Here is a 55807-nt window from a genome sequence, read left to right on the forward strand (position 1 = left end):
GAGCTGGGCATGCAAGTGACCGCGCTGAAGGCGGAGTTGGGCCGAACGGTTCCCGCCTCGTGCGACGGCGGCTGACGGCCGACCCGCCGCTGGGCGTCGGGCCGGCCATTGCCCCTACCGCGTGGCGAGTTCGCGAACGGTCGCCATGTCGCTGAACGGGAGCAGTTCCTCGTTGACGATCTGGTAGGGCTCGCTGCCCTTGCCCGCGATCAGGACGATGTCGCCGCGACCTGCGGAGGACAGGGCGAAGGAGATCGCGCGGCGGCGGTCGGCGAACCGCTCGAAGGTGGTGCCGCTCGCCACCAGGCCCGGAACGATCTGGTCCATGATCTTTCGGGGGTCTTCGTTTCTGGGGTTGTCCGAGGTCAGGACGCACAGATCGGAGTAGGTGCCGGCGATCTCGCCCATCGGGGCGCGCTTGGTGACGTCCCGGTCCCCGCCGCAGCCGAAGACGGTGATGACCCGGCCCGAGGCGAAGCCGCGGATGGTGGTCAGCACCTTCTCCAGCGAGTCCGGGGAGTGCGCGTAGTCCACGATGACGGAGGTGCCGTCCGGGGTCTCGTAACGTTCGAACCTGCCCGGGATCGGGGGCATCTGCTCGAGCGCGTCGACCAGTCCGCCCAGATTGTGCCCGGTGAGGTGGCAGGCGGCGACAGTGGCCAGTGCGTTGGAGACGGAGAACCGTCCGGGAAGGGGGATCGCCGCCGGATACTTGTGACCGGCGTGGTGCAGGGTGAAGCGGGTGCCGACGGCGTCCATGGTGAGGTCGGTCGCCCGGTAGTCCGCCTCCGCGTCGATGCCGTACGTGACGACCGCGCCGGGCATCATCGCCGCGATGTCCGCTCCGAGCGGATCGTCGGCGTTGACCACCGCACGCCGGCACAGCCCCTGGAACAGGCGCAGTTTGGCGTCCCGGTAGTTCTCCATGGTGCCGTGGTCGTCCAGGTGATCCTGCGTCAGGTTGGTGAAGACGCCTACGTCGATGAACGAGTGGTCCAGGCGGTGCGTCAGCAGACCCATCGACGTGGCTTCCAGCACGACGGTGGCGACACCACGGTCGCGCATGTACCCGAGCAGATACTGGAAGTCCGGCGACTCCGGGGTGGTGAGCACCGACCTCGGCATCGGAATCAGCTCGTCGCCGATCCGGCTGCCCGCCGTCCCGATGACCCCCACCCTCGCGCGCTCGGCGATCCTCAGCACCGACTCGACCATGTACGAGACCGACGTCTTCCCGTTGGTGCCGGTGACGGCCACCATGTCCATCTGCCGCCCGGGCTCGCCGTGGTACCGGGAGGCGACGACCGCAGCCGCCTTGCGCGTATCCGGCACCGCGACGACGCACACGCCCGCCTCCGAGGCCCAGGCCGCGGCGGGAAGCCGCGGTGCTGCGGAATCGACGAGGATCGCCACCGCGCCGCGCGCGACGGCCGGTCCGACGGACTCGAGGCCGCCCTCGCGGTGACCGGGCACCGCGATGAACAGGGATCCCGGAACGGTGCGGTGGGCGTCGAAGCACGCGCCCGCGGTGATCCTCGTCTCCGGATCGCCCGCAAGGACTTCATGGTCGTGCCCGGCGAGCAGCTCGCTCAACTTCACAGGGGTCCTCTCGGAGATGCACCGGCCGCCGGTCGTCCGGCGGTCGGCGCGCAGGGGGCGCCCAGGGCGCCGAGGAATGGCAGAGCAGGAGATTGTGGCGAGGACAGCCACAGTGTGGTTGCGCAGGAGAACACAGTGTGGTTGCGCAGGAGAAAAAGACGACGGCACGGAAAGGCCCGGCCGGTAGCGAGGCGGAATGATCAGGGCCGAGAACTGCCCGGAGTCGCTAACCGTGGCCGTGCAGCGCGCGGCAGCAGGCCGCCGGCATGTTCACCAGGTTGAGGGCTGTCGCACGTGCGACGGACGGACACAGGGCATGAGTGGCCTGGAACCGGCACTCCCTCACTGCACATCTGCGACCCATGTGTGGAGTGTACGTCCGGCCGGGGGAGCGATCTCCCGAAGTTCCTCGCTGGTCTTGTCGGAGAGACCTTCGGTTGCACTGCCGATGACTTGGCGGCCCGTCTGGACCTGCCGCTCCAGCCCGCCCGGACCTGACGTCAGCGGTCGGGCGCGGGGGGTTCCTGACCGAGGTGCCGGAACACGTCGATCTCAAGCCCTTCGACGACGTGCTGCGCGACAGCGCGGTCGGCGCGCCGTGCGTCGGCTATAAGGAACAGGCGTCACAGACGAAAGAAGGCGTCCCATGACTGCCAGCAACAGCGAGGGCAACAGCAGCAGAAAGAGCAGCAGCGACACCAACGGCGGCCACGCCGCCGCTGCCGACGTCGAGTCGACGATCCGCACCCTGGAGGACACCCGCTACGAAGCGGTGATCGCGGGAGACATCGAGGCCTTCGCCGCGCTCGCCCATCCCGAGCTCGCCTACACCCATTCGAACGCGGCCGTGGACACCCTGGACTCGTACCTGGAGAAACTCCGGTCGGGATTCTACGTGTACCACAGCATCGAACACCCGGTGGACCGGATCCTCGTGTCCGGGGACACCGCGGTGGTCGTCGGCGAGATGCATGCCGACCTCACCGCGCGAGGAGTGCGCAAGACGCTGGCGAACCGGTCCTTGGCCGTATGGGTGCGAGAGAGGGACCATTGGCTGCTGCTGGCCTACCAGCCCACCGTCCTGCCCAAGGGGGCCTGATGCGTACGTTCACCTATGACGCGCTGCCCGGGCGCGTGGTGTTCGGGTCCGGCGCCGCGCGCCGCCAACTACCGGACGAGGTCGACGCGTTCGGCGCGCGGCGGATCCTGCTCATCGCGCACGGTACCGGGGCTGGTCTGGCACGTGACCTGTGCGCCCCGTTCGCGGACCGGGTCGCGGCCACGTTCACCGACGTCCGTCCGCACGTCCCGGTCGGGGTCGCCGAGCGCGCCCGTGAAGCAGCGGCCGGGGCCGATCTGGTGCTGTGCGTGGGCGGCGGATCGACGACGGGCACTGCCAAGGCGGTCGCGCTGACCACCGGGCTGCCCATCCTGGCCGTGCCCACCACCTACGCGGGCTCGGAGGTGACCCCCGTGTGGGGCCTGACGGAGGGCACTCGCAAGACCACCGGCACGGATCCGCGGGTGCTCCCGCGGACCGTCGTCTACGACCCCGACCTGACCCTGACACTTCCTGCCGCACTGTCGGTGGCCAGCGGTCTGAACGCCATGGCCCACTGCGTCGAGGCGTTCTGGACGCCCCGGCGCAACCCGCTCTCCAGCGCCGTCGCCGAGGACGGTGTCCGGCACCTCGCGGCCGGCCTGCCCGCCGTCGTAGACGACCCCGCCAACGGCGAAGCCCGGACGCATCTTCTCCTCGGCGCCTACCTCGCGGGCTCGGCGTTCGCCGTCGCCGGATCCGGGCTCCATCACAACATCTGCCACGTACTGGGCGGGGCGTTCGACCTGCCCCACGCCCAGACCCACGCGATCGTGCTGCCCCACGTGCTGGCCTTCAACGCTCCGGACGCGCCCGAGGCCGCCGCCCGCATCGCGGCCGCGCTCGGCCGGCCTGACCCGGCCCGGGGTCTCCACGAACTCGGCACGAAGCTGGGCGTACCGGCCGGGCTGCGCGAACTCGGCTTGCGGGAAAGCGACATCGACACCGTCCTCGACGACATCCTCGCACTCGCGCCCGCCGACAATCCGCGCGCCCTCACGCGTGACGGCCTGAGAGAGCTGGTGCACGCGGCATGGGCAGGCGACGAACCTGCAAGGGGGAACGCATGAGTCCAGAGCATTCCGGGGCCGCCGACCGCGAGCAGGCGGTCACCGACGAGGTACTCGCCAGCTTCGATCAAACCGCCGACCCACGCCTTCGCGAGGTGATGCGGAGCCTGGTCAGGCACCTGCACGCCTTCGCCCGTGAAGTCCGGCTCACCGAGCGGGAGTGGGAGACGGCGATCGACTTCCTCACCCGTGCGGGACACATCACCGACGACCGCCGGCAGGAGTTCGTCCTGCTGTCCGACGTCCTCGGACTGTCCATGCTCGCCGTCGCCATCAACGAGCCGAAGGCGCCCGGGGCGACCCAGGCGACGGTGTTCGGACCGTTCTTCGTCGACGGCGCCCCCGAGGTCGCGCTCGGTGATGACATCGCACACGGGGCGGCCGGCACGCCGTGCTACGTGTCAGGGCAGGTGCGATCCGCGGACGGATTCCCGATCGGTGGCGTGCGACTCGACATCTGGGGCGCCGACGAGGACGGCTTCTACGACGTCCAGTACCCCGGCGACCGCACGGCCGGACGCGGCTGGCTGCGGACTGCTCCCGACGGCACCTACCGGTTCTGGACGGTCCTGCCGACGTCGTACCCGATCCCGAACGACGGCCCGGTCGGAGATCTCCTCACGGCCGCAGCTCGCAGTCCGATGCGCCCTGCGCACCTGCACTTCAAGGCCACGACACCAGGTCATCGCACCCTGATCACCCACATCTTCGTGGCAGGCGACCCCTACCTCGGCTGCGACGCCGTGTTCGGCGTCAAGGACAGCCTTGTCGTCGAAGCCGACCACCACACCGCAGGCCTGGCACCTGACGGATCACAGCCGCAGGGTGCCTGGACGAGCATGACCTTCGACCTCGTGCTCGTTCCCGACGACGCCAGTTGACCTCTCCGGCGCCGCCTTGAGCGGGCGCCTGCGTGAGCAGGGTCGGCAGCGTCTTGAGGCGGTTGGCGTAGGCGAGAGCCGCGCGATCGCACGCGATATTCCCGGCGATGTGGACGGTCTTCCGGGATATTGGTCGCCATGGATGAGGTCGAAGTCGTCGTCGCCCATTCCGAGCGGGCAACTCTGCGAGTCGGCGACGTGTTCCTGAAGGTGGACCCGGATCAGACGCGTATGGACGTCGAGGTCGACGCGATGGCCGTGGCGCCGGTCCCGACCCCGGAGGTCCTGTGGCGCAAGTCGCCCGTGCTCGCGATCGCGGCGGTTACGGGGACGGCGCTCGGCCGCCTCGGCGAGCCGTCGACTGCGTCGACGGCGGCGTGGGCCGCGGCGGGTGCCGCGCTCCGGAAGCTGCACGACGCGCCGTTGCCGCCCCGGTCCGGACGGGCCGGCCGGAGCCTTGACGAGTTGGCGGCGGAACTCGACGTCGAGTGCGAACGGCTCGTGACGAACGGCCTTCTGCCCGCCGACCTGGTCACCCGCAACCGCCAGGTCGCGGAGGCCGCGCTGCGGCCGTGGACTCCGGCGTTCACGCACGGCGACCTGCAGATCGCTCACGTATTCGTCGACGGTGACGAGATCACGGGCATCATCGACTGGTCCGAAGCGGGCCAGGGCGATGCTCTGTACGACCTCGCCACCTTGACGCTCGGACACGAGGAGCACCTCGACGACGTCATCGCGGGCTACGGCACCGACGTCGACCTCGACGTGATTCGCGCGTGGTGGTCGCTGCGCAGCCTGCTGGGGGTTCGCTGGCTGATCGAGCACGGCTTCGACCCGTCCGCGCCGGGCTGTGAGGTCGACGTGCTGAAGTCCCGGATGTGAGGGACCAACAGCGGAATCCGACGATCTTTCTGAGGGAGCCGTGCCGGCGGCGAATTAAGTTCGCCCAAAGATAACTTCGATCCCGAACTGGCGAACTAAGTTCGACCCTTCACCGAGAGATCTGTTCATCCCCTAGCCTGACGTCGATCCTCCGTGTCCCTTCGCCTCGGCTTCTTCTGGTCGGCGTCGGAGCCTTGCTGGTCGTTCATGGCGAGGTCATCGCCGACGGTACAACTGCTCTGATTCTTTCCATCTCCTGAAAGGCGAGCGAATTGAAGAAGGTCCTGCTCGTTGAGCTGTCCGTTTTCGAGCGCATGACACCGCTGGCCTCCGGTTACCTTCAGGCGTACGCCGCAACGGATTCTTCGGTACGCAGCGAGTATCAGTTCGAGCGGTACACGACTGTGGCCAAAACACCTCGGGCTGATATCGCCCGAGACCTGATCAGGTCAGACGCTGATGTGTACGGGTTCAGCTGCTACGTATGGAACATGGGCCTGGTGCGGTCCCTTGTGGAAACCCTCAGGCAAGCAAAACCACATGTACACATCATCCTTGGCGGTCCGCAGGTGATGTCGCAGGCCCAGCGTTACTTGAACAGCGCTGATGAGCGGACCGTCATATGCAACGGCGAAGGGGAAATAACCTTCACTCAATACCTCCGTGCGCTGACCGAATCAAGTCCGCGGTTCGATGAAGTCGATGGGCTCAGCTTCTACCGCGACCGAGAATTAGTGACGACCGCGAAGCAATCCAGGATCAGCAACCTGAATGACGTTCCCTCCCCCTTCCTGACAGGGGTCTTCGACTCCGCGTACAGCATCGCCATTCTGGAGACGAATCGCGGTTGCCCTTATCACTGCGGGTTCTGCTTCTGGGGCGCAGCGACAAATGACAGGGTGCACCGTTTCGATGAGGAACGGGTCCGTGAAGAGATAAAGTGGATCGCCAAGAACGAGATACTTTTCCTCTTCATCGCCGATGCGAACTGGGGAATGCTGAGTCGGGATGTCGACATCTCTCGCCACATCACGGACTGCGCACTCGAACACGGGGCGCCGAACGTCGTCTACTTCTCCGCGGCGAAGAACAAGCCGCACGCGGTCACCAAGATCACCAGCATTTTCCAGAACGCCAACCTCATCGCTTCGCAGCCCGTGTCGCTGCAGACCCTTGAGCCGAACAGCCTTGATCTGATCTCACGCTCCAACATCAAGCTGAGCGCCTTCGCCGAGATCCAGGAAGATCTGCGCCAAAAGCAGATCAGCTCCTACATCGAGCTCATCTGGCCGTTGCCGGGTGAAACCCTCGAATCTTTCAAGCGCGGCATCGGAACACTGTGCGAGAACGAGGCGCAAACCGTGATCGCGTATCCTCACCTACTTCTCAACAACACCCCCATTTTTCACAGTGCAGAGAAAATGGGGATCGTGAGCCGGGCGGCCGGAGGGGGCGCCGCGGAGGCCGAGGTCGTCATTGGGACGAAAGAAGTTTCCGTACCGGAATTCGTAGAAGGTATGTATTATTTCTACGCCTTCCATGCTTTGCACAATACGCGCAGCCTCCGGGCGGTGAGCCGCTATCTGGTGAAGCAGTTGGGGATGCAGTATCAGGAGATCTTCGCCGCCTTCGCGGAATACCTGCGCCAACAAGGAGAAGACGACCCCATCCTCGCGTACGCGGAAAACTCGATTCGCGACGCGGATTACTACGACGTGAACAACTACGGCTTCTACATCCACTCCGTGCTGCACGAGCATCGGGAGGTTTTCGCCGAGCATGTGCGGCACTTCGCACAGAGCCAGGAATGGTGGGCCGACGGCAAGGTGCGCGCCCTGTTCGAGATCGACACGCTGAACCGTCCGTACATGTACAGCAATACACCTATGGACGTGCGCGCCGAAGACTTCCAGGAGCTCCGAGTTCTGGAGAGCGGCCCCCGTAGCCATACGGTAGAGGTCCCTACGGAGTATTTGGCGGATCTGGCCGATTCGGTCCAGATTCAGGGGATGCCGGCGAATGGCATATTCAAGGTCGAGCACAAGCGGCTGCAGTATCCCTTCATGCCGACGCAGAGCCGTGACCACAGCGGATCCTACTGCCACGGGATGATCGAGAAGGTCGGGAACGTCATGCCGTTCTGGGTCCCGGTCGACGCTGACCAGTTGGGCGACACAACATCTGGCGAGAAAGGAATCCACGCCCATGCCGAAATCTGACATAGGGACAGAAGAGATCGACTCAGCGCCTCTCGCTCCGTCGCGGCATACACATGTCCCCCGCAACAGTTCGCTGGGCGATCTCTTCGCGGAGCACGTCGTACGCAGCCCTGACGCGCCCGCCGTGACATACGGTCCTGTCACCCTGACCTACCGGCAGCTTGACCGGGTGACGAATTCCCTGGCCGCCCGACTACGGGAACTCGGCGTGCAGACCGACCGACTGGTCGCTGTTCAGGCCGACCGGAGCGTGAGCGTCGTCGTAGGCATGCTGGCCACCGTCAAGGCAGGCGGCGCCTATCTGGCACTGGATCCGGATCATCCGGCCGCCCGGTTGCGTACGGTCCTGGAGGAATCCAAGCCGGTGGCGCTGCTGGCAGAGGTCGGCGGGGAAGATCCCAGCGGTCTCGGAATTCCGGTGATCACGGTGGCCGAACACCTCGGTGAAGCGGTGCGGGACAGCGCCGCACACGATGGCCGGGTAGATGGCGCCGCCGCGCCGGAAGACCTCGCCTACGTGGTGTACACGTCGGGATCGTCCGGTACGCCGAAGGGTATTTGTGTAACCCACCGCAACGTTGCCCAGCGCACCCGGGGCGTCGATTACCTCAACTTCAAGCCGGGCGACCGCGTGGCGCAGATCTCGAACGCAGCCTTTGACGCCGCGACGATCGAGGTGTGGGGCGCGCTGCTGAACGGGGCCGAACTCATCGGATTCGACCGAGACACCATTCTCTCGCCCGGTCGTCTGGCCATCGCTCTGCGCGATCGGCGCATCGACACCATGGTGGTGGCAACACCGCTCTTCAACCAGCTTGCGGCGGATGACCCTTCGACGTTTGCCACGGTCTCCCAAGTCCTCGTCGGTGGTGACGTCATGGCGGTCAGCCAGGCGAACTCCGTCGCGGCGCTGCCGGGTTGCACTCTGCTCAATGGGTACGGCCCCGCCGAATGCACCACCCTCGCCACCGCGCATCACGTCACGCCGATGCCGGCAGAGCAATTGCGCGTGCCGATCGGCCGCCCCATCTCGAACGCGACTTGCTACGTGCTCGACGACGCGCTGCAGCCTCAGCCGGCTGGGGTGCCTGGCCAGCTTTATATCGGCGGTGACGGCGTGGCGCGCGGTTACCTCGGCCGGTCGGACCTGACGACCGAGCGGTTCCTTCCCGACCCCTTCGCGACAGAGCAAGGCATGCGGATGTATGCGACAGGAGATCAAGTCTGCCAACTGCCTGACGGCTCACTGGATTTCCTTGGCCGGAGTGACTTCCAGGTGAAGGTCCGGGGCTTTCGGGTCGAAACGAATGAGGTAGATGCCACGCTGTTGCAGCATCCTGAGGTCGGGGAAGCGGTGACGGTCGCCGACGCTGACGCCCGAACCGGAGACAAAACACTCATCAGTTACTACGTGGCGGCAGCCGGGGTATCGCCGCAAACAGATGACTTGCTCGCCTTCCTACGGGGCCGCCTACCCGACTACATGGTCCCGACAAGGCTGATCTGCCTCCCCGAACTGCCGAAGAACGCCAACATGAAGATCGACCGAGCGCAGCTGCCGGCGTTGGAGAAGTCGTCGCCTCCGGCAGATGACGGCGTACGCCAGGCCGATGCTGCTGATGCCGTCGATGCCGTCGATGCCGTCGATGCCGTCGATGCCGTCGATGCCGTCGATGCCGTCGAGGTCGACGACGAGATCACCGCCCTCATCGGACAGCTGCTGGACGTGCCGCGCTTCGGCCGTGAGGAGAACTTCTTCGACGCCGGTGGACAGTCGATGCTCGCGATCCGGCTGCTCACCCAGGTGGGAAGGCGCTTCCACGTGAACATGACGCTGGCGGAGTTCTTCGAGGACCCGACGGCGCGCGGCATTGCCAACTACATCCGGGAGCAGAGGAGTTGAGCCCCCGAGATCGAGGAAGGGCGTCCATGACGGGGGTGACCGACGAGTCGTGGTTCCCTCCGTGCAGGCCTGCGTCCGCTCCTGCGCCGACACTTGACGCGAAGGCGATCCAGTTGTTCTGCCTGCCTCACGCGGGGGCAGGTGCGTCGGCCTACCGGGACTGGCCCGCATCGCTGGCTCCGGGCATCGAGGCGATACCCGTGCAGTTGCCGGGACGGGAGAGTCGCCACAGGGAACCGGCACGCCTTTCGGCCGCAGAGCTCATCACCGAGCTGAGCGGTCCCTTGGCGAGGCGCGCGGGGCCGGACTTCGCCTTGTTCGGGCACAGCATGGGCGCTCTGCTCTGCTATGAACTGGCCCATGTGCTGTCCGACCTCGGCAAGCCTCCGCGCCATGTGTTCGTCTCGGGCCTTGGTGGGCCCCATCTGCCTTTTGCAGGGCCGTTGCTGCACGAAAAGACGGACGACGACCTGATCGCGGCCGTCGCGGACCTGGAAGGGACCTCCCCGGAGGTTCTCGCCCAGCCGGAGCTGGTGGAGTTGCTGCTTCCCTTGCTCCGCGCGGACCTCACGGTCTGGGAGACGTACGTCCCGCGCCGGAGTTCGGCCCTGCGGGTGCCGGTCCCGATCACGGCACTGGGCGGTCGCCGTGACCCCGGCGTCAGCCTGGAAAGGCTCAGTGCGTGGGAGAGCCTGACGTCGGCCGACTTCCGACTCGAGGTCTTCGACGGCGGCCACTTCTACCATCACGACGCGCCTGACGGTGTGGCCGCGGTCATCAGGAAGACGCTTCTGGATTCCACCCTGGTGCAGTAGGCGCGGCCTGGAAGCCGTCGGGCAATACCGTGAGCCGGATCAGGCGGTGATCGAGTGCCGGCACCCAGCCGTGTTCACCGATGAGCGGCCAGGACTGCCGCGAGGCCCTCTTGCAGATCCTTGACGAAATACTCCGGAACCTCCAGCGACGGGAAGTGTCCCCCGGTTTCGGGCTCCCTCCAGCGGACGATCTGCCGATACCGCTCCTGTGCCCAGGGGCGTGGACACTTCTCGACGTCGCGGGGATACATGGTGAGTGCCGACGGGACGTCGACCCGAAGTTCGGGATCCAGCGAGTTGTGGCTTTCGTAGTAGATGCGGGCCGCCGATGCGCCGGTCCGCGTCAGCCAATAAAGGGTGACGTCGTCAAGAATGCGGTCCCTGGAAATCGTCTCGAACGGGCTGTCCTCGGTGTCCGACCACTCGGCGAACTTGTCCAGGATCCAGGCGAGAAGCCCGACCGGTGAGTCGACGAGCGAGTAGCCGATGGTCTGCGGTCGGGTGGCCTGCTGCTTCGCATACGCAGCGCGGTGGCGCCAGAAATCGCGGGTTTCCTCGGTCCACTTGCGCTCGACCGCCGTCAGCCCGTCCGTTGTCAGCCCGGGCGGCCCCTCCGCGAACGTGGTGTGGATACCGAGAACGTGCGCCGGGAACCTGCCGCCGAGAACCGTGGTGATATTGCCTCCCCAGTCGCCGCCGTGGGCCGCGAACTTGCCGTAGCCGAGCCTTCCCATCAGCTCCACCCAGGCGGCCGCGATCTTTTCGGTTCCCCACCCGGTGGTGGCCGGTTTGTCGCTGTAGCCGAAGCCTGGCAGCGACGGAACCACGACGTGGAACGCCGGCGCGTCCGCATCTTTCGGATCGGCCAGCTCGTCCACCACATCGATGAACCGGGCAACGCTGTCCGGCCAGCCGTGCGTCATGAGCAGGGGAGTGGGATCCGCGCGCGCGGATCGGCGGTGCAGAAAGTGGATTCCCAGACCGTCGATGGTCGTGCGGAACTGGCCGATCCGGTTGAGGCGCTCTTCGAACGGCCGCCAGTCGTACCCGGTGCGCCAGTAGTTCACGACATCGGCGAGGTCGGCGAGAGGAACGCCCTGTTCCCATCGGCGAGGGCCGGGTGCGGCGCCACAGACCGTCTCGGCCTCCGGCAGCCGCGCCGCGGTCAGTCGCGCGCGCAGATCGTCGAGGTCGGCGTCAGTTGCGTGGGCTTCAAATGCTTGCACGTCGCTGGTTGGACGGGGCATGAGACCTCCTTGCCGTCGCGGAACCGGCTACGACCAACAGTGAACCGGCTAAGACGGTTCTACCGCGCCTTCACGCCGACGTGCAACCGGCTAAGGTGGTTCCATGCCTACTGGGTTCCCTGACTTCCGCCTCGGTACCGTGCTGGCGACCAGCTTCACGGGGACTCTGTCGGAGCGTCACGGCAACGCTGTGGAGCGCATTCCCACGCCGCACCGACTCGTCGACTGGCTGGCAGTGAGCGGTCTCGCCGTGGACTCCTGCACCACTGCCCAGCTCGGCCTCGCCCGGGAACTGAGGGAGTCGATCCACGCCGCCGCGACAGCGGCCGCGATCCAGGACGCTCTCCCCGGGTCCGCTGTCCAAGTCATCAATGACTGCAGTGCTCAGGGTCGGGCCGCGGCGATCCTGACGCCCGAGGGCAAGCGGCGATGGCGGCTCAGCCCGGGTTCCTGCGTGGAAGATGCCCTCAGCGTGATCGCCGCCGACGCGATCAGCATCATCGCGGGCGAACGAGACGGAAAACTGGCCTTGTGCGCATCACCGACCTGCCAAGCCGCGTTCTTCGACACCAGCCAAAGCCGCACCCGCAAATGGTGCGACATGAACACGTGCGGGAACCGTCAGAAGAAAGCGCGCTTCCATGCCAACCAGCGCAAGAACCCCGGATCAGCGGAGTGATCGTTACCCGGCACATCCCAATGGGCCCCACGCCATCTCTGCCGCGCCCCGTCTGACCACGTTCTGCCGCTTCGATGTGCGATGAGCCAACAAAGGTGCTTCGGCGCAAGATCCGGAGAGCTGGCTAACTCAGCCTGATGGGAAGGCCCTCCAGCCCGTGGATGAGGCTGGAGGGCCTCCACCGCAGCGAGGACGCGGGGGTCGCCAGCTTCAGCTCGGGGAACCGGGACAGCAGCGACCCGAACGCGATCTCGCCCTCCAGCCGCGCCAGTGGCGCACCGAGGCAGTAGTGGATCCCATGCCCGAACCCCATGTGGCCCGACATGTCCCGGCCCAGGTCGAGCCGGTCTGCATCGGGGAAACGGGACGTGTCCCAGTTCGCCGACGCCGATGCGAGCATGACCCATTCTTTGGCGGGGATGCTGACGTCGCCGATGGTCACCGGCTCAAGCGTGAACCGTTCGGTCGCGTGGTTCAGCGGGTTCGCGTACCGCAGCAACTCCTCGACTGCTGAAGGCATCAGCGAGGGATCGTCGCGCAGTCGCTTCAGTTCGGCCGGATGAGTCAGCAGCGCCAGCACTCCGTTGGTGATCAGGTTCAGCATCGTCTCGTGCCCGGCGACGAGCAGCAGGAACATCATCGAGAGCAACTCGTGCTCCGACAGCGAGTCCCCCGAGTCGCGGGCCGCGATCAGAGCCGAGAGCAGGTCGTCCGCCGGTGCCTGGCGGCGCTCCGTGACCAGGCGCGTGAAGTATTCGTACATGGCGACGGCGGCCGCGCGGGATTCCGCGCGCGTCCCCTGGGAGGAAAGCAGCGTCTCCGACCATGCGCGGAACGAGTCGCGGTCGCCGACCGGGATGCCGATCAGCTCGCAGATCACGGTCACCGACAGCGGGAACGCGAACGCCTCGATCAGTTCCGTCTCGGTGGGGCCATCCGCCATCGCGTCCAGCAACTCGTCGGTGACGGCCGAGATCCGTGGCCGCAGCGCGGCCACCCGGCGCGGAGTGAACGCCTTCACCACCAGGCGGCGCAGCCGGGTGTGGTCCGGTGGATCGAGGTTGAGCATGTGCTGGTCGAGATATGCCTGTACGGGGTCCACGTTGATGTCGAAGTCTTCGGGAGTCATGTGTGTCACCCAGTCCTTGGCCACCCGCGGGTCGGCCAGCGCGGCGCGCACGTCCTCGTACCGGGTGACGAGCCACACCCGGACGCCCTCGGACGTGATGACCGGGGTCACCGGCGCGGACGAACGCAGCCGCGCGAACAAGCCCTGAGGATCCTGGAAAAAGGAATCGTCCAGCCGCTCGGTCGCGGTTGTCGTTTCCCCTCTGGCATTCATCATCGCGACAACCTCACTAGTAGCACCTCAGTCGCAGTTGACCGACCGGCGTCCTGATTGATGACCGCCCCTGTTTCAACGGGAGTTCGGTGCTCAAGGAGGCGTCGGACCCTGCTCTCCCCTTCGGCCACCCCTGGTCCCACGTTCTGCCTTTGCTTCGCACTCCTTGACTCCGCCCGAAGTGCGCGGCAGTGGGCGGCGAATCATCGCTGGGTTTGCAGCGGTCAGGCTAGCAATATCGTCAGAGATGGGGCACCAATACCGAATATGATTCGACAGTTGTGGGGCGTGAGGGAATGAGGGCGAACTTGATTCGGCGATGCTGCGGATTCTGCGGCAGGACGGTCGGCGAAGCTGATGTCCTCGGCGGCGGCTGCCAAGACGGCGCGGCGCAAGAGGGCCGCGTTCAACGAAGTGCTCAACATCCCGGTGGAGAACGGCTCCGACGGCCTGAGGCGGGCGAGAAGAAGGCGCCTGACGGGCAAAAGCCCAGTTCAGGCGCCTCTTCTCGGGCCTCTAGAAGAAGCCGAGCTTCTGTGCTGAGTAGGAGACGAGCAGGTTCTTCGTCTGCTGGTAGTGCTCCAGCATCATCTTGTGGTTCTCGCGGCCGATACCCGACTGCTTGTATCCGCCGAAGGCCGCATGCGCCGGGTACGCGTGGTAGCAGTTCGTCCAGACGCGGCCCGCCTGGATCGAACGGCCCGCTCGGTACGCCGTGTTGATGTTCCGGGTCCACACGCCCGCGCCGAGGCCGTACAGCGTGTCGTTGGCGATCTTGATGGCGTCGTCGTAGTCGGCGAACGAGGCGACCGAGACGACCGGGCCGAAGATCTCCTCCTGGAAGATCCGCATGCGGTTGTTGCCCTCGAAGATCGTGGGCTGGACGTAGTAGCCGCCCGCCAACTCGCCGTCGTATTCGATGCGCTGACCGCCCGTCAGGACCTTCGCTCCCTCCTGCTGGCCGATGTCCAGGTAGGAGAGGATCTTCTGGAGCTGGTCGTTGGACGCCTGGGCGCCGATCATCGTGTCGGTGTCGAGCGGGTTGCCGGGCTTGATGGCCTCCGTGCGCGCGATCGCCGCGTCGAGGAACTCGCTGTAGTGGCCCTGCTGGATCAGCGCCCGCGAGGGACACGTGCAGACCTCGCCCTGGTTGAGGGCGAACATCGTGAAGCCCTCCAGGGCCTTGTCGCGGAAGTCGTCGTCCTTCGCCCACACGTCGTCGAAGAAGATGTTCGGCGACTTGCCACCGAGTTCGAGGGTCACCGGCTTGATGTTCTCGGACGCGTACTGCATGATCAGCCGGCCCGTCGTCGTCTCGCCGGTGAACGCGACCTTCGCCACGCGCGCGCTCGACGCGAGCGGCTTGCCTGCCTCCACGCCGAAGCCGTTGACGACGTTCACGACGCCCGGCGGCAGCAGGTCGGCGACCAGGCTCAGCCAGTAGTGGATGGACGCCGGGGTCTGCTCCGCGGGCTTGAGGACCACCGCGTTGCCCGCCGCGAGGGCCGGGGCCAGCTTCCAAGTGGCCATCAGGATCGGGAAGTTCCACGGGATGATCTGCGCCACGACGCCGAGCGGCTCGTGGAAGTGGTACGCGATCGTGTCGTCGTCGATCTCGCTGAGCGAGCCCTCCTGGGCGCGCAGGGCGCCCGCGAAGTAGCGGAAGTGGTCGATGGCGAGCGGGATGTCGGCGGCGAGGGTCTCGCGGACCGGCTTGCCGTTCTCCCAGGTCTCGGCGACCGCCAGCTTCTCGAGGTTCGCCTCCATCCGGTCGGCGATCTTGAGGAGGATGTCGGCGCGCGCGGTCGGCGAGGTGCGGCCCCAGGCGGGCGCGGCGGCGTGCGCCGCGTCGAGGGCGCGCTCGACGTCCGCCTCGGTGCCCCGGGCGATCTCAGTGAACGGCTTCCCGTTGACCGGGCTCGGGTTCTCGAAGTACTGGCCAAGGGCCGGCGGCACGTACTCGCCGCCGATGAAGTGGTCGTAGCGGGCCTGGTAGGAGACGACTGAGCCGTTGGTACCGGGCGCTGCGTAAAGGGTCATCTTGGCTGGCCTCCCGTGCGAGCCGCCCGCCGTTGGGCAGCTTTCGCACGGAGGCTAGGCGCGCGGACGTTGCAGATACGTTGCGTACGTCGCCGGGGTCCCGGGCGCGGCCTGCTCCGCGTCGAGCTCCCTGAGGCGGGCCAGCACGGGCGGCGCCGGGCGCACCGAGGCCAGCGCCAGCCACACGTCGAGGTCCTCCTCGCCCCACGGAGCATGCGCCCAGTCCGCCAGCAGATCGGGGTCGCCCCGCGCGATGAGAGCGGCACGCATCTCGTCAGTGAGCCTGCGCCGTACACGCACGACGGCCGGGGCCTGCGATCCGGGCAGCAGCGGTCCGCCGAACGCGGCGGCCGCCGCCGTCACCGCGCCCGTCCCCAGGCGCCGCTCGACCGTGCCGAAGTCCGAGTCGACGGGGGACGCCAGGCGGTAGGGGCGTGAGCCGAGGATGTCGGGGCCGAGTATCCGGCGCAGGCGCGCCAGTTCGGCCCGCAGGGTCACGGGTGTCACCGACTCGTCCTCGTAGAGCGCGCAGAGCAGCTCGTCTCCGGTCAGGCCCTCCGGGTGGCGGGCCAGCAGGACGAGGATCTCGCTGTGCCGGCGGCTGAGGCGGATCTTGCGTCCGGCGCCCGTGAGGAGGAGCGCCTCGTCGCGGCCGAGCGCGGTGAGCCGGAGGCCGGCCTCGTCCGAAGGCGGCGGTGCGAGCAGCGCCAGATGGGACTCGGCCGCACGCGCCACCGCCTGCACGAACGCCAGGCTGTGCGGATGGGCGAGACCGTCCCCGCCCGTGATGTCGACGGCGCCGAGCAGTCGCCCCGAACGCGGATCGTGCACGGGCGCCGCCGCGCAGGTCCACGGCTGGACACGCCGGATGAAGTGCTCGGCGGCGAACACCTGGACGGGCCGGTCGACCGCCACCGCCGTGCCCGGCGCGTTGGTCCCCATCGCCGTCTCCGACCAGCGCGCGCCCGGCACGAAGTTCATCTTCCCCGCCCGCTGCCGGGTCGTCGGGTGGCCCTCCACCCACAGCAGCCTGCCGTGCGCGTCGCAGACGGCGAGCAGATGCTCGCCGTCCCGGGCGAACGTGCCCATGAGTTCCCGGAACAGCGGCATGACCCGCGCCAGCGGATGCTCGGCGCGGTACGCCCCGAGGTCGCCGTCGCTCAGCTCCACGGAAGCCGACGCGTCCGGGCTGACGTGCGCCCCGGCCGAGCGCCGCCAGGAGTCGGCCACCACGGAGCGCACCGGCCGGGACACGGTCCCCGCGGCGGTGAACGTCTCGTGCGCGCGGCGCAGGACCCGTACCCGCTCGGACGGATCGGTGCCCGGCTCCAGGGCCACCCATGGATCGGTCAAGTCGGCCTCCCCGGCGGACGATGCGGCGGTGCATCGCTGTGGGGACATCGTCGCGCCGGAGACGCATACGGACAAGCGTCCCGACACTGATCCGCACGGATGCGTCACAGTGCGTGCGCGCCGGGGAGGCCGGCTCTGCCGCGCTCCTGCCCGCTGCTCAGGCGAAGTTGACCATTCTGATGTAGCGGGACCAGTCCCAGTACGGGCCCGGGTCGGTGTGATCCGTGCCGGGGACCTCGTAGTGCCCGAGGATGTGCTGGCGGTCCATGGGTATGCCGTACTTGGCGCAGATCGCGGCGGTGAGATTTGCGGACGACTGGTAGAGGGCATCGGTGAAGAACTCCGGCTGGTCGACCCAGCCTTCGTGCTCGATGCCGATGCTGCGGGTGTTGTAGTCCCAATTCCCGGCGTGCCAGGCGATGTTGCGCTCCCGGACGCACTGGGCGATGTGGCCGTCGGACGAGCGGACCACATAGTGCGCGGAGACCTTCTTGGCCGGGTTCTGGAAGATGGCCAGGGCGTCGGCGTACGTCTCCTGGGTGACGTGAATGATCACGTAGTTCAGGGGATAGCTGGTGGGGCGGCTGGACGCCGTGTAGTTGGAGGTGCTGGCCGGGACGGACTCGGCGCCCGGATAGTCGACGGCCTCCGGCAGGGCGGAGGCGCGGGCGGCGGGGAGCAGCGCTGCGGGCACGGCGGCGAGCGCGCCGGCCTGGAGCAACCGGCGCCGGCTCGGGAGTGGCCTTCGGTCCATGACTGGTCTGCCTTTCTGGTGGGGGCGATGGGCAGGGCTTTGTCAGCGAACGGAGAACAGAGAACGGTGTGTCGTCAGAAGGTGCGGTGGTCCGGGCGGGGGAGCGTCGCGGCGACGTCCCTCAGGTGCGCGTGCAGCCCGCGGTGCGTCTCCCGGGCCGGCAGCCACTCCTTACGGAGCTTCGCCACGCACGTGTAGTTCGTGTCGCAGACGTTGGCGAGCGGCGACTCGACGGTCTGCGACGCGAACTGGTACGCGTCGAGCTCACTGAAGCCGTAGTCGCGCTCCAGCCAGCGCACCAGGTCGAGTTGGGAAATCCGGAACGCGTCCTCCAGGGGCCGGGCCGACCCCGTCGAGATGATGTGCGTGTCGGACTCGATGCGCGGCCACGCGGTGGCGACGCCCTTGAGGAGTTCGACGATCACGACGGTCCGCATGGCGCACTCGACGGCGACGCCGCACGTCTCGCCCTCGCCCTGCCGCGCGTGCCCGTCGCCGAGACTGAGCAGCGCGCCGTCGACATTCACCCCGAGATAACAGGTGACGCCCGCGCGCATCTCCGGTGAGTCCATGTTGCCGCCGTGCGCGTCCGGGACGAGGGCCGAGCGGACCTCCAGGTTCGCGGGTGCCACGCCCACCGTTCCGTGCATGGGGTCCATCGGCAGCTCGACCTGGAGGCCGCTGTCGTGCGCCGTGAACCGGGCGGTGCGCCGCTCCCGGTCCAGGTGCCACATCCACACGACCTCGGGCAGCGGCGGCTGGAGCGTGGCCGTGGTGTGGGTGGACGTGAGCGCGCCGAACAGCGGGACCGTCGTGGACGCCGCCCAGTCGCGGGCCGGCTCGACGGACACGAAGTGCACCGCGACCGTGTCACCCGGCTCGGCGCCCTCGATGTGGAAGGGCCCGGTCTGCGGGTTGAGGAACGGGAACTCGCACACCTGCGACACCAGGTCCTTCTCGGACCGCACCCGCCCGCCGAAGCAGTCCTCCGTGTACAGGTCGAGAACGGTGCCCGGCGCGATCCTGGCGACGGGAGGCGCGCCGCCGAACGTGTAGGCGTACTCGCCCGGTTCGGGCCGCACGGTCAGGATCCGGGGGTCGTTCATCGCTGTACCGCTCCGCTCTGTGAGGTGGGCGCGTCAGGGTCGGCGCCCGGGTCCACTTCGGGATCTGAAGCGTCGTCGTCGAGATGGACGCGTCCGGTCTCCGCGATACGTTCCGGATGGCGCCGCAGGAGCACTCCGAGCACCACGACCCCCGCGAGCATCCACACGGCGACGACCGGGCCCGCGTAGGACACCGGCGCGGTCAGCTCCGACACGAAGTCGAAGACGGGCAGGCCCGCGGCCGTCAGCAGTGCGGGTACGAACGCGACGATGCCCAGGAGCGGGAGGACGAGGTGGCGCACCGGGCGCAGGTCGGGGCGGCCGCGGCGCAGGAAGTACCCGGCACAGGCGAGGTTCGCCACGATGTACACGCCGATGATGACCGTGACGATGACCGTCGCCAGGAGCAGGAACGCCGTCACCGGGTCGTAGGCGAAGCCGAGTCCGAGCATCGCCGCGACCGCGACGACGAACTGGACGGCGACGCCGGTGACGGGGGAGCGGCGCACCGGGTGCAGCCGCGCGAAGCCGCTCGGGAAGACGCCGATGCGGCCGAGAGCGAAGGCCGTGCGCGTCGAGACGCTGGCGCACGCGTTGGCGTTCGCGATCGTCGAGTTCACCACCGCCAGGAACACCAGGACCCAGAACAGGCCGAACGAGGCGCGAGCCACGCCCTCCCATGACGCGGCGCCCTCCGCCCCGAACGTGGCGAACTTGCCGGGCCCGAAGTACACCGACATCGCGTACGTCGTCAGTACGTAGAAGAGCCCGATCGCCAGGGCCGCCCCGAGGACCGCACGGTGCATGGTGCGCCGTGGGTCGCGGGTCTCCTCGGCGAGTGGGGCCGCCGCCTCGAACCCGGCGAACGCCAGCACCGTGTACACCGAACCGGCGAAGACGCCGCTCCAGCCCTCGTACCCCTGTGCCGTGTGCGAAGTGCCGAACACCGAAAGGGTGTTGTCGCTGCCGGCCTTCGAGATCAGCAGGATCGCGAAGGCGAGGAAGACGACGACCTCGAAGGCGCCGAGCACCGTCCCGAAGCGGGCCGACGCCCGCACTCCGAAGTAGCCCGCCACGGCGATGATCACGGCTCCGGCGAGCGACCACGGCCACCACAGGTCCGCGGGGTACGACGACCACTCGTGGTGCAGCGTCCCGGCGGTGGTGAAGCCCAGTTGCAGGAGGAGCAGCGGAGGCACGAGGGCCTCCACGAACACATAGCCCCAGCCGACGAGGAAACCCACGCTCGGATGGAGACCGCGCGCGGCGTACGTCGATACGGAGCCGGCCGCGGGCAGTTCGCGGGCCAGCTCCGCCACGCACGACGCCGTGAACAGGCAGGCCACCAGCGCGATCAGTACGGACAGCGGCAGACTGCCGCCCGCGAACGCCGTACCCGCCGGGATCGACGCGGCGACCGCGGCCGCCGGAGCCATGGCCGTGATGCTCTGGAACAGGACCTCGCGCAGCCCGATGGCCCCGCGCCGCAGCCCCGTACCGCTGTGAACGCTCACCCGCGACACCTGAATCCCCCGATCCACGTGAGTGCGCCGCCGCGCCGAGGCGGTGACATCCCGTGTGAATTACGTTAAGGGCCCTGGCGGTTGGGGCGGAAGAGGGCGCGGCGCGCCTGTGGACAACCCGCCGGTTGTGAACAACCGCACGTCAGAGGTCCGAACCTCTGGCACTTCGCGCGCCACGGCCCCGGGGTCCAGACGGCCACGGCGTTCTACGCGGCCGCCGCCACCGGATCGTCGAGCACCGCCCGCACCACCGAGTGCGCCGCACCCAGCAAGGGGCCGTCCGACCCCAGGCGCGACACCGTCACCCCGTCGGCCGGGGTCGCCGTCCGACGGGTCAACTCCCGCTCCAGCGTGGGCAGTAGCCACGGCGCCAGCCGCGAGAGTGCCCCGCCGAGCACGACGGCCTGAGGATCCAGGAGGTTCACCGCCCCGGTCAGCGCGATGCCCAGGGCGGTCCCGGCTCCGCGCAGCGCCCGCCGCGCATCCGTGTCCCCTGCCGCGGCGCGTTCGGCGAGCAGGCCCACCCGGTCCTCGCCGGGACCCAGGCCCGCCGCGCGCAGCACGGCCTCCTCGCCCGCGTACTGCTCCAGACAGCCGCGCCCTCCGCAGGGACACGCCGGGCCCTCCGGGCGAACCGGGACGTGGCCCAACTCGCCCGCGAATCCACGGGTTCCGCGCAGGAGCTTGCCGTCGACGACGAGCGCCGCGCCGATGCCGATCTCGGCCGAGACGTGCAGGAAGTCGGCGGGGGTGTCCTCGCCGAGCCAGAGCTCGGCGAGGGCCCCGAAGTTCGCCTCGTTGTCGACGCTCAGCGGCAGCACCGTCCGTGGCCCGGTCGGGCTCGGCAGCAGTGCGGAGACGTCCGTGTCGTGCCAGTCCAGATTGGGTGCCCGGACCACCGTGTGGGTGCCGCGGGCGACCAGGCCCGGCACGGCGACCGCGAGGCCCGCCGGGCGCAGCCCCTCCCGTTCGGCGCGATCTGTCACCTCTCGGACCAGCACGGACAGTTCCTTGAGGACAGGCCTGGGCGCGCGCCCGCGGTTGGGGACGCGGCGCACGGCACGCGCGCGTACCTCGCCGCTCAGGTCGACCGCGCACGCCGCGAGATGGTCGACACCGACCTCGGCTCCGATTCCGGCCGGACCGCGACGGCTGACCACGAGCGCCGAGCCGGGCCGCCCGACCCGGCCGGGGCGCTGCGGGCCGAGCTCCTCGATCAGACCCGACCGGATCAGCTCGTCGACGAGCGTCGAGACCGCCGCCCTGGTCAGCCCGATGTGCTGGGCGACCGTCGCCCGCGACAACGGGCCGTCGGTGGCGACAGCGTGCATGACCCGCGAGAGGTTGCGCCGACGCATGCCCTGCTGGGTGTCGGGCATGCCGGGCCGGGTCTCGTGCAGTGGTGCGGTCATGCCTCCGGACGCTCCCATGGGGTCGGGCCGGCGCACGGGGCCGCCGGCCTTCCTGGATCCTCGGCCGGCCGGGTGGTCAGCGCGGGCCCCTGTCCAGGAGCGGGGCCGCGTCGGAGAGTACCCCGGAGATCCGCGCCAGCGCCGCCGCGTCCTGTTCCACGGGATCGAGAACCGGGCCCTGCGCCGTGCCCCAGCGCCGCGCAACCGCCGCCGGATCCTCGCCGGTCAGCAGCCCCGCGGCCTGGGCCGCGGCGCCGAGCGCGACCAGCTCGCGGGCCTCGGGCACCTGCACGGCACGGCCCGAGAGCCGCCGTACGGTCTGCTGCCAGGCCGTTCCCCGGGCGCCACCCCCGATGAGCAGCAGCGGCACCGACAGGTCGGCGTCGGCGTCGAGGACGAGGTCGAGCGCGCCCAGGAGCGCGTGGACGGCGCCGTCGTAGGCCGCCTGCAGCAGCTGGCCTCCCGTGGTGTCGTGCCGCAGTCCGTGCAACAGGCCCGAGGCGTTCGGCAGATCGGGGGTGCGCTCGCCGTCCAGGTAGGGCAGCAGCGTGATCTCGCCCCCGGGTTCCACGGCCTCGCGGTCCAGGCCGAGCAGCGCGGCCACCCGGTCGACGGCGAGGGTGCAGTTCAGGGTGCACGCGAGCGGGAGCCAGTCGCCGCGCGCGTCGGCGAAGCCGGCGACGGTGCCGGTCGGGTCCGTGGGACGGCGCCGCGACACCGCGTACACCGTGCCGGACGTGCCGAGGCTGAGGACCGGCGTGCCGGGCCGGAGTCCGAGGCCGAGGGCGGCCGCCGCGTTGTCACCCGTGCCCGCGGCGACCAACGTCCCCTTGGAGAAGGGCAGTTCACCCGAACCGTGGACCGTGCCGGCCACCTCTCCGGGGCGCACGACCCGGGGGAGCAGCGCCGGATCGAGCCCCACGCGCGCGAGGATGTCGTCGTCGTACGACTCCGTGGCCGATGCCCACCAGCCGGTGCCCGAGGCGTCGCCCCGGTCCGTCGTGCCGTCGCCGGTCAGCCGCTGGGTGAGGTAGTCGTGCGGCAGCCGCAACGCGGCCGTGGCGCGTACGGCGTCCGGCTCGTGCTCGGCCAGCCAGGCCCACTTGGCGACGGTGAACGAGGCTCCCGGCACGCTGCCCACCCGCTCGGCCCAGGCCTTGGGGCCGCCCATCTCGTCGATGAGGTCGCGGGCCTGGGGCGCCGAGCGCACGTCGTTCCAGAGCAGCGCGGGACGCACCGGGCGGCCCCCGGCGTCCAGCGTGACCAGGCCGTGCTGCTGACCGCCGACCGACACCGCGGAGGCCCGGTGCGCCGCGTCACCGCACTGGCGCAGCGCCTCGCACAGGGCGGTCCACCACTGCTCGGGATCGCTCTCGCGGCCCGGCCCCGAGCTGACCGTGTGGGGCGCCTGGCCGCTCGCCACGACCGCGCCCGTGGCGGCGTCGACGACCAGGACCTTCGTGGACTGCGTGGAGCTGTCCACCCCGACGACGAGTGGTCCATCGGCTGATGACATCCGGCTCTCCCGTTCCTGACAAGACGATTCCGTGGCCGTCCGCGGTACATGTGCGGGAGAGCGTTCACGCAATGCTCTCCCGATATGCCTCTTCCCAGCGACGTGTCCGCATACTAATTTGTAAAGCGCCATGACGAAATAGGCGTGACTGACGAGGAGCCGCGACATGACGTACCGACCCACCCCCGACGACAAGTTCAGCTTCGGCCTGTGGACGGTCGGCTGGCAGGGGCGCGACCCCTTCGGCGACGCCACCCGCGCCGCCCTCGACCCGGCCGAATCCGTGCGGCGCCTGGCTGACCTCGGCGCCTACGGAGTGACGTTCCACGACGACGACCTGATCCCCTTCGGGGCCTCGGACACCGAGCGCGAGTCGCACATCAAGCGCTTCCGCCAGGCCCTCGACGCCACCGGCCTGATCGTCCCGATGGCCACCACGAACCTCTTCACGCACCCCGTCTTCAAGGACGGCGCGTTCACCGCGAACGACCGCGACGTACGCCGGTACGCGCTGCGCAAGACCATCCGCAACATCGACCTCGCCGTCGAACTCGGCGCGAAGACCTACGTCGCCTGGGGTGGCCGCGAGGGCGCCGAGTCGGGAGCCGCCAAGGACGTACGGGCCGCCCTCGACCGGATGAAGGAGGCCTTCGACCTGCTCGGCGAGTACGTCGTCCAGCAGGGCTACGACCTGAAGTTCGCGATCGAGCCGAAGCCGAACGAGCCGCGTGGCGACATCCTCCTGCCCACCGTCGGCCACGCCCTCGCGTTCATCGAGCGCCTGGAGCGGCCCGAGATGTACGGCGTGAACCCGGAGGTCGGCCACGAGCAGATGGCGGGGCTCAACTTCCCGCACGGCATCGCCCAGGCACTGTGGGCGGGCAAGCTCTTCCACATCGACCTCAACGGCCAGACCGGCATCAAGTACGACCAGGACCTCCGCTTCGGCGCGGGCGACCTGCGCTCGGCGTTCTGGCTGGTCGACCTGCTGGAGAGCGCCGGGTACGAGGGGCCACGGCACTTCGACTTCAAGCCGCCGCGCACCGAGGACTACGACGGCGTGTGGGCGTCGGCCGAGGGCTGCATGCGCAACTACCTGATCCTGCGCGAGCGCGCCGCCGCGTTCCGGGCCGACCCGGAGGTTCAGGAGGCGCTGCGGGCCTCGCGGCTCGACGAGCTGGTGCAGCCCACCGCCGCCGACGGCCTGTCGGGTCTGCTCGCCGACCAGAGTGCCTTCGAGGGCTTCGACGTGGAGGCGGCCGCCGCCCGCGGCATGGCCTTCGAGCACCTCGACCAGCTGGCGATGGACCACCTGCTGGCCGCACGCGGCTGAGCCGTCACGCGCGCGTGGTGGCCGATCGGCCCCACGCGCGCGTAGCTTGCCGCGATCCTCGCGGGGCGCCTATCCGCTCACGCCCCCACCCACACCGTGGTGACATTGCAGAACTCGCGGATTCCGTGGGCCGAGAGCTCTCGGCCGTACCCGGAGCGCTTGACGCCGCCGAAGGGGAAGGCCGGGTGCGAGGCTGTCATTCCGTTCACGTAGACGCCGCCCGCCTCGATGTCGCGGGCGAAACGGTCGATCTCCGCGGCGTCGTGTGTCCACACGTTGGAACTCAGCCCGAACGGTGTGTCGTTGGCCAGGGCCACGGCCTCGTCCAGGTCGCCGACGCGGTACAGCGTGGCGACCGGGCCGAACGTCTCCTCACGGTGGATGCGCATCTCCTGTGTGATGTCGGTGATGACCGTCGGCTCGTAGTACCAGCCGCTCTTGGCGTACGCCTCGGGGCGCTGCCCGCCGCACAGCGCCGTCGCGCCGCACTCCACGGCGTCGTCCACGAGTTCCTCCAGGTCGGCGCGGCCCTGTTCACTGGCGAGCGGCCCGACGTCGGTGCTCTCGTCCATCGGGTCGCCGACCCGCAGGGCCCGCATCCCGGAGACGAACAGCTCGGCGAACTCGTCGTAGACGTCCGTATGCACGATGAACCGCTTCGCGGCGATGCAGGACTGCCCGTTGTTCTGCGTCCGCGCCGTCACCGCGACCTTCGCCGCCTTCGCCACGTCGGCCGACGGCAGCACCACGAACGGGTCGCTGCCGCCCAGCTCAAGGACCGTCTTCTTGACCTCGTCGCCCGCGATCGAGGCGACCGAACGCCCCGCCGGCTCGCTTCCCGTCAGCGTCGCCGCCACGACCCGCTCGTCGCGCAGCACGCCCTCGACCGCGCGGGAGCCGATCAGCAGCGTCTGGAAACACCCCTCCGGGAACCCGGCCCTACGGAACAGGTCCTGGAGATACAGCGCCGTCTGCGGCACGTTCGACGCGTGCTTGAGCAGTCCTACGTTGCCCGCCATCAGGGCGGGCGCCGCGAACCGTACGACCTGCCACAGCGGGAAGTTCCACGGCATCACGGCGAGGACGACGCCCAGCGGCCGGTAGCGCACATGGGCGCTGACCGCGCCGGAGTCCTCCACGTCCCGGGCCGAGGGATGCTCGTCGGCGAGGAGCTCCTGGGCGTGCTCCGCGTACCAGCGCATCGCCTTCGCGCACTTCGCGGCCTCGGCGCGGGCCGCCACGACGGGCTTGCCCATCTCGGTGGTCATGACGCGCGCGATGTCGTCGCGGTCCGCGTCCAGCAGGTCCGCGGCGGTCTGGAGCAGCCGGGCCCGTTCGAAGAACGTGGTGGTGCGGTAGGTGCGGAACGTGCCGGCCGCGAGGAGGAGCCTGTGCTCGATCTCCTCGTCGGTCAGGGCGTCGAACGTCTTGAGCGTCTCGCCATTCGCGGGGTTGACCGTCGCGATGGGCATGGGGGTGACCTCCTCTGCGCGGTGCTTCGACCTTCCCGCGCCGCGCGGAGCCGCGCAACGCGGACAGGTCGTGTACCCGGTGCCGCGGGCGTCAGACGTGCTCGGCGAGCCGGTCGAGGAAGACGGTCTGCGCCTGCACCACGAGGGCGCGTGCCTCGTCGAGACCCACCCAGGCCGCGCGGTCCAGCTCGGGGAACTGCGCCATGCGTCCCGAGCCTTTCGGCCACTCCATCGTGAACGTGCCGGGCACGAAGCCGTCCAGATCGAGGTCTCCCTCCATGGCCCACACGACGACGTGCTTGCCGCCGGACTGCACGGTGTCGCCGAGCGGCACCGGGGTGCCGTCCGGCGGCGCGAGACCCAGTTCCTCCTGGAACTCCCTGCGCGCCGCCGCCCACGGCTCCTCGCCGTTCTCGTACTCGCCCTTCGGCACGGTCCACGCCCCGGCGCCGCGCCGCTCCCAGAACGGGCCGCCCATGTGTCCGAGCAGCACCTCGACACCGGCGGCCGTGCGCCGGAACAGGAGCAGTCCCGCGCTCTGTTTCTTGTACGCCATGCGATCAGTGTCGGCGGGCTACGGGTGATCGGCGCCCTGCGATGTGGGAGTGGGGCTATTCGCCCCCGACCGGGCGGCGACCGGGATGGCCGACGCTCGGTCGGGTGGCCGGATCACGACGAGGAGTTCGAAGCCCGCCCGGACTGCGCCTCCGCCTCGGGGCCGGCCGGATCCTGCGCGTCCCGTTGCGCCGGCACGATCCCCGCGCCCGCGCCGACCGCCGCGGCGGCCGGTGCGTCTCCGCGGCGTCGCCACCGCGAGACGCGCAGCGCGACCGGCTCGGTGAAGCGCGCCGTCAGCGGTCCGACGATGACGAGGATCAGGACGTAGGCGGTCGCCAGCGGGCCGAGCCTCGGTTCGATACCGGCCGTGACCGCCAGGCCCGCGATGACGATGGAGAACTCGCCGCGCGCCACGAGCGCGCCGCCCGCGCGCCAGCGGCCCTTGACCGAGATCTTCGCCCGCCGCGCCGCCCAGTAACCGGTCGCGATCTTCGTACAGGCCGTGACGACCGCGAGAGCGAGCGCCGGAAGCAGGACCGGCGGAATGCTCGCCGGGTCGGTGTGCAGGCCGAAGAAGACGAAGAACACGGCGGCGAACAGGTCGCGCAGCGGCAGGAGCAGCGAGTGGGCGCCCTCGGCGACCTCACCGGACAGGGCGATGCCGACGAGGAACGCGCCGACCGCCGCCGACACCTGGAGCTGCTGCGCGATCCCGGCGACCAGGATCGTCAGGCCGAGCACCACGAGGAGCAGCTTCTCCGGGTCGTCGCTGGACACGAACCGGGAGATGAGCCGGCCGTAGCGCACGGCGAGGAACAGGACGAGGCCCGCCGCCCCGAGCGCGATGGCCAGGGTGACACCGCCCGCCGCCCAGCCGACACCGGCGAGCAGTGCCGTGATGATCGGCAGGTAGACCGCCATCGCCAGGTCCTCGAGGACCAGGATGCTGAGGATCACCGGGGTCTCCCGGTTGCCGACCCGGCCGAGGTCGCCGAGCACCTTGGCGATCACGCCCGACGACGAGATCCAGGTGACACCGGCGAGGACGACGGCCGCCACCGGGCCCCAGCCCATGAGCAGCGCGGCCGCGGCTCCGGGCAGCGCGTTGAACGCGCAGTCGACGAGGCCCGCCGGGTACTGCGTCTTGAGGTTGCTGACGAGATCGCTGGCCGTGTACTCCAGGCCCAGCATCAGCAGGAGCAGGATGACGCCGATCTCGGCGCCGATCGCCACGAACTCCTCGCTCGCGCCGAGCGGGAGCAGCCCGCCTTCGCCGAACGCGAGGCCCGCGAGGAGGTAGAGGGGGATGGGCGAGAACCGGAACCGCCCGGCGAATCTGCCCAGGAGGCCGAGCGCGAGGATGATCGCCCCGAACTCGATGAGGAACACCGCGGAATGCATCCGATCACTCCCTTCCGAGTATCGTCGCCGCCGCTTCCACGCCCTCGCGGGTGCCGATGACGATCACGGTGTCCCCGCCGGCGAGCCGGAAGTCGGGGGTGGGCGACGGGATCGCCTCGGCGCGCCGCAGCACGGCCACGATCGAGGCGCCGGTCTCCGTGCGCAGCTGCGTCTCGCCGAGCAGGCGCCCGTTCCAGTGCGAGGTCGCGCCGATCTCGATGCGCTCGGCGACCAGGCCCAGGTCGGTGGTGTGCAGCAGGTTCGGGCTGTGGTGGGACGGCATCAGCGCGTCGATCAGCGCGGCTGCCTCCCCGGACGTCAGCTTCAGCGACAGGTCGCAGGCGTCCGGGTCGTCGGTCCGGTAGGCGCTCAGGGTGCGCCCGCCGTCCCGGTGCGCGACCACCGACACCTGGCGTTGGTCGCGGGTGGTCAGGTCGTACCGGAAGCCGATCCCCGGCAGTGGCGTGCGGCTCAGACGTGAAGCGGGCACAGCTCTCCCCTTGTCCGTGCTTGTCCTGGGTGATGCATGGCGCCTGCAGGTATCGGCGCCGGGTGTCACCCTATCGGCCCCAAGAATTGGCAAAGAAACGGTCTTGTCACGGCGCCGGGCGCGGGGCGAGCACTGTCTCGACGGTGTCCGCCTCCGCCGCCGTCTTGTCCTCGCGGTACCGGACCACGCGCGCGAAGCGCAGCGTGACGCCCGCCGGGTAGCGGGTGGACTTCTGCAGACCGTCGTAGGCGATCTCCACGACCAACTCGGGACGCACCGTCACGACGTGGCCGTCGTCGCTCAGGGCCAGCTCCCGCAACCGCTCCGTCTGCCAGGCGAGCAGCGCGTCAGTGAGCCCCTTGAACGTCTTGCCCAGCATCGCGAAGGAGCCGTCCGGCCTGCGGGCGCCGAGGTGCAGGTTCGACAGCTTGCCCGTGCGCCGGCCGTGCCCCCACTCGGCCGCGAGCACCACCAGGTCCAGCGTGTGTACGGGCTTCACTTTCAGCCAGGACGCGCCGCGCCGCCCCGCGCTGTACGGCGCGTCGAGTGCCTTCACGACGACGCCCTCGTGGCCGCGGCGCAGGGTGTCGGCGAAGAACGCGCCGGCGGCCTCGCGGGCCGCCGCGTCCTCCCCGTCCGGTACGACGACACGGCGCACCCGCATCGCCTCCGGCACCAGCCGCGCGAGGCGCGCGTGGCGCTCGGCGAACGGCAGATCGAGCAGCTCGTCCCCGTCCGCGTACAAGACGTCGAAGAACACCGGCACCACGGGTACGGACGCGGCGGCCGTCGCCACGTCGACCCGCGAACCCACGCGGCTCGCGATCTCCTGGAACGGGCGTGGCCGGCCGTCCGCGTCGAGCGCGATGACCTCCCCGTCGAGGATGAAGCGGTCCCCGTCGAGCCCGGCGGCCGCGGCCGTGACCTCGGGCAGCCGGTCGGTGATGTCGTCGAGCGTGCGCGTGCAGACGCGTACGACGTCGCCGTCGCGGTGCACCTGTACGCGGATGCCGTCCAGCTTCTCCTCCACCGCGCACGCCCCGAGCTTGTCCACGGCCTCCCCGACCGAGGACGCGCTGTGCGCCAGCATCGGGAACACCGGGCGCCCGACGGTCAATTGGAACCGGCTCAGCGCCTCGGCCCCCTCGGCCAGCAGTGCCTGCGCCACCACCTGGAGCGATCCGGTCAGCATCACCGCGCGCCGCACCTCTCCCGGCGGCGCGCCGGTCGCCTGCGCCAGCCCCTCCAGGGCCACCGCGTCGAGCGCCCCCTGCCGCACCTCACCGGTGAGCAGACCGAACAGGAAACGCTGTTCGTCCTCGGTCGCGGCGCCCATCAACTCCCCGACGAGGCGGGCCCGTTCGGCCTGCGACCCGGCGCCGGTGACATCGCCGAGCGCGGTCAGCGCGGCGTCGACGTCCCGCACCGTCAGCCGGGGCTGCGCGGCCGGCGCGACGGGATCGCGCAGCACCCGCCACCCGACGCCGAGCCGCCCCTGCGGGAGGCGTCCCGCCAGATAAGGAATCACGATCGGCACGTCGTCCGGCTCCGCCGCCCGGAAGAGTCCGGCGAGCAGCGCGATCTTCCGGGACCGCGCCCTGGTGGCCGCGACCTCCTGGGACACCTGGGCGAGACGGGACAACAGCATGGAGCCATCGTGCACCGGGTCGCGGTGCGGCGCACGAGGATGCGGGCTCCCGCCGATAAACCGCGCTCACCAAGGGATTCCCGAAAGAGAATCGCCCTTCGTGTCCATTCTCCCGTCATCGGGAGTCCGTTCCGCGATGCGAGACCGGCGCGGAGAATTCTTGACTGGCGTGGCGCGCCCCTGGTTGGATCGGTGGCATGAACACGAGACTGGACCTCACGCGGCGACGCCATGTCGACCTCGCGCGCGTCTCCAGCTCCTTCTGTTGCCGCGCCCTCTGACGAGCCACCCGCGCCCCGGCGACCAGGCCGCCTCCGCAGTGACCGCCGTCGTCGAACCTCGACCGTGCCGATCGATTTCCGCACGGCTTCCCACCGCACCGCACTGAACCGCACCGCGTATTCGGCATGCGCGAATTCCTGAATTTCGGCACTCCCGCGTTTCCCGCGTTCGCGCCTTTCGCCGTGCCCGCATTCCGCATGCCGAATTCCAGCCCGAAGGGTCCCGTCATGGCCACCGTCCTCTCCATTTCCGGAAGTCCCTCCGCCACCTCCCGCACGGCACGGCTCCTGCGCCACCTCGACGCGCGGCTCGAAGCGCAGGGCCACGACGTCATAGCGCTCGACGTCCGCACCCTGCCCGCCGAGGCGCTCCTCGGAGCGGACTTCGCCCACCCGGCCATCGTCGAGGCGACCGAGCTGCTCGCCCGCGCCGACGGCGTCGTCGTCGCGACACCCGTCTACAAAGCCGCGTACTCCGGACTCCTCAAGGCACTGCTCGACCTGCTGCCGCAGTACGGACTCGCCGGCAAGACCGTGCTGCCGCTCGCCACCGGCGGCACCACCGCCCATGTCCTCGCCCTCGACTACGCGCTGCGGCCCGTCCTCAACTCCATGGGCGCCGACCACATCGTCCAGGGGTGGTTCACCCTCGACAAGGACATCACCGTCGCCCCGGACGGCACGGTCAGCGTCGCTCCGGGGTCGGCCGAAGCGCTCGGCCGCGTCGTCGACCAGTTCTCCGGCGCACTCACGCACACCGCGCGGCCCCTGCTCGCCGCGGCGAGCTGACCGGCCAACTCCCGCCCTGCCGCGGCCTTTTGACACCAGTACCACCACCCTGCGCGCGATCGGAGTCCGCCCGTGTCCCTCACCTTCCACTGGTTCCTGCCGACCAACGGCGACAGCCGCCACGTCGTCGGCGGTGGCCACGGCACACCCGTGACCGCGGCGGGCGGCGACCGGCCTCCGTCCATCGGCTATCTCACGCAGATCGCCCGCGCCGCCGAGGACCTCGGCTTCGTCGGCGCGCTGACCCCCACCGGCGCCTGGTGCGAGGACGCGTGGCTGACCACCGCCATGCTCAGCCAGCAGACCGAGCGCCTGAAGTTCCTCGTCGCGTTCCGGCCCGGCTTCGTCTCGCCCACGCTCGCCGCGCAGATGGCGTCCACCTACCAGCGCCAGACCGGCGGCAGGCTTCTCCTGAACGTCGTGACGGGCGGCGAGAGCCGCGAGCAGCGCGCCTACGGCGACTTCCTCGACAAGGACGCCCGGTACGCACGCACCGGCGAATTCCTGGAGATCGTCAGGGGGTTGTGGGCCGGCGACACCGTCGATCTGGCGGGCGAACACCTCCAGGTGCAGGACGCCCGCCTGGCCCGGCTGCCCGACCCGGTCCCCGAGGTCTACTTCGGCGGCTCCTCGCCCGTCGCGGGGGAGATCGCGGCGCGGCACAGCGACGTCTACCTCACGTGGGGCGAGCCGCCCGCCCAGGTCGCCGAGAAGATCGCCTGGATTCGCGGCCTCGCCGAGAAGGAGGGCCGCACCGTCCGGTTCGGGATCCGGCTGCACGTCATCACGCGCGACACCGCCGAGCAGGCCTGGGCGGAGGCCGACCGGCTCCTCCAGGGCTTCGACCCGGCCACCGTCAGGTCCGTCCAGGAGGGGCTGGCGCGCAGCGAGTCCGAGGGCCAGCGGCGCATGCTCGCCCTGCACGGCGGAAGCTCCGGCAGGCTGGAGATCCACCCCAACCTGTGGGCCGGCATCGGCCTCGTACGCGGCGGCGCGGGCACCGCGCTGGTCGGCAGCCATGACGAGGTCGCCGACCGCGTCGAGGAGTACCACCGCCTCGGCATCGACGAGTTCGTGCTTTCCGGATACCCGCATCTGGAGGAGGCGTACTGGTTCGGGGAGGGCGTCCTGCCGCGGCTGCAAGCCCGCGGCCTCTGGGCACACCCGCACAAGGAGGCGGCAGCCCTGGCGGCACCCCAGGTCCTCTTCGGGAGCTGAGCCGGCGCCGGGCGCAATGCCTTGCCGCGCGACAGTGAGCTACAGGGACTTCCCCTGCTTCCGCTTGCGCGGCCCGGGCTCCAGCGCCGGTGCCGCCACACCCAGATGCGAGCGGCACTGCGGCTTCGGCGCATCCTTCAGCCGTGGCCGTACCGCCGCCGGACGGATGAACACGACGGCCGTCGCCGACCCCAGCGCGAACAGCAGGGCGCATCCCATGGCCGCCCGGTGGAACGAGGTGTTGACGGAGTCCGGCTGCGTGTACGCGTCCCCGGACAGCCCGACCGCCAGCGGCAGCGCCGCCACCACGAGGAGCTGTGCGACACGGGCCGCCGTGTTGTTGACGCCGCTGGCGAGCCCGGCGTGCGCCGGCTCGACCGACGCCAGGACCGTCGCCGTCAGGGGCGCGACGAACACACTCATGCCCAGGCCGAGGACTGCCACCGCGGGCAGCACATCGGCCACGTACGACGAGCCGGGCTCGATCCGCAGCATCAGGAGCAGGCCCACCGCGGAGATCAGCGGCCCGGCGACCAGGGGCGGCGTCGGTCCGACACGGCGCGCGAGATCGCCCGCGCGCGCGGAGAGGAGCAGCATCAGGACAGTGATCGGCAGCGTCGCGATACCCGCCTCCAGCGCGCTGTAGCCGAGCGCGATCTGGAGCTGTACGGGCAGCAGGAAAAGGATGCCGCCGATCCCCGCGTACAGGCACAGCGTCATCGCGTTGGCCGCGCTGAACAGCCGGGAACGGAACAGCGAGGGCGGCAGCATCGGGTTTGCGCGCCGGTGCTCCAAGGCGACGAAGGCGACGCCGGCGGCGACACCGAGCACGGCGGGCAGCGCCGTCGACACCGCCGACGCGCCGCCGGACGACCCGATGAGCGCGTAACTGATGCCCACCAGGCACAGGGCGGCGAGCGAGGCCCCCGCCATGTCGAACCGGCTCCCGGAGACCTCGGCCTCATGGCTCTCCGGGACGTGCCGCACCGCGATCAACAGCACGAGCACGGCCAGTGGCACATTGATCAGGAAGATCCACCGCCAGCCGGGACCGTCGATCAGATACCCGCCGAGGAAGGGTCCGAGCGCCCCCGCCACACCGGTGAGCCCCGACCAGGCGCCCACGGCCCGCGACTGGTCGTCAGGGTGGAACGAGGACCGCACGAGGGCCAGCGACCCGGGGGTCAGGAGCGCACCGCCGACACCCTGGAGCGCGCGGGCGGCGATCAGGACCCCTTGGTCGGGGGCGAGCCCGCACAGCGCCGACGCGACCGCGAACCAGGCCACGCCGAGCACGAGTGTGCGCCGCCGCCCGATCCGGTCGCCGAGCGCCCCGCCCCACAGGAGCAGGGCGGACAGCGTCAGCATGTAGGCGTTCACGACCCACTGGAGGCTCGACAGAGAGGCTCCGAGGTCGCGCCCGATCGTCGGCAGGGCGACGTTCACCACCGTGCCGTCGAGCATCGCCATTCCGGAAGCCAGGACGACACAGGCGAGGATCCAGCGGCCCCTCGCGGAGGAGAGCCGGATTCCGGGAGTGGAGTCGACGGGTTCGGGCGTCATCGCAGCCATTGTCGTGGACGCGGGGGAGCGGCGCGAGACCGTGCCGTCATGGCCCCGTCCCCCGACGCCCCCGAGCGAGCGCCGCGGAACCCCTAGCGCGGAAGGCTGGCCTCGATCGCGGCGATCACCTCGGGGGCGTCCGGCAGCACCTGCGGCGAGAAGCGGGCGACGACCTCGCCCTTGGGGGAGATCACGAACTTCTCGAAGTTCCAGCGGATGTCCCCGTCGTGTCCCTCCGCGTCCGCGGTGGTGACCAGACGCTCGTACAGCGGGTGCCGCGCCTCGCCGTTCACCTCGACCTTCTCGGTCATCGGGAACGTCACGCCGTACGTCGCCGAGCAGAACTCGGCGATCTCCTCGGCGCTGCCGGGCTCCTGGCCCATGAACTGGTTACAGGGGACCCCGAGCACGCTGAAGCCGCGGCTCGCGTAGTCGGCGTGGAGCTGCTCCAGGGCCGCGTACTGCGGGGTGAGGCCGCACTTCGAGGCCACATTGACGATGAGGACGGCCTTGCCCTCGTACTGGGGGAGGTCGGCGGGGCCGCCCTTGAGGGCGGCGATCTCGACATTCTCGTAGACAGACATACTTCGGATGCTAGCGACCCGTGAGGTCACGCTCCTCGTCACCCTGGTCCGGAACGGTGACCCGTCTGTGAAGATGGCGAAGAACGATGCGACGAGCGAGTGGAGGGCTGATCGTCATGGCGCAGCAGGTACGAGGCGTGATCGCGCGGGCCAAGGGTGAGCCGGTGCGGATCGAGACGATCGTCGTGCCGGATCCCGGGCCCGGGGAGGCCGTGGTCCAGGTCCAGGCGTGCGGGGTCTGTCATACCGACCTGCACTACCGGGAGGGCGGCATCAACGACGAGTTCCCGTTCCTCCTCGGCCATGAGGCGGCCGGTGTCGTCGAGGCGGTCGGTGACGGCGTCACCGAAGTCGCCCCGGGCGACTTCGTGATCCTCAACTGGCGTGCCGTGTGCGGCCAGTGCCGCGCCTGTCTGCGCGGGCGCCCCCAATACTGCTTCGACACGCACAACGCGAAGCAGAAGATGACGCTCCTCGACGGCACGGAGCTCTCGCCCGCGCTCGGGATCGGCGCGTTCGCCGAGAAGACGCTCGTCGCCGCCGGGCAGTGCACCAAGGTCGACCCGGAGGCGTCGCCCGCCGCCGCGGGTCTGCTCGGCTGCGGTGTCATGGCCGGCCTCGGCGCCGCCATCAACACCGGCAACGTGGGCCGCGGCGACTCCGTGGCCGTCATCGGCTGCGGAGGTGTCGGCGCGGCGGCCGTGACCGGCGCCCACCTCGCCGGCGCCGCGAAGATCATCGCCATCGACATCGACGACAAGAAGCTGGCGACGGCGCGGAAGCTCGGCGCCACACACACCGTCAACTCCCGCTCCACCGACCCGGTCGAGGCCGTCCGAGAGTTGACCGGAGGGTTCGGCGCCGACGTCGTCATCGAGGCGGTGGGCCGCCCGGAGACCTACAAGCAGGCCTTCTACGCCCGCGACCTCGCCGGAACCGTCGTCCTCGTCGGCGTCCCCACGCCCGAGATGCAGCTCGAACTGCCCCTGCTCGACGTGTTCGGACGCGGCGGCGCGCTCAAGTCCTCGTGGTACGGCGACTGTCTGCCCTCGCGCGACTTCCCGATGCTGATCGACCTCTACCGGCAGGGCCGGCTCGACCTCGACACGTTCGTGACCGAGACGATCGCCCTGGAGGACGTGGAGAAGGCGTTCGAGCGGATGCACCACGGGGACGTGCTGCGCTCGGTGGTGATCTTCTGATGGCGGGCGCGCGCATCGAACACCTCGTCACGTCCGGCACGTTCTCCCTCGACGGGGGCACCTGGGACGTCGACAACAACGTGTGGATCGTCGGCGACGACAGCGAGGCCGTCGTGATCGACGCGGCGCACGACGCCGACGCGATCGCCGAGGCCGTGGGCGACCGGCGGCTCGTCGCCATCGTGTGCACGCACGCGCACGACGACCACATCGACGCGGCACCCGCGCTCGCCGAGCGCACCGGGGCGCCGATCCTGCTGCACCCCGCGGACACGGAGCTGTGGAAGCAGAAGCACCCGGACCGCACCCCTGACGGAGACCTTGCTGACGGGCAGCAACTGGCTGTGGCGGGCGTCGAGTTGACCGTTCTGCACACACCGGGCCACTGCCACGGCGCGGTCAGCCTGTACGCGCCGGACCTCGGCACCGTCTTCACCGGGGACACCCTGTTCGCGGGCGGACCCGGGGCGACGGGCCGGTCGTTCAGCGACTTCCCGACCATCGTCGAGTCGATCAGGCAGCGGCTCCTCACGCTGCCGCCGGACACCGTCGTACGGACCGGGCACGGCGACAGCACGACGATCGGGGCCGAGGCGCCCCACCTGGAGGAGTGGATCTCCAGGGGGCACTGAGCCGGGTGTTCAGTCCGGGCGGCGGACGGAGCGCCGCCGCCCGGAAGGGCCCGGTCGTCAGGGGTGGGCGAGTACGGCGCGAACCGTCTTTCCGCCGTAGGGGTCGCTCACCACGCTCATGCGGCGCGACAACGCGTCGACGAGCGAGATGCCGCGCCCCGACTCCGCGGACACCGAATCCGGCTTGAGGCGCGGGTGGTGGGGGCTGTCGTCGTGGACGGAGACGGTCAGCTCGTCCGCGTCCAGGCACAGACTCATACGGCAGTGACTGCCCTTGATCCGGGCGGCGTTGGCAACCAGCTCGGAGACGACGAGCACCGCGTCGTGCGCGCCGCCCGTGCTCCGTCCCGCAAGAAAGTCCTGGGTGAGGCGCCGGGCCCAGCGGGCCGAGCCCGAGCCCTGCGGCAACATGTACTCCACGCGCGCGGGCCGCCGTACGGCGCGCTTGAGCGCACGCATGACGATCACTTCCTTCCGTCACCTGTGGCGCGGGGTGTTCCCCGGTAACGAGCCCCCTTCCCCGGCAGCCTGATCGCCAAGCGGTTACGGCCCGATGGCCGTGCGAGGGCGTGGTAGCTGTGCCCGATGTGGCGCCCGAGGAGGAAGTAGGCGATCAGGGCGCCCGTCGTGTTCAGGATCACGTCGTCCACGTCGAAGGCCCGCCCCTCGACGATCGCGCCCTGCGCCAGCTCCACCAGCGCCATCACGAGGACCGTCACCGCGAGCACCCGCATCATGCGGCCCTTGCGCGGCACAAGCACCGGAAGCAACAGACCGAAGGGCGCACCCAGCAGCAGATTTCCGCCGATCTGCTTGCACGCGCCGAGGAACGTGTACGACTCGGCGTACTGGCGCAGCGAGTGTCCCGGCCGCATGTTGGACCCCGCGACGTCCGCCGACGCCGGGGACGGCGTCAGGGTCAGCCGGGCGAGGACCGCGGAGAACGCCACGAGTGCCACGAACGCGAGGCCGGCGATGAGTGCGCGGGCGACGATCCGCCCCCACGGCAGGGGCCGCTTGGTCACTCGCCGGCGCGGCACCGGCTTGCGGGCCACCCGCTTCCGTGCCTCGCCTTTGCGCTCCGGGCTTTTACGTTCCTTGCCCTTGCGTTCCTGGCCCTTTCGCCGACGTGCCGCAGTCTGTGGGGTCATGGAGGCCGGTTGCCCCCGCGCGCCCCGGCCAATCAGGCCACGGACCGTGCGCGTCAGCTCTTCGACTCAGGGGGATGCGTCAGGGAGTCCAGGAACCGTTGCAGCGCGGGCGGTCCCTCGCCGCAGCGGCCCCGCTCGACGTGCGGTATCGACAGCTTCCCCAGGCGCAGGTCCTGCGCTTCCATGGCCTGTGCCAAGTGCTGTCGTTCCAGGGCGCGTTCGGCGGCTGTCTGACGTACGTACTCGACCACCGTCACGCCCAGGTGGTCCGCGTGCGAGCGGACCGCGTCGTACTCGTCCGGCGTGAAGAGGTCCCGCAGAAGGGCAGTACCGTCCATGGCGGCATGATGCCGCTCCCGGCCGACGCGCGTGGGCGTACGGCATATTCAGCGCCCGATCGCGTGGCGTTCGCCGCCCTCATGCGTACTGGCCTCGTACTGGCCCCCCGCGCAAATCTCCGATAAGTTAGGCAAGGCTTACCTAAGGAGGTTCGGATGGGTGTCCGACAGATCAGTACCGCCGCTCCCACCGCGGCGGCACGCGCGCGATCAATCCTCGCCACCGCCTGGTCGTGCGAAGTGACGACGGACATCGGGCGGGAGGACCTCGTCGGATCCCATCGCGTCACCGACGCGGGCGAGGTACGGATCCAGCCCCCGGCCGACAGTCTGCTGTCCGCCGCCGTACTCTGCGCGCCCCGCGGCGAACCGACCGCGCTCATCGAGTTCGCGGACGCCGCGCCGGTGCCCGTCAGGGACCGGATCCGCGCGCGCCTTTGGCTGTCCGGGTCCCTCGAACCCGACGGCGAGCAGTTCGTTCTGAGGCCCGTCCGCGCCGTACTCCAGACACGTACCGGCCGCACCGGCATCGAACTCGACGAACTCGCCGAGACCGCGCCCGACCCCCTCACCGCGGCCGAACCCCGCCTGCTCACCCACCTCGCCGACTGCCACCCCGAAGCCGTGGAACAGCTCACCCGGCTCGTCGACGTGGACAGCCTGCACGGCGTCGTACGGGTCCAGCCCCTGGCCGTCGACCGGCACGGGCTCACCCTCCGGCTCGAACGCATCCGTGGCCAGGCCGACGTACGCCTCCCGTTCCACGCGCCGGCTGACGACCTGGGGCAGTTGAACGAGCGCATGCACGCCCTGCTGTCCTCCGCGCAGGCGGTCAGCCGCCGTCGCAGGTGAGGTCCGCGTCGCGCATGAAGCCGAGGGGCGCGCCGTTGTCCGTACGCGAGACCTGCCACAGCTCGTCAGCGCCCTGCCGCGTGCCGTTGACCGGGATGCCCGGGTCCAGATAGCCGACGATGTCCGTCCACGGATTGTTGCCCGCATAGATCGGGGCGTCCTGGTGCGTGGCGAAACACGTGCCGCCCGCACGCGCCGTCCCGCCGAGCACAGGCACGGAGGCGAGGAGCAGCGCGGCGGGCAGCAGGAGTCGGGGACGGAGGGAGCGGGTGCGGATCATGGGGGGTGCCCTTCTCTGGGTCCGGTGAACGCGCACAGGCTAGGGGCGCAGGACCCGCTCCCCGGGGACGTCGGCCACCGGCGGTTCGGCCTCCCGCACGGGATCCGTACGCCGGAACGCCCAGGGGACGCCGGGCTCCACGGCGAACCGGAAGACCCGCCGCACAGGAAACGTGCACAGAAGGGTGATGACGCCGACCGCCGCGGCCGTCACCGCCAGTTCACCCGCAGGAGTGTGCAGCCACGGGTGGTCGTACCAGCCCCAGAAGCGCGACGACTTGATGAGGAAGCCGTGCAGCAGGTACGCGTACAGCGTGCCCGTGCCCAGCGTCGTGAACAGGGTCCTCCGCCCCGGCACCCAGGCCAGGAAGCAGGCGCTGAGGACGACGGCGAGGGCGAACAGGGCCGGTGTCGTGACCAGTCCGGCCCAGGCGGGGGCGCCGAGCCCGGTGACGCTGCCCCGGCGGTAGAACCAGCCCGCGTCGAACCAGGGAGCCACCGCGTACGCGGCGACCAGCGCCCCGGCCGCCACGGGCAGCGCCCACAGCCGGGCCCGCCGCGTGCGCAGCCGCTCGAAGTGCGCGGGCCGCAGCGTCAGTCCGAGGACGAAGAACGGCAGGAAACCCACCACCCGTTGAAGCGCCAGATCACTGCCCGCGTCCGACGCCATCGACACGAGCACAGCCGCCGCCAGAGCGACCGGCACAGGGTGCCGCAGTTGCAGCCAGAGGGGAGTGGTGAGCCGCCAGATGAACAGCGCGACCAGGAACCACATCAGGTACCAGGGGTCGAGCAGGCTGATCGGATACCCCGGATCGTCCTGCGCCCACCGGTAGAAGAGCGTGTACGCCACCTCGAACAGTACGTACGGCACCACGACCCCGCCGACGAGACGGCGCAGCCGGCCGGGCGCCATGTCGAAACTCCGGGAGAAATAGCCGGAGATGAGCGCGAAAGCCGGCATGTGGAAGGCGTACACACCGAGGTACACGGCCGTCACCGTGCGGCTCCCGTACGTCAGTGGTTCCCACGCGTGCCCGCATGCCACGAGCACGATCGTCAGGTATTTCGCATTGTCGAAGTACGGGTGCCGTGCTCGCTTCGTGCCCGGTCCGTGCCGACTGTCCATCGTTCCCCTCGAGCCGATCGCGGTGCATGACCCTCGGTGCCCTGCCCGATAGGGCCCGTTTCATGACACACTTCCGGGTGCACTTTTCCGACCCATCGGAAGGTCAGGATGAACAGCAGGAAGCTGATCACGGCGGCGCGTGTGGTGACCGGTCCCGGTGGTCGCTGTGTCGAGGACGGCGCGGTCCTCACGGACGGGGACACCGTGGTCGCGGCCGGGAGACGCTCCGACGTCGAGAACCTGGCTCAGGAGCGGGACGAGCGCATCGCGCTGCCGGGTGCCACCGTGCTGCCGGGACTCGTCGACGCGCACGTCCACCTCGTCTTCGACGCGGGGACGGAACCGGTCAAGACGCTCGAAGGGCAGAACGACGAGGCGCTGCTCGCCGTCATGAGGGAACGCGCGGCGCAGCTCGTGGCGAGCGGCGTCACCACCGTGCGGGACCTGGGGGACCGCGGGCGGCTCACGCTGCGGCTGCGCGAGGAGATCGAGTCGGGAGCGGTGCCGGGCCCTCGGATCGTCGCCGCGACGACGCCCGTCACCCCCAAGGGCGGTCACTGCTGGTTCCTGGGCGGCGAGGTCGGCAGCGAGCGTGAACTACGAGACCTGGTACGGCGTAACGCCGAACTGGGCGCCGACGTCATCAAGGTCATGGCGACCGGCGGCGCCCTGACGCGTGGCGGACCGGCCACCTGGCAGGCCCAGTTCGGCGCCCGTGAGCTGGCTGTCGTCGTCGAGGAGGCGCGGGCGGCGGGGCTGCCGGTCGCCGCCCACGCGCACGGCACGGAGGGGATCGTGGCAGCGGTGACCGCGGGCGTCGACACGCTCGAACACTGCACCTGGATGACCGAGGACGGCAACGATCTGCGGGACGACGTGCTCGACGCGATCGTGGAGCGCGGGATCCGCGTCTGCCCGACCGTCAGCCCGCATTGGCGGATGCTGCCCACGGTCTTCGGGGCCGAGCGCGCCGAACGGCTTTTCGGCCAGGTGCGGACGATGGCGGAACGCGGCGTGCGGTTCATCGCCGGTACCGACGCGGGAGTTCAGCGCGCCGGGTTCGACGGTCTGCGGCAGAGCCTGACGTTCTTCGAGCACATCGGGATGCCGGCGCCGCAGGTCCTCGACATGGCCACCACGGAGGCCGCCGACGCACTCGGCGCCGGCGGCCGCGCGGGTCTCCTGTCCCCGGGGCGTCCGGCCGACCTGATCGCCGTGGGCGGCGACCCGCGCGACGGCGTCGAGGCGCTCGGGGACCTGCGGTTCGTCATGAGCCGGGGAGAACGGATCCCGCCTCAGCGCACGGCATGACGGGAGGAGCGGTGTGTCAGGCGTGCCAGTGGCCGTGGAGGGCGGCGGTGCTGAAGCCGGGCCCGTAGGCGACGGCGACGCCTTTGGTTCCGGCGGCCGGAGGCGCCGTGTGGGTGCGCTCCAGGACCCGGAGAATGCTGACACCGCCGAGGTTGCCCTCCTCGGCGAGGGTGTCCGTGGAGTGGCGGGCGGCGTGGGGGGTGAGGCCCAGGGCGGTGGCTGTGTCGGTGATGATGCGTGGACTGCCGGGATGGATGACGACGAAGCCCGGAGGGCGTGTGCCGACCCAGTCCAGGAGTGCGGGCTGTACGTCGTCCGTGGCCGCCAGGGCCCTCTTGGTGGATTCGAAGTGCAGCCCGTCGGTGTCGATCCGGCCGCTGTACCGGTCGAGACTGTCCGGCAGGACGTACTCGAAACTGTCGTCGATCGCGAGACCGGGCGCGAGCGGCTCCCCGCTGACGATCGCCGCGGCGGCCGAGTCGCCGAACAACCCCTTGTAGATCATCGATTCGATGCTGGTGTCATTGTGGTTGTACACGCTGGAGATCGTCTCCGCGGCCACCACCAGGACCTTGCTCCGAGGGCGTGCGGCAACGAGGTCTGCCGCCCGGATGAGGGCTTGGGTGCCACCGGCGCAGGCCAGTGTCGTGAGTGCTATGCGCCGGACGGTCGGCCGTAGCCCGAGCCGGGCGACGAGGTGGGCGTCGAGGTTGGGGACGGACCAGCCCGTGGAGTGGGTGGTGACGAGCGCGTCGATGTCTCCGAGCGGTACGCCCGTGCTGTCGAGCGCGGACAGCGCGGCCTGTTCCGCCATGGCGACGGCATCACTGAACGCGGCCTCGGCGCGCTCGCGTACTTCGGCCGTACCCGAGACCGTGGGGGAGTCCAGGGGGCGGGTGAAGTACCGCGTGTGCACTCCGCAGTTGGCGAGGACGCGCAGGATCACCGCGAGTCGCGGGTGATCAGGGTGACGATTGCGTATGTCGTCGGTTATGTCCTCTGTGGTGACCTTGTGGGGTCCGAGAACGGTTCGTGGCATCGAGACGAAAGCGGGCACGGTGTCTCCCACAGGGCTGGGTCGGTATGTGGGGGGTGCCGCTCAAAGTACTTCACCGCGATTCGCCCGTCCCGGGTGGACGGACCTTGATCATCGCCAGCCGACCCGGAGCATCGGCGTACGCATGTGGGAGCGACGTGTGCCGGGGTGGAAGACGAGGATGATCAGGCGGGCGCCCGGAGCGGTCATGGGCTGCGCGGCGCACATCGTCACCCAGCCGGGGCCGTGTACCGCGTGCATCAGGGGGCGTTCGTCCCCGTCGGGGTGGATGGAGGCGCCGCCCGACTCGTAGATGGGTGCGGCTTCGGGGTCCGCGAGGACTTCCTTCTCGATCTGGCGCAACGTGTCGTCGCGGGGCCTGGAGGCGAGGGCGGCCCGAAGCTGTGGCATCACCAACGGGGCCCAGGCCGTGTGCCAGTTCGTCAAGGACTTGCGGCCGTCGGGATCCAGGAGCATCCAGCGCATCGTGTTCCCTGGGACGCGACTGCCGGGGAAGAGGGCGCCGAAGGGCTGGTTCCAGGCGAGGAGATCCCAGGACGCGTCGGTCACGTACGCCATGTGTCCGATGCTGTCGACCGCCTCCTGCCACACCCCGGGCACCTCCTTCCCGGACGAGGGATGGAGCGGGCCCGGTGGGTCCCTGCGTAGTGCGTACCGGCAGAGAAGCACCCACTCCTGCTCGTTGAGGCCGAAGAGCTGGGCGACGTCGTGCAGCAGCTCTGTAGGCGGGTTGGGGTAACTCCCCGACTCCAGCCGGTGATAGGTCCCCAGGGTCCGGTGGAGCAGCTGGTCCACCTGATGCTGGGAGAGGCCGGGGGCCCGGCGGCCCTGGCCCGTGGGGCGGGTGAAGCCGTGGGATTCGGGGGCTATCAGGGCGCGCCGTTCACGGAGCAGGGCGCGGAGCGCCGTCTTGTTCATGGTGGGTAATCCCTTGAGGTCCACGCCGGGTTGAGCGTGTGCAGTCTAATTACTCCCATCGCCTTTGGTAATAAACATTGCCCGAAGAAAACGATCAGCCGGTACGTCATGATGGAGCCCGTGGGGTCAGCGACCTGCTGGTTTGAACGCCAGGGGCCGCGCGGCCACGCCGATGGGACACCTGGACCGGGACGCTCGAAAATGGCTGAATTTCCCGGTGTTGGGTATCCGTCGAACCCTCGGATCCGTTTCGGGAACAGTGCAAGGCCAGTTGTCATATTCCGATCCATGTGACCGGAAAGTGCATCGCTTGGCCCAGTTCGGCCACTTCTCCCGGGCAGATCAAGGGCTCACTGGCTGCGGCCGGTGCCGTCACTCGCCATTACGTAGCGGCCACGGTACCGGCCGCCCGCGCATGCGCCGCCGCGCACGCGGGCCGGCAGCGGGGCCGGCGAACCGAACCCGCCGCACCCCGCACTCACCAGTCGCCGTCCTCCACCGGCTTGCCCGCGTCCCCGAGGGACTTGACCTGGTGCGCGCCGGGCGCCTGCCACGGCTCGTGATCGTCGCCGAGCCAGTCACCCGCGGGCTTCACCGCCCCGAGCGCGTCCGTCGGCGCGAGATCCGCGGCGCCCTCGTCGTAGTAGTCGAACCAGGGCAGACCCGCCCTCGTGTACGCGGCCCGGTCCACCGGCGACGGCGGCGGCTCCTCGCCCGTGATGCGGAGCCAGTCCGGCGGAGTCACGAGGTGCACGAATACGCGGCCCGCGGCCGTTTCGGCCCAGTCGGACGCGGGCCGGTCGTCCCGGAACACCTGCTGGCGCATCGTGCCGCCCGCGCCGAGCCCCATCGAACGCGCCGCCTGAGCCTGGGGCGCCGGCGTCGCACCCGGCGCGGCCGGCATCGGTGCCGCCCCGTAGCCGCCGGACGACCCCATCCACTGCATGCCGCCGGGAGCCGGCGGTACCACCCGCGCGGCCGCCTGTCGCTTGCGGGCCTCCTCCGCGCGCCAGGCCCCCAGCGCCCGCTCGGTGAGGGCGAAGGCCTGGAGCTGGATCCCGCCCCAGGTCTCCTCGCCGGTGACCTGGCCCTCGACCGTGGCGCCGAGCCCCAGGGGCAGCGCCACGAACTGGCGGACCGTGCCCTTCCCTGACTTGATGCCGTCGAGCCACGGCTGTCGCGGCAGCACCACGTAGTTCTGCGGATCCCGGGACAGCCGGCTGCTCCACGGCAGCCCCGAGATGGCGCAGACCTTGCCCACGCCCACCTGGAGCGCGGCCGGTTCGGCCGTTCCCGCGAAGCTCAGCCACATCGCCTCGCGCAGATACATCGGCAGCATCACGCCCCCGCGCGCCCGCCACTCAGGCGGCACCGAGTCCGCGTAGTCCTCGACCCGGCGCACCGGGAACTCGCCGAGCCCCGGCGGCAGCGGATGCGTTCCGGTCTCCGGCAGGCGCAGCGTGCGCACGAACCGCACCCGCGCGCCGCCCGGCAGCACCAGACTGTTCCCGTCGACCCGCACACTCCCGGCCATGAATGTCTCCCCTCGTCGCCCGACTTCCTCGGTGGTACCACGACGGTTCCGCGCCACCGGTTCCGCGCCCGACGATCTCCGTTGCGGGCGGTTCTGGTCAGCTGGAGGGCCGCGGACCCTGCGCCGAGGGCGAGTTGAAGGAGCGCGAGCGGCCGGCGACGTTCTTGACGTAGTCCTCGACCGCCGCGTCGAGACCGATGTCGTGCTGCGCCCGCTCGGACAGGTACCAGCGGTGCTCAAGGAGCTCGTGGTAGAGCTCGGCCGCGTCCATCCGCTCCGGCGCGTGGTCGCGCGCCGCGCGTACGGTCGGCCGGAACACGTCGCGCACCCAGCGGTGGGCCAGGACTTCGGATCGCGCCGCATGGGGGTCCCCCCTGTTCGAGCGCAGCCGAGAACTTGGGGAAGGATCGCCCGGGGCGTAGTCGTCCTGCGTGGCCATCCAGCTCTCCAGGTCGTTCAGGAGCCGCCTTGCCTGGTTCTCCTCGGCGTCCATGCCCGTGAGGCGCAGGAGTTGGCGCTGGTGGTGGCCCGCGTCCACGACCTTCGGTACGAACGTGACCGTGTCCCCCTGGTCCGCGTGCGAGATCTGCATCTCCGCGACATCGAAGCCCAGGTCGTTGAGACGGCGGATGCGGCGTTCCATGTAGTGGTGCTTGCCCGCCGGGTAGACGGAGGTGCGCGTCAGCTCCGTCCAGAGCGCGTCGTACCGCTCCCCGATCTCCGTGCCGAACGCGATCGGGTCGATGGACGGATGCAGCGCGCCGGACGCCTCCAGGTCCAGCATCTCGCCGCTGATGTTGACCCGGGCGAGGTCGATGTCGTACGCGCGCTGCCCGTCGCTGAGCCGAGGGTGCAGCTCCCCGGTCTCGGCGTCGACGAGGTAGGCGGCGTATGCGCCCGCGTCCCGCCGGAACAAGGTGTTGGAGAGCGAGCAGTCCCCCCACGCGAACCCCGCCAGATGCAGCCGTACGAGGAGGACGGCGAGGGCGTCCATGAGGCGGTGGACGGTGCCGGGGCGCATCGTCGTCTCGAACATGGAGCGGTAGGGGAGCGAACCGCCCAGGTGGCGGGTGATGAGGACGGGTTCGAGAGGCGAGCCGTCGGTGTCCGTGCGGCCGGTGACCACGGCGAGGGGGTCGACCGCGGGTATCGCGAGCCGGTCGAGGGTGCGCAGGAGTTCGTACTCGCGCAGCGCGGGCCGCTCGGCGAGTTCCTTCACGGCGACGACCTCGCTGCCCGCGCGGGCGTAGCGGACGACGTGGCGTGAGATGCCGCGGGGGAGCGGCACCAGACATTCTTCCGGCCACTGCTCCAGGCGGACGTGCCAGGGGAGTTCGAGGAGGAGGGCCGGGTGTTCCGGGTTGGTGGCGCTGATCTGCAGTGTCATGCGGTCACAGTCCCTGGGTCGCGCGGCGGGTCGACCGTGATCGGACCCCGAAGGGGTGGTGCGGGTCAAGACCGGGTCCCGACCCGCCGCGCCGCCTCAGTCCTTGAGGTGTTCCAGGATCCGGTGCATCCCGCTGTTCCAGCTCTCCTTGAGCACCGCGACCGCGGCGTCTAGCTCGCCTCGCTGGAGGCACTCGGCGATCCGCTCGTGCTCCACGGCGGAACGCTCCAGGATGTCCTGGCCGCCCAGGGCCACGGCGACAAGTAGGGGGCGGGCGACGGCCGTTCGACAAAGGCGCGAGCCGAGCGATCCCCGCCTTCCTCGAATGGCATCTGGGGGAGCCACCCGCATCTACGGAGGCGACGTTCGGCTCATTCGCTGAGGCCTGGTTCGCCGCCGGCTGACGCGAGGCGGGCCTCCGCCGCCGCGAGGATCTCCGTGACGCGCAGCGCGAACGCGGCGTCGCAGGCGTGTGGCCTGCCCGTGCGCGCGGACTCCAGGAGAGCGTCGATCGCTGCCCCGAACGCGTCGACCGGCTCACCACCCGTCGGCATCGCCGCGATGCCGGACTCCCCGCGCAGCTCCACGGAGATGCCCGCCGCCTTCGCCGGAGTGGTCAGGCTCAGCACCGCCGTGGCGGACGCGCCCGACGCATGCGCGAGGACCAGGTGCACGGTGTCCGCCGGTCCCCGCGCGGCCGTCACGGACGTGACGTCCCCGAGGACCGGAAGCAGCACGGACAAGGCGTGCGGGCCGACGTCCCACAGGGCACCGCGCCCGACCCGCCACGGGGACGCGGTCAGCTCCGAGGTGTCGCCGGGCGTGTAGAGGGCCCCGTACCAGTCGGCCCTCCCGGTGAACCAGCCTCCCTCGGCGGCCTGTCGGGACAGCCAGCCCGAGGTGACCGTCGCGAAGCGCAGCGTGAAGAACACGACGGACGCCACCCCGGCGGCCCGTGCGGCGTCCACGACCTCCCTGGCCGCGGGTACCGACGTGGCCAGCGGCTTGTCGAGGAGGAGATGGCAGCCCGCCGCGGCCGCCCGCGCGGCGAGCGGCGCCTGCACGTCCGGAGGCACCGCGAACGCCACCGCGTCGCATTCCGCGAACAGCGCGTCGACGTCCTCGAAAACCCTCGTGCCATGGGCCGCGGCTACCTCGGCCGCGGCCTCGGGCCTGCGCCCCCAGACACCCACGAGCTCCGTCCCGGGGTGGGCGCGCAGTGCGGCGGCGTGCGTCTTCGAGGCCCAGGTGCCGGTGCCGACGAGCCCGACGCGAAAGGGGGTGGCAGCAGAAGTCATGGTCGGCAGTATGGCGGGCGGGCCGCGGCCGGAACAGGAGCGGTCGGACGCCGCCGCGGACTCTGCGCGCGTCACCCCGCGTGTGGTGGCGACGCGGGGCTTCGATCGTGCGCGCTGGCCAGACGAGCGGGCAGTGGTGAATACTGATTCACCACATAGGTGAATAGAAATTCACCTCACCTCCCGGCCCCGCCCTCAAGGCGTCCACCGGACCTCCCATGGAGCCCGCGATAAACCCCGACATAACCCCCGATATGCGCCCCGAAATATCCCCTCTGCCCGGCCTGCGTGGTCGGCTCACGATCCCGGTCCTCGCCTTCGGCGGCATCCTCATGGCCGTCATGCAGACCGTCGTCGTCCCGCTGCTCCCCGACCTGCCGCGGCTGACCGGAGCCTCACCCGGCGCGGTCTCCTGGACGGTCACCGCGACCCTCCTCGCCGGCGCCGTGCTCACCCCCGTGCTCGGCAGGGCGGGCGACATGTACGGCAAGCGGCGCGTGCTCCTGCTCGCCCTGGGGCTGATGACCGGCGGATCGGTCCTGTGCGCGCTCACGTCCGACATCCGCGTCCTGATCGCGGCCCGCGCGCTCCAGGGCGCGGCCGCCGCGGTCGTCCCGCTCTCCATCAGCATCCTGCGCGACGAACTCCCGCCCCACCGCACGGGGTCCGCGGTCGCCCTCATGAGCTCCACCGTCGGGATCGGCGCCGCGCTCGGCCTGCCGCTCGCGGCCCTGATCGTCCAGTACGCGAACTGGCACGTCATGTTCTGGGCGACCAGTGCCCTCGGCGCGCTCGGCCTCGCGCTCGCCTGCTGGGCCGTGCGGGAGTCGCCCGTACGCGAACCGGGCCGGTTCGACGGACTCGGCGCGGCCGGAATCGCCGGCGGCCTCGTCTGTCTGCTGCTCGCGGTGTCGCAGGGCGGCCAGTGGGGCTGGGGCAGCGCCCGCGTGGTGGGCCTGTTCGCCGGCGCCGTCGTGATCCTCGCGCTGTGGTCGTGGCAGCAGCTGCGGGCCGACCGTCCGCTGGTGGACCTCCGGCTCGCCGTGGGCCGTCGCGTCGGCCTCCCGCACCTCGCCGCCCTGGTCGCCGGCTTCGCCTTCTACGCCAATTCGCTCGTCACGGCGCAGCTCGTCCAGGCGCCCAGGTCCAGCGGCTACGGGCTCGGCCTCTCCATCGTGCAGACCGGCCTGTGCCTGCTGCCCAACGGCATGATCATGCTGCTGCTCTCGCCGGTCTCGGCCCGCATCTCCGCGGCGCGGGGCCCGCGCGTCAGCCTCGCCATCGGCGGCGCAGTGATGGCGCTCGGCTATGTCGTCCGCATCGCCGACAGCCGCGATCTGTGGGTGATCGTCCTGGGCGGCGCCATCGTGTCGACCGGCACCGCGTTCGCGTACTCGGCGCTCCCCACGCTCATCCTGCGGGCCGTGCCCGCGGGCCAGACCGCGTCGGCGAACGGGGTGAACGTCCTGATGCGGACCATCGGCCAGGCCGTCTCCAGCGCCGCGGTCGCCGCGATCCTCGTCCATCACGCGAGTGGCACCGGCTTCCCCTCGCTGCGCGGCTATCAGATGGCCTTTGCCATGGCGGGCACGGTCGCCCTCGTGGTGATCGCGGCGGCGTTCACTGTCCCGGCCGACGCGGCGGACAATGGAGGGCGCAGGTCCGTGCGCGGCACGACCGGGCGGACGGACAAGGCCCTCGAAGGAGCGTGACCCCGTGACGAGCCCGGCCCCGACGGCATCCGCCGAGTCGGAATCCATCCCCGTTGCGACCGATGGCCACCGGTCGGGGCCGGCGCGCCGCGACGCCGAGGCGACCAAGGCGGCCATCGTCCGCGCCTGCCGCCACCTCCTCGCCCGGCACGCCCACACCGACATCACCCTCAAGGCCGTCGCCGAGCGCGCCGGAGTCAGCGCTCCTCTGATCCTCAAATACTTCGGCAACAAGGACGCCCTCTTCTCCCAGGTCATGAGCTTCGAGGCGGACGTGGAGACCTTGCTCGACGCACCCCTGGAGGACCTCGGCCGGCACATGGTGCGCCACCTCCTCACCGGCCAGTCCGAGCACGGCGCCGACCCCGTCCTGCGCATCGTGTTCGCCCCGCTCCACGGCGAGCAGGGCGACATCCTGCGCGCCAACTTCCGTGCGCAGGTCAGCGACCGCCTCGCCGAGCGCCTGCACGGACCGGACGCGGGCCTGCGCGCCGAACTCGCCGTCTCCCTGCTCCTCGGCCTCGGCGTCATGTACGGAATCGCGCGCGGCCCTCATGTGCGCTCCGCCCCGATCGAAGAGATCACCGAACGCTACGGACCAGCCGTACAAGCCCAGTTGACTCCTGGCACACTGACCGGATGACGACAGCGGAGGCACATCCGGCGGCGACGACCGACCTGCTCGACCGCTTTCTGGCCGGGCTGCGCGAGGCGATGCCCGGCCCGTTCTCGCTGTGGGCGCACGGGTCTCTCGGCGGCGGGGACTACCAGGAAGGGCGCAGCGACCTCGATCTCATCGCCGTTGTCCCGCACCCGCTCAAGCCGGACGAGGAGACTCGGCTCACCACGCTGCACGAGGGACTCGACGCCGAACTGCCCCTCGCGGCGCACCTTCACTGCTCCTACATGCCGCACGGCGACCTCGACGACCCTGGCCGTACGCACTTCACCTGGGCCCACCAGGAGGCCTTCGCCCGCACGGTCACCCCCATCACCCGGCGGGAACTCCACGCATTCGGCCTCGTGCTCCACGGGGACCCGATCGCGGGCACCCTGCCCCCGGTGGACGACCGCACGCTCAGGGAGTACATCCTCGCCGACCTGGCCGGCTACTGGCGACCCGCGACCGGACGCCCCGAGCTGTGGCGGGAGACCATCTGGGTCGACCTGGGGCTGATGGTCCTGGCCCGGGCCACGGTCACCCTGCGCGACGGCACCCTCATCAGCAAGGCCGAGGCACTCGCCGTCCTCGCCGAACTGGGCGCGCCCGCCGACGTCGTGGCGGACATCGAACGCCGACGGTACGCGGGCGGCCCGGCAGACCCCGACCCCGAGTGGCCCGCGCGCCGGGCGGAGCTGACCCTGGACTGGCTCGTCCCCGCGCTCGACCGCACCATCGCCGCGCACACCGCCGACGGCTGAGAACCGAAGGGTCCGGAAGAGCCGGAAGAGCCGGCCGAAGCGAAAGAGCCGGAAGGGCCAAGGGAGCCGGAGGGTCACAGGGCCGGGTTCAGGTGGTCGGATCCGTCGGCACCCGCTCGAGCTCGATGCCGAACGAGTCGCGGTACGTGTCCAGCACCTCCCGGTCGGACGCGAGCTCCGAGCGGTGGCGCTCTCCGTCGACCGTCGTGGTGAGCGTGCGGCCACTCAGGGTCAGCCGGCCCTCGTCCGTGATCAGTGAGCAGACCAGGGACCGTGTGAACGTGGACCGCGGTGACGTGGAGTTGTACCAGCAGCCGACCTCGAAGTCCCCCAGCTCACGCGGGCGTTGTTCGAGGAGGTACTCGGGCGCCCCGTCCTTGGTCACACGCAGGTCGCCGCCCTTCGCCCCGGCGATCCGGAAGACGCCACCCGGATCCTGCTGCTCGCCCCGCTCGCCGAGGTCGAGCGGGAAGTGGCTGTGGGCCCCGAAGCCCACGTCCGCGAGCAGGTCGGCCCCGTCGACGGTACGGACCCGGAGGGCGAGGTGGTCGTACGGGATGCCGAGGTGCCCCTCCTTGCCGTACACCCGCCCCTGGAGCAGTGACACCTCGAAGCCCAGGGCGGTGAGCAGCGCCGCGAAGCCGCCGTTGAGCTCGTAACAGAAGCCGCCGCGGCGGCGGTCCACGAGCTTGGCGACAATCGCGTCCTCTTCGATCGAGATGTCCTCGCCCAGGTGGATCGAGAGGTTCTCGAAGGGGACCGTCCGCTGGTGCGCGAGGTGCAGGGTGCGCAGCGCCTGCGCGGTCGGGGCCGCGGGGCGCGGCGTCGCGATGCGGCGGAGGTAGGCGTCGGTGCGTGAGGCGTCCATAGGGCCAGTCTGGAGGGCCGGGTGCACCTGGGCCACGGCCGGAAGGACCGTATCGACCCAGGTCGCGAGGCCTAGGACCAGCGAATCAGGAACCCTCAGGAGCTTCCTCTCAGGAGCCGCCCTCGGGATCCGCTGCTCAGGACGGAGCGGCTACCGGCCGTATGCGCACCGGGAGTTGGTCGACGCTGTTGCCGACGAAGCCCGCCTTCCGCGCGAGTTCCGCGTCGGGCGCGGCCTGGTCGAGATCGGGGAAACGGCTGAACAGGCGCTCCAAGGCGATGGTGGCCTCCAGACGGGCGAGTGGTGCCCCCAGACAGTAGTGCGGGCCGTGGCCCAGCGAGAGATGGCGGGCGGCCGAGGCGCGCGTGATGTCGAAGCGGTCGGCGTCCGGGCCGTGCGCGCTCCGGTCACGCCCCGCCGCCGAGTACCCCGCGAGCACCGGAGTGCCGCGGGGGATGAGCGTGCCGTCCACCGTCAGGTCACGCTTCGGGTAGCGGAACGGGAAGTAGCTGACGGGGCTGTCCCAGCGCAGTGTCTCCTCCACCACGTCGGACCAGGAGGCCCCGCCCGACAGGACGAGGTCGAGCTGGTCGCGGTGGGCGCACAGGGCGCGCACGGCGTTCGTGATCAGGTTCAGCGTCGTCTCGTGCCCGGCGATGACCACCAGGAGCAGCGTGCCGATCAGCTCCTGCTCGCTCAGTCGGTCACCGTCCTCCTCGCGCGCCGCGATCAGCGCGCTCGTCAGGTCGTCGCCCGGCCGGCGCGCCCGGGACGCGGCGACCGCCGAGAGGACGGACACCAGCTCACGGTTGGCGGCCACGGCCTCGCGCGGGCCGATGTCGGTGGCCACGACCTGCCCCGACAGATGATGCAACCGCTCTCTGAACTCCTCGTCCACGCCGAGCAGTTCACAGATCACACTCATCGGGAGCGGCAGTGCGAACCGCCGCCGCAGATCCACGACGTCCTCGCCCGCCGCGACAGCCGTCTCAAGGCCGTCGAGGAGCTCGCCGGTGAGTTCCTCGACGCGCGGTCGCAGCGCCTCGACACGGCGCATCGTGAACGCCCGGCTCACCAGCGACCGCAGCCGCCGGTGGTCCTCGTCGTCAGCGGTCGTCATGCCCGGCACGGTCGCGAATGTCATCAGCGGCCAGCCCTCGGGTATGCGGCCCTCGCTCAGCGCGGTGAAGTGCCGGGCGCTCTTGGCGACATCGGGGTGCGCGAGGAAGTCCTTGAGCGCGTCGTGGCCCAGGACCACCATTCCCTCGACTTCCCCGGGCAGCACGACCGGCGCGACGGCGCCTCGCTCGAGCAGTCGCGCGTTCGCCGCGTGCGGGCAGCCGCCGGCCGGGTCGATGCGGTGCGGGACCACGGGTGGGTTCGTCAACGGAGCTCTCCTGACCGGTCGCGGGAAGGCGGGAACACGGCAACACGGGAAGACGCAAGGGAACGTACGCACGTCACCTGCGGACAAGTACACCTACCTCACGTATGAACGCGCCTCTCCGTTCCCAAGTCGTACAGCTTCTCGAGCAACCAGGCCTCGTTCCCCGCGAGTCCCGCCCTGTCCAGCGCCTCGTCGGCCTCCGCGATCGGCAGGGCGAGCAGCGAGGCGGCGGTCGCCGGCTCGCATCCGGTCAGCGCGGCGCGCGCGGTGTGCAGCAGGCGCAGGCAGGCCTGGGCCGCGGCGAGTTCGGTGTTCCTGGTCGCGTTCATGTCGATGGGCCCCTCAGCTCGGCGAAGACGTAGTCGTAGGCGTAGACGTAGAGACATCTGCCTCCACTCTTGCGCACGGGTCTGACAATTCGCCTTCGACGCGAGGGCTGCGGGTGCTGCGAGGGTGCTCGGTCCGGCGGGCGCGGCCCGTCGGGCTCAGTCCGCCGTACGGGTCTTCGGGCGGCGTCCCAGGTGGAGGCGCAGACCCTCGGGCATCAGCGTCAGGCGTTCGGCGACGCGCAGCCGGTAGGTGGGCTCGGGGTGCAGGTCGTAGCGGCGCAGCAGCAGACCCAGTACCAACGTCGCCTCGTGCAGGGCGAATTGGCGGCCGATGCAGGCGCGCGCCCCGGTGCCGAACGGCTTGAAGACGTGCGGGGCGCGCGAGCGTACGGTCGCCGGAGCGAAGCGGTCCGGGTCGAAGGCTTCCGGGTCGTCACCCCACGCCTCCGGGTCGCGGTGCAGGAGCGCGGTCAGGACCAGCGCCCAGGCGCCCCTGCGCATCGGGTGGATCCCGCCGAGCGTCGTGTCGACGGTGGCCTCGCGGGCGAACGCCGGAGCCGTCGGCCACAAGCGGAGGGCCTCGTCGAGAACGCGGCGCAGATAGCGGAGCTTGGCCACCTGCTCGTACGCGGGCTCGTCCGCGTCGCCCCACACCCGTTCCACCTCTTCGCGCGCCTTCGCAAGGACATCGGGGTGGTGCGCCAGGTAGTGCAGTGCGAACGACAGTGCGCCCGACGTCGTCTCGTGCCCGGCGACGAGGAACGTGATGACCTGGCGCCGGATGTTCTCGGGGGAGAGCCGCTCCCCGGTGTCGGGGTGGGCGACCTCCAGCATGCGGTCGAGCAGGTCGCCCTGCCCGCCGGAGGGCGATCCGGACGCGGCCCGCCGCGCGGCGACGACGTCGTCCACGGTCCGGTTGAGGTACGCCATGTCCGCGGCGTTGCGCCGCTCCGCGCCCCGCAGGAGCAGGGGAGCGAGCGCCGGTGGCACCACGTTGCGGCGCTGCGCGAACGACAGTGTGCCGACCATGGCCGTCACGAACGGGTGGAGCCGCTCCCGCTCGAACGACCCGAAGTCATGGCCGAAACCGGTCCGCGCGATCGTCTCCAGGGTCAGCTTCGTCATGTCGCCGGGCACGTCCACCGCCTCGCCCGCCGCCTCCCGGGCGTCCCATGCCGCCATCAGGCGCCCCGCGACGTCCAGCATCAGCGGGTGGTAGCCCTCCATGGCGTCGCGGCCGAAGCCGGGAGCAAGCACGTCGTGCGCCAGCTGCCAGTTGGGTTCGTGGTTGTACGCGGTGAACAGGCCGTCACCGGCCACGGGCCGTAGATTGGCGACGCCGAGGCCGACGTGTTTGGCGAAGCGCGACTCGTCCGCCATGTCGGCGGCGAACCGCGCGCCCCAGACGAACACGATCTCGTTGCCGAAGGCCTTGCGGCGGAAGACGGGCCCGAGCTGCCTGCCGATCCGCATCGAGTCCTGCACCGGGGTGCGCACGTTCGCGCCGAGGATGTCGCCGACGAGGGGAACGCGGCGCGGCGGGTGCGGAATCCGGTCGAGTCCGGGCCAGCCGAGCTCGGCGCTGCGAAAGCCCTTCGGCGGTGTCGAGTCCGTCGCCGGCCGCGTCAACTGAGCCATGATCCCCACCTGTTGGACGTAGAGAGTGCCTGTACGTGCCTGTACCCGAGCCGCTGTTATACGTGGGTTCAATACGCTCTCCAGTGTGGTCCCGCTATTGAATTCACGTCAAGTAATACGAGTAGGGTGCTGTCATGGCCGCCAGGGAGCAGGAGCGCACGCGCCGCCGGCTGAGTACCGAGGAGCGCCGCGAGCAGCTGCTCGGCGTGGGGGCGCGGCTCTTCGCGCAGAGCACGTACGACGACGTCTGGATCGAGCAGGTCGCCGAGATCGCGGGCGTCTCACGCGGGCTGCTCTACCACTACTTCCCGACGAAACGGGACTTCTTCGCCGCCGTCGTCCAGCGCGAGAGCGAGCGGATGCTGCGCCTGACCGCGGCCGTTCCCGGGATCCCGGTGCGCGACCAGATCGCCGTGGGCCTGGACACGTTTCTCGGCTATGTCGAGGCCCACGGCGAGGGTTTCCGTGCCTTCCACCGGGCCGAGGCCGCAGGCGACCCGGCCGTGCGCGACGTATACCGGCAGGGCCTGGCCGCGCAGGAGCGCCAGATCGTCGAGGCGCTCGCCGCCGACCCCGACAGGTC

General features: G+C 70.3%; 53 protein-coding genes (2 of these 53 only partly in view). 21 read left to right on the plus strand and 32 right to left on the minus strand.

The genetic code is table 11. The features are described from left to right. On the plus strand, positions 1–75 hold the 3' portion of the coding sequence (locus ACIPWY_RS05940) for a hypothetical protein (RefSeq protein WP_401532344.1). The gene continues 219 nt to the left of window position 1, outside the view; the window shows 75 of its 294 coding nt (coding positions 220–294); its start codon lies off the left edge, out of view; it ends in the stop codon at positions 73–75. 39 nt (positions 76–114) lie between these two features. On the opposite strand, the gene ACIPWY_RS05945 is transcribed toward ACIPWY_RS05940, so the two are convergent. After that, complete coding sequence (locus tag ACIPWY_RS05945; RefSeq protein WP_362900513.1) at positions 115–1599, minus strand: UDP-N-acetylmuramoyl-L-alanyl-D-glutamate--2,6-diaminopimelate ligase; 1485 nt, start codon at positions 1597–1599, stop codon at positions 115–117. A 646-nt stretch (positions 1600–2245) separates the two neighbouring features. Here ACIPWY_RS05945 and ACIPWY_RS05950 point away from each other — a divergent pair. From ACIPWY_RS05950 to ACIPWY_RS05980, 7 genes are all read left to right on the plus strand, one after another. Continuing rightward, a complete protein-coding gene (locus ACIPWY_RS05950; protein WP_393698716.1) occupies positions 2246–2698 on the plus strand; it encodes a nuclear transport factor 2 family protein in 453 nt (150 codons plus the stop codon). After that, positions 2698–3768 (plus strand): maleylacetate reductase, encoded by a 1071-nt coding sequence (locus tag ACIPWY_RS05955; RefSeq protein ID WP_401532345.1) that lies wholly within the window; start codon positions 2698–2700, stop codon positions 3766–3768. Before ACIPWY_RS05950 ends, ACIPWY_RS05955 begins: the two co-directional genes overlap by 1 nt. Beyond that, positions 3765–4649 (plus strand): dioxygenase, encoded by an 885-nt coding sequence (locus tag ACIPWY_RS05960; RefSeq protein ID WP_401532346.1) that lies wholly within the window; start codon positions 3765–3767, stop codon positions 4647–4649. The genes ACIPWY_RS05955 and ACIPWY_RS05960 overlap by 4 nt, the downstream gene beginning before the upstream one ends. 138 nt (positions 4650–4787) lie before the next feature. Next, entirely contained in the window at positions 4788–5534 is a 747-nt protein-coding gene (locus ACIPWY_RS05965; RefSeq protein ID WP_401532347.1) for a phosphotransferase family protein, read from the plus strand. A gap of 272 nt (positions 5535–5806) precedes the next feature. Further along, the gene (locus ACIPWY_RS05970) at positions 5807–7753 is read left to right on the plus strand and encodes a cobalamin-dependent protein (RefSeq protein ID WP_401532348.1); all 1947 of its coding nucleotides are present in this window, start codon (positions 5807–5809) and stop codon (positions 7751–7753) included. Further along, complete coding sequence (locus ACIPWY_RS05975; protein ID WP_401532349.1) at positions 7740–9656, plus strand: non-ribosomal peptide synthetase; 1917 nt, start codon at positions 7740–7742, stop codon at positions 9654–9656. Before ACIPWY_RS05970 ends, ACIPWY_RS05975 begins: the two co-directional genes overlap by 14 nt. Positions 9657–9682: 26 nt before the next feature. Beyond that, on the plus strand, positions 9683–10471 hold the full coding sequence (locus ACIPWY_RS05980; RefSeq protein WP_401532350.1) for a thioesterase II family protein: 789 nt from the start codon (positions 9683–9685) through the stop codon (positions 10469–10471). A 74-nt stretch (positions 10472–10545) separates the two neighbouring features. Here ACIPWY_RS05980 and ACIPWY_RS05985 read toward each other — a convergent pair whose 3' ends face one another. Then, positions 10546–11718 (minus strand): epoxide hydrolase family protein, encoded by a 1173-nt coding sequence (locus ACIPWY_RS05985; protein WP_401532351.1) that lies wholly within the window; start codon positions 11716–11718, stop codon positions 10546–10548. A gap of 103 nt (positions 11719–11821) precedes the next feature. On the opposite strand from ACIPWY_RS05985, the gene ACIPWY_RS05990 reads away from it, so the two are divergent. After that, positions 11822–12397 carry a CGNR zinc finger domain-containing protein gene (locus ACIPWY_RS05990; RefSeq protein WP_362900496.1) on the plus strand — a complete coding sequence of 192 codons (576 nt, stop codon included), beginning with the start codon at positions 11822–11824 and terminating at the stop codon, positions 12395–12397. A gap of 124 nt (positions 12398–12521) precedes the next feature. Here ACIPWY_RS05990 and ACIPWY_RS05995 read toward each other — a convergent pair whose 3' ends face one another. The 8 genes from ACIPWY_RS05995 to xylB all read right to left on the minus strand — a co-directional run bounded on the left by ACIPWY_RS05995 (position 12522) and on the right by xylB (position 23443). Beyond that, on the minus strand, positions 12522–13667 hold the full coding sequence (locus tag ACIPWY_RS05995) for a cytochrome P450 (RefSeq protein WP_401532352.1): 1146 nt from the start codon (positions 13665–13667) through the stop codon (positions 12522–12524). Between the two features lie 588 nt (positions 13668–14255). After that, positions 14256–15779, minus strand: a complete 1524-nt coding sequence (locus ACIPWY_RS06000; protein WP_401532353.1) for an aldehyde dehydrogenase family protein — start codon at positions 15777–15779, stop codon at positions 14256–14258. A gap of 54 nt (positions 15780–15833) precedes the next feature. After that, positions 15834–17132 carry a GAF domain-containing protein gene (locus ACIPWY_RS06005; protein WP_401532354.1) on the minus strand — a complete coding sequence of 433 codons (1299 nt, stop codon included), beginning with the start codon at positions 17130–17132 and terminating at the stop codon, positions 15834–15836. A 157-nt stretch (positions 17133–17289) separates the two neighbouring features. Continuing rightward, a complete protein-coding gene (locus tag ACIPWY_RS06010) occupies positions 17290–17886 on the minus strand; it encodes an N-acetylmuramoyl-L-alanine amidase (protein WP_362900488.1) in 597 nt (198 codons plus the stop codon). Positions 17887–17960: 74 nt separating this feature from the next. Then, positions 17961–18992 carry an acetamidase/formamidase family protein gene (locus ACIPWY_RS06015; RefSeq protein ID WP_393698732.1) on the minus strand — a complete coding sequence of 344 codons (1032 nt, stop codon included), beginning with the start codon at positions 18990–18992 and terminating at the stop codon, positions 17961–17963. Beyond that, positions 18989–20506: an APC family permease gene (locus ACIPWY_RS06020; protein WP_362900484.1), complete on the minus strand. Its 1518-nt coding sequence runs from the start codon at positions 20504–20506 to the stop codon at positions 18989–18991. Before ACIPWY_RS06020 ends, ACIPWY_RS06015 begins: the two co-directional genes overlap by 4 nt. A gap of 215 nt (positions 20507–20721) precedes the next feature. Then, complete coding sequence (locus ACIPWY_RS06025; protein ID WP_362900482.1) at positions 20722–21927, minus strand: ROK family transcriptional regulator; 1206 nt, start codon at positions 21925–21927, stop codon at positions 20722–20724. Between the two features lie 76 nt (positions 21928–22003). Next, complete coding sequence (gene xylB / locus ACIPWY_RS06030; protein WP_401532355.1) at positions 22004–23443, minus strand: xylulokinase; 1440 nt, start codon at positions 23441–23443, stop codon at positions 22004–22006. A gap of 166 nt (positions 23444–23609) precedes the next feature. Here xylB and xylA point away from each other — a divergent pair, with 166 nt between their 5' ends. Further along, on the plus strand, positions 23610–24776 hold the full coding sequence (xylA, locus tag ACIPWY_RS06035) for a xylose isomerase (RefSeq protein ID WP_362900478.1): 1167 nt from the start codon (positions 23610–23612) through the stop codon (positions 24774–24776). Positions 24777–24853: 77 nt separating this feature from the next. Here the strand turns inward: xylA and ACIPWY_RS06040 are convergent, their stop codons facing one another. The 5 genes from ACIPWY_RS06040 to ACIPWY_RS06060 all read right to left on the minus strand — a co-directional run bounded on the left by ACIPWY_RS06040 (position 24854) and on the right by ACIPWY_RS06060 (position 30345). Then, positions 24854–26248, minus strand: coding sequence for an NADP-dependent succinic semialdehyde dehydrogenase (locus ACIPWY_RS06040; RefSeq protein ID WP_362900476.1), 1395 nt, complete (start codon positions 26246–26248; stop codon positions 24854–24856). 91 nt (positions 26249–26339) lie between these two features. After that, positions 26340–26804, minus strand: a complete 465-nt coding sequence (locus tag ACIPWY_RS06045; RefSeq protein WP_401532356.1) for an NUDIX domain-containing protein — start codon at positions 26802–26804, stop codon at positions 26340–26342. Positions 26805–26917: 113 nt separating this feature from the next. Then, positions 26918–28207: a cation:proton antiporter gene (locus ACIPWY_RS06050; protein WP_362900472.1), complete on the minus strand. Its 1290-nt coding sequence runs from the start codon at positions 28205–28207 to the stop codon at positions 26918–26920. 4 nt (positions 28208–28211) lie between these two features. Beyond that, entirely contained in the window at positions 28212–28697 is a 486-nt protein-coding gene (locus ACIPWY_RS06055; protein ID WP_234374240.1) for a cation:proton antiporter regulatory subunit, read from the minus strand. A gap of 106 nt (positions 28698–28803) precedes the next feature. Continuing rightward, positions 28804–30345 (minus strand): ATP-dependent DNA ligase, encoded by a 1542-nt coding sequence (locus ACIPWY_RS06060; RefSeq protein ID WP_401532357.1) that lies wholly within the window; start codon positions 30343–30345, stop codon positions 28804–28806. Between the two features lie 197 nt (positions 30346–30542). On the opposite strand from ACIPWY_RS06060, the gene ACIPWY_RS06065 reads away from it, so the two are divergent. The 3 genes from ACIPWY_RS06065 (at position 30543) to ACIPWY_RS06075 (ending at position 32633) form a co-directional block, all read left to right on the plus strand. Further along, the gene (locus ACIPWY_RS06065; RefSeq protein WP_351255852.1) at positions 30543–30626 is read left to right on the plus strand and encodes a putative leader peptide; all 84 of its coding nucleotides are present in this window, start codon (positions 30543–30545) and stop codon (positions 30624–30626) included. Between the two features lie 228 nt (positions 30627–30854). Beyond that, entirely contained in the window at positions 30855–31415 is a 561-nt protein-coding gene (ssuE, locus tag ACIPWY_RS06070) for an NADPH-dependent FMN reductase (protein WP_389541856.1), read from the plus strand. A 72-nt stretch (positions 31416–31487) separates the two neighbouring features. Continuing rightward, entirely contained in the window at positions 31488–32633 is a 1146-nt protein-coding gene (locus ACIPWY_RS06075) for an LLM class flavin-dependent oxidoreductase (RefSeq protein ID WP_401532358.1), read from the plus strand. A gap of 39 nt (positions 32634–32672) precedes the next feature. On the opposite strand, the gene ACIPWY_RS06080 is transcribed toward ACIPWY_RS06075, so the two are convergent. After that, a complete protein-coding gene (locus ACIPWY_RS06080) occupies positions 32673–34196 on the minus strand; it encodes an MFS transporter (RefSeq protein WP_393698741.1) in 1524 nt (507 codons plus the stop codon). A gap of 92 nt (positions 34197–34288) precedes the next feature. Further along, positions 34289–34780 (minus strand): glutathione peroxidase, encoded by a 492-nt coding sequence (locus ACIPWY_RS06085; RefSeq protein WP_362900464.1) that lies wholly within the window; start codon positions 34778–34780, stop codon positions 34289–34291. A 116-nt stretch (positions 34781–34896) separates the two neighbouring features. On the opposite strand from ACIPWY_RS06085, the gene ACIPWY_RS06090 reads away from it, so the two are divergent. Next, positions 34897–35982 (plus strand): S-(hydroxymethyl)mycothiol dehydrogenase, encoded by a 1086-nt coding sequence (locus tag ACIPWY_RS06090; protein WP_362900799.1) that lies wholly within the window; start codon positions 34897–34899, stop codon positions 35980–35982. Then, positions 35982–36614 (plus strand): MBL fold metallo-hydrolase, encoded by a 633-nt coding sequence (locus tag ACIPWY_RS06095; protein ID WP_362900462.1) that lies wholly within the window; start codon positions 35982–35984, stop codon positions 36612–36614. Before ACIPWY_RS06090 ends, ACIPWY_RS06095 begins: the two co-directional genes overlap by 1 nt. Before the next feature lie 57 nt (positions 36615–36671). Here the strand turns inward: ACIPWY_RS06095 and ACIPWY_RS06100 are convergent, their stop codons facing one another. Genes ACIPWY_RS06100 through ACIPWY_RS06110 form a run of 3 tightly spaced genes read right to left on the minus strand, consistent with a single transcriptional unit; the run spans position 36672 to position 38103 of the window. After that, positions 36672–37073 carry an ATP-binding protein gene (locus ACIPWY_RS06100; protein ID WP_362900461.1) on the minus strand — a complete coding sequence of 134 codons (402 nt, stop codon included), beginning with the start codon at positions 37071–37073 and terminating at the stop codon, positions 36672–36674. A 5-nt stretch (positions 37074–37078) separates the two neighbouring features. Continuing rightward, positions 37079–37765 carry a VanZ family protein gene (locus tag ACIPWY_RS06105; RefSeq protein WP_401532359.1) on the minus strand — a complete coding sequence of 229 codons (687 nt, stop codon included), beginning with the start codon at positions 37763–37765 and terminating at the stop codon, positions 37079–37081. Positions 37766–37818: 53 nt separating this feature from the next. Further along, positions 37819–38103, minus strand: a complete 285-nt coding sequence (locus ACIPWY_RS06110) for a hypothetical protein (RefSeq protein WP_362900457.1) — start codon at positions 38101–38103, stop codon at positions 37819–37821. A gap of 156 nt (positions 38104–38259) precedes the next feature. Here ACIPWY_RS06110 and ACIPWY_RS06115 point away from each other — a divergent pair, with 156 nt between their 5' ends. After that, positions 38260–38955 (plus strand): DUF2470 domain-containing protein, encoded by a 696-nt coding sequence (locus tag ACIPWY_RS06115; protein WP_362900455.1) that lies wholly within the window; start codon positions 38260–38262, stop codon positions 38953–38955. On the opposite strand, the gene ACIPWY_RS06120 is transcribed toward ACIPWY_RS06115, so the two are convergent. Then, positions 38936–39235, minus strand: a complete 300-nt coding sequence (locus ACIPWY_RS06120) for a hypothetical protein (protein ID WP_393698744.1) — start codon at positions 39233–39235, stop codon at positions 38936–38938. The two genes, ACIPWY_RS06115 and ACIPWY_RS06120, sit on opposite strands and share 20 nt — an antisense overlap. A 39-nt stretch (positions 39236–39274) precedes the next feature. Further along, entirely contained in the window at positions 39275–40363 is a 1089-nt protein-coding gene (locus ACIPWY_RS06125; protein WP_401532361.1) for an acyltransferase family protein, read from the minus strand. Between the two features lie 108 nt (positions 40364–40471). Between ACIPWY_RS06125 and ACIPWY_RS06130 the strand changes: the two genes are divergently transcribed. After that, positions 40472–41674, plus strand: coding sequence for an amidohydrolase family protein (locus tag ACIPWY_RS06130; protein ID WP_393698748.1), 1203 nt, complete (start codon positions 40472–40474; stop codon positions 41672–41674). Positions 41675–41690: 16 nt separating this feature from the next. Here the strand turns inward: ACIPWY_RS06130 and ACIPWY_RS06135 are convergent, their stop codons facing one another. The 6 genes from ACIPWY_RS06135 to ACIPWY_RS06160 all read right to left on the minus strand — a co-directional run bounded on the left by ACIPWY_RS06135 (position 41691) and on the right by ACIPWY_RS06160 (position 47868). After that, entirely contained in the window at positions 41691–42731 is a 1041-nt protein-coding gene (locus ACIPWY_RS06135; protein ID WP_401532362.1) for a type III polyketide synthase, read from the minus strand. Positions 42732–42821: 90 nt separating this feature from the next. Next, on the minus strand, positions 42822–43649 hold the full coding sequence (locus tag ACIPWY_RS06140; RefSeq protein ID WP_362900445.1) for a helix-turn-helix domain-containing protein: 828 nt from the start codon (positions 43647–43649) through the stop codon (positions 42822–42824). Positions 43650–44127: 478 nt separating this feature from the next. Then, positions 44128–45183 (minus strand): hypothetical protein, encoded by a 1056-nt coding sequence (locus tag ACIPWY_RS06145; RefSeq protein ID WP_401532363.1) that lies wholly within the window; start codon positions 45181–45183, stop codon positions 44128–44130. A 97-nt stretch (positions 45184–45280) separates the two neighbouring features. Beyond that, entirely contained in the window at positions 45281–46570 is a 1290-nt protein-coding gene (locus ACIPWY_RS06150) for a DUF4032 domain-containing protein (protein WP_362900441.1), read from the minus strand. A 96-nt stretch (positions 46571–46666) separates the two neighbouring features. Continuing rightward, positions 46667–46825, minus strand: a complete 159-nt coding sequence (locus ACIPWY_RS06155) for a hypothetical protein (RefSeq protein ID WP_401532364.1) — start codon at positions 46823–46825, stop codon at positions 46667–46669. Between the two features lie 116 nt (positions 46826–46941). Continuing rightward, the gene (locus tag ACIPWY_RS06160) at positions 46942–47868 is read right to left on the minus strand and encodes a Gfo/Idh/MocA family protein (RefSeq protein WP_401532365.1); all 927 of its coding nucleotides are present in this window, start codon (positions 47866–47868) and stop codon (positions 46942–46944) included. 218 nt (positions 47869–48086) lie between these two features. Between ACIPWY_RS06160 and ACIPWY_RS06165 the strand changes: the two genes are divergently transcribed. The 3 genes from ACIPWY_RS06165 to ACIPWY_RS06175 are packed head-to-tail and all read left to right on the plus strand — an operon-like array spanning position 48087 to position 51002. After that, positions 48087–49580: an MFS transporter gene (locus ACIPWY_RS06165; RefSeq protein WP_401532366.1), complete on the plus strand. Its 1494-nt coding sequence runs from the start codon at positions 48087–48089 to the stop codon at positions 49578–49580. Positions 49581–49626: 46 nt separating this feature from the next. Continuing rightward, the gene (locus ACIPWY_RS06170) at positions 49627–50223 is read left to right on the plus strand and encodes a TetR family transcriptional regulator (protein ID WP_401532423.1); all 597 of its coding nucleotides are present in this window, start codon (positions 49627–49629) and stop codon (positions 50221–50223) included. After that, positions 50220–51002 carry a nucleotidyltransferase domain-containing protein gene (locus tag ACIPWY_RS06175; protein WP_362900435.1) on the plus strand — a complete coding sequence of 261 codons (783 nt, stop codon included), beginning with the start codon at positions 50220–50222 and terminating at the stop codon, positions 51000–51002. The genes ACIPWY_RS06170 and ACIPWY_RS06175 overlap by 4 nt, the downstream gene beginning before the upstream one ends. Positions 51003–51090: 88 nt before the next feature. On the opposite strand, the gene ACIPWY_RS06180 is transcribed toward ACIPWY_RS06175, so the two are convergent. The 4 genes from ACIPWY_RS06180 to ACIPWY_RS06195 all read right to left on the minus strand — a co-directional run bounded on the left by ACIPWY_RS06180 (position 51091) and on the right by ACIPWY_RS06195 (position 55224). Next, positions 51091–51870 (minus strand): arylamine N-acetyltransferase, encoded by a 780-nt coding sequence (locus ACIPWY_RS06180; protein WP_401532367.1) that lies wholly within the window; start codon positions 51868–51870, stop codon positions 51091–51093. Between the two features lie 136 nt (positions 51871–52006). Next, positions 52007–53257 (minus strand): cytochrome P450, encoded by a 1251-nt coding sequence (locus ACIPWY_RS06185; protein WP_401532368.1) that lies wholly within the window; start codon positions 53255–53257, stop codon positions 52007–52009. A 98-nt stretch (positions 53258–53355) separates the two neighbouring features. Next, positions 53356–53586 (minus strand): hypothetical protein, encoded by a 231-nt coding sequence (locus ACIPWY_RS06190; protein ID WP_362900430.1) that lies wholly within the window; start codon positions 53584–53586, stop codon positions 53356–53358. 156 nt (positions 53587–53742) lie between these two features. Continuing rightward, positions 53743–55224: a cytochrome P450 gene (locus ACIPWY_RS06195; protein WP_401532369.1), complete on the minus strand. Its 1482-nt coding sequence runs from the start codon at positions 55222–55224 to the stop codon at positions 53743–53745. A gap of 134 nt (positions 55225–55358) precedes the next feature. On the opposite strand from ACIPWY_RS06195, the gene ACIPWY_RS06200 reads away from it, so the two are divergent. Beyond that, positions 55359–55807: the 5' portion of a TetR/AcrR family transcriptional regulator gene (locus tag ACIPWY_RS06200; RefSeq protein ID WP_362900426.1), read on the plus strand. The gene runs 160 nt beyond the window's last position; the window shows 449 of its 609 coding nt (coding positions 1–449); its start codon is at positions 55359–55361; its stop codon lies beyond the right edge, outside the window.

It is taken from the genome of Streptomyces sp. NPDC090032, assembly GCF_044748025.1.
Taxonomy (GTDB): Bacteria; Actinomycetota; Actinomycetes; order Streptomycetales; family Streptomycetaceae; genus Streptomyces.

Excerpts from the sequence above, each read along its gene's own strand:
- ACIPWY_RS05955 (WP_401532345.1), top strand. The coding sequence starts at position 2,698 with ATGCGTACGTTCACCTATGACGCGCTGCCCGGGCGCGTGGTGTTCGGG.
- ACIPWY_RS06090 (WP_362900799.1), top strand. The coding sequence starts at position 34,897 with ATGGCGCAGCAGGTACGAGGCGTGATCGCGCGGGCCAAGGGTGAGCCG.
- ACIPWY_RS06025 (WP_362900482.1), bottom strand. The coding sequence starts at position 21,927 with ATGACCGCACCACTGCACGAGACCCGGCCCGGCATGCCCGACACCCAG.
- ACIPWY_RS06150 (WP_362900441.1), bottom strand. The coding sequence starts at position 46,570 with ATGACACTGCAGATCAGCGCCACCAACCCGGAACACCCGGCCCTCCTC.
- ACIPWY_RS06010 (WP_362900488.1), bottom strand. The coding sequence starts at position 17,886 with ATGGACCGAAGGCCACTCCCGAGCCGGCGCCGGTTGCTCCAGGCCGGC.
- ACIPWY_RS06045 (WP_401532356.1), bottom strand. The coding sequence starts at position 26,804 with ATGGCGTACAAGAAACAGAGCGCGGGACTGCTCCTGTTCCGGCGCACG.
- ACIPWY_RS06040 (WP_362900476.1), bottom strand. The coding sequence starts at position 26,248 with ATGCCCATCGCGACGGTCAACCCCGCGAATGGCGAGACGCTCAAGACG.
- ACIPWY_RS06180 (WP_401532367.1), bottom strand. The coding sequence starts at position 51,870 with ATGGACGCCTCACGCACCGACGCCTACCTCCGCCGCATCGCGACGCCG.
- ACIPWY_RS06120 (WP_393698744.1), bottom strand. The coding sequence starts at position 39,235 with ATGATCCGCACCCGCTCCCTCCGTCCCCGACTCCTGCTGCCCGCCGCG.
- ACIPWY_RS06105 (WP_401532359.1), bottom strand. The coding sequence starts at position 37,765 with ATGACCCCACAGACTGCGGCACGTCGGCGAAAGGGCCAGGAACGCAAG.
- ACIPWY_RS06080 (WP_393698741.1), bottom strand. The coding sequence starts at position 34,196 with ATGACGCCCGAACCCGTCGACTCCACTCCCGGAATCCGGCTCTCCTCC.
- ACIPWY_RS06175 (WP_362900435.1), top strand. The coding sequence starts at position 50,220 with ATGACGACAGCGGAGGCACATCCGGCGGCGACGACCGACCTGCTCGAC.
- ACIPWY_RS05990 (WP_362900496.1), top strand. The coding sequence starts at position 11,822 with ATGCCTACTGGGTTCCCTGACTTCCGCCTCGGTACCGTGCTGGCGACC.
- ACIPWY_RS05960 (WP_401532346.1), top strand. The coding sequence starts at position 3,765 with ATGAGTCCAGAGCATTCCGGGGCCGCCGACCGCGAGCAGGCGGTCACC.
- ACIPWY_RS06065 (WP_351255852.1), top strand. The coding sequence starts at position 30,543 with ATGAACACGAGACTGGACCTCACGCGGCGACGCCATGTCGACCTCGCG.
- ACIPWY_RS06115 (WP_362900455.1), top strand. The coding sequence starts at position 38,260 with ATGGGTGTCCGACAGATCAGTACCGCCGCTCCCACCGCGGCGGCACGC.
- ACIPWY_RS06165 (WP_401532366.1), top strand. The coding sequence starts at position 48,087 with ATGGAGCCCGCGATAAACCCCGACATAACCCCCGATATGCGCCCCGAA.
- ACIPWY_RS06145 (WP_401532363.1), bottom strand. The coding sequence starts at position 45,183 with ATGGCCGGGAGTGTGCGGGTCGACGGGAACAGTCTGGTGCTGCCGGGC.
- ACIPWY_RS06130 (WP_393698748.1), top strand. The coding sequence starts at position 40,472 with ATGAACAGCAGGAAGCTGATCACGGCGGCGCGTGTGGTGACCGGTCCC.
- ACIPWY_RS05980 (WP_401532350.1), top strand. The coding sequence starts at position 9,683 with ATGACGGGGGTGACCGACGAGTCGTGGTTCCCTCCGTGCAGGCCTGCG.
- ACIPWY_RS06110 (WP_362900457.1), bottom strand. The coding sequence starts at position 38,103 with ATGGACGGTACTGCCCTTCTGCGGGACCTCTTCACGCCGGACGAGTAC.
- ACIPWY_RS06095 (WP_362900462.1), top strand. The coding sequence starts at position 35,982 with ATGGCGGGCGCGCGCATCGAACACCTCGTCACGTCCGGCACGTTCTCC.
- ACIPWY_RS06015 (WP_393698732.1), bottom strand. The coding sequence starts at position 18,992 with ATGAACGACCCCCGGATCCTGACCGTGCGGCCCGAACCGGGCGAGTAC.
- ssuE (WP_389541856.1), top strand. The coding sequence starts at position 30,855 with ATGGCCACCGTCCTCTCCATTTCCGGAAGTCCCTCCGCCACCTCCCGC.
- ACIPWY_RS06140 (WP_362900445.1), bottom strand. The coding sequence starts at position 43,649 with ATGAACAAGACGGCGCTCCGCGCCCTGCTCCGTGAACGGCGCGCCCTG.
- ACIPWY_RS05985 (WP_401532351.1), bottom strand. The coding sequence starts at position 11,718 with ATGCCCCGTCCAACCAGCGACGTGCAAGCATTTGAAGCCCACGCAACT.
- ACIPWY_RS06050 (WP_362900472.1), bottom strand. The coding sequence starts at position 28,207 with ATGCATTCCGCGGTGTTCCTCATCGAGTTCGGGGCGATCATCCTCGCG.
- xylA (WP_362900478.1), top strand. The coding sequence starts at position 23,610 with ATGACGTACCGACCCACCCCCGACGACAAGTTCAGCTTCGGCCTGTGG.
- ACIPWY_RS05965 (WP_401532347.1), top strand. The coding sequence starts at position 4,788 with ATGGATGAGGTCGAAGTCGTCGTCGCCCATTCCGAGCGGGCAACTCTG.
- ACIPWY_RS06160 (WP_401532365.1), bottom strand. The coding sequence starts at position 47,868 with ATGACTTCTGCTGCCACCCCCTTTCGCGTCGGGCTCGTCGGCACCGGC.
- ACIPWY_RS06100 (WP_362900461.1), bottom strand. The coding sequence starts at position 37,073 with ATGCGTGCGCTCAAGCGCGCCGTACGGCGGCCCGCGCGCGTGGAGTAC.
- ACIPWY_RS06085 (WP_362900464.1), bottom strand. The coding sequence starts at position 34,780 with ATGTCTGTCTACGAGAATGTCGAGATCGCCGCCCTCAAGGGCGGCCCC.
- ACIPWY_RS06195 (WP_401532369.1), bottom strand. The coding sequence starts at position 55,224 with ATGGCTCAGTTGACGCGGCCGGCGACGGACTCGACACCGCCGAAGGGC.
- ACIPWY_RS06190 (WP_362900430.1), bottom strand. The coding sequence starts at position 53,586 with ATGAACGCGACCAGGAACACCGAACTCGCCGCGGCCCAGGCCTGCCTG.
- ACIPWY_RS06125 (WP_401532361.1), bottom strand. The coding sequence starts at position 40,363 with ATGGACAGTCGGCACGGACCGGGCACGAAGCGAGCACGGCACCCGTAC.
- ACIPWY_RS06000 (WP_401532353.1), bottom strand. The coding sequence starts at position 15,779 with ATGACCCTTTACGCAGCGCCCGGTACCAACGGCTCAGTCGTCTCCTAC.
- ACIPWY_RS05975 (WP_401532349.1), top strand. The coding sequence starts at position 7,740 with ATGCCGAAATCTGACATAGGGACAGAAGAGATCGACTCAGCGCCTCTC.
- xylB (WP_401532355.1), bottom strand. The coding sequence starts at position 23,443 with ATGTCATCAGCCGATGGACCACTCGTCGTCGGGGTGGACAGCTCCACG.
- ACIPWY_RS06060 (WP_401532357.1), bottom strand. The coding sequence starts at position 30,345 with ATGCTGTTGTCCCGTCTCGCCCAGGTGTCCCAGGAGGTCGCGGCCACC.
- ACIPWY_RS05950 (WP_393698716.1), top strand. The coding sequence starts at position 2,246 with ATGACTGCCAGCAACAGCGAGGGCAACAGCAGCAGAAAGAGCAGCAGC.